This window comes from Polaribacter glomeratus (assembly GCF_002954665.1).
GTDB lineage: Bacteria > Bacteroidota > Bacteroidia > Flavobacteriales > Flavobacteriaceae > Polaribacter > Polaribacter glomeratus.
Genome location: NZ_MSCM01000001.1, coordinates 1014134 through 1067085, shown reverse-complemented (window position 1 = coordinate 1067085; position 52952 = coordinate 1014134). Strand labels below are relative to the sequence as shown.

Genomic DNA, 52952 nt, shown 5'->3' with positions numbered 1-52952 from the left:
ATTTTAATTACAAATTATACTAAAAAAACAATTTTATATTCGATTAAATATTTTTTTATCTCGAATTTACACTAATCTAAATTGAAGCTTAAAAAGGGAAGTTTAAGCAACGTAAGATTTTTAGCTATTTCCATTATGTGGATGCATATAAAATCAAAAAGACACCAAGCATAATACCAATTAAAGGGATTAATTTCTTTCGTTTATTTTGTTCTTTAAAAATAAGTCCGCCTAAAACAACCGCAATTAATAACTGACTTCTTTTAATCGCAGAAAGCAGCATAATTAAAGCATCCGGATCTTGTAAGGCTTTAAAATAAAAATAATCTGCTGTTTGTAAAAGAACACCCACGCCAATAATCGTCCATCGGAATTTAAAAGCGGCTCGTTTCTTCGGATATGGGAACCATGTTATCGCTAGAATACAAAGTAAAATTAGTAGCGTATACCAGCAAAACCAAAATTGTAAAGTTTGCGGATTTAAGAATAAACTTTGGATTAAAAATTTGTCATACAAACCACTAGAAGCACCTAAAAATGTAGCACCTATTATGGCAAATATCCATTTATTACGTTTAAAAATGATGCCTTCCTTTTTACCAACTCTTGAATACAATAACACCGAGAAAATAATCAAACAAAAACCAATCCATTGCATAAAATTAGGTCGTTCGTCATAAATTAAAATAGCACCAATAAAGGTAAAAAACGGTCCAGCAGATCGAATAGGGGCAACAATAGTAATAGGCAAATGTTTTAAAGCTTGAAAAGCTAAAATCCATGAAGCTGCCATAATCATTGACTTTATAAAAATAAAACCATGCGTTTTCCAAGGAATATCAGTAATAAAAAAACCTATTTCTTTGGTGAATTCAGGAGCATACTGAGAACTTATAAAAAGCGGTAACAATAACAAAAAACCAGCAATGATAGTACCGAAAAGAACTGGGAAAACTTCGTTTCCTTGCACTGCATGTTTCTTACATAAATTATGTAATCCTAGAAAAAGAGCAGCTAATAAGCCTAAATATATCCACACGGCGCGAATATAGTTTTTTAAGTTATTTTAGGGGTATACTATTTATCATTTTACTCTTTATTTTGGTTTTTACAGAAAGTTCTTGCAGGTAAAAAAAACTGCGATAAGCTCAGAAAGAAATTGTGAATAGTCAAGTCCTATTTTGATTAGGAATAAAGAGGATTTTCATCAAAAGAAATTACAAGCAGTCTCTAATTTTATTACGTGGAATTTATCTTAATAGAAGTTGAAAGGTAAATATCAGGTTCTGAAACTAAAAACTAAAACCACCTATTTGTTTCGTTTTCATTGTCAACTCTTTATTTTATAGCTATTTTTAACGTTTTAAAATCGTGATTGAAAAATAAAAAGAAATGGTGTTTAAAAAGGTTTTGTTGGTAGTGTTTTTACTTTATAGTTTTGTTTTTAAGGCACAAATTAAATACCCACCAACTAAAAAGAAACCTGTAGTAAATCGTTACCATTCTGTAGAAATTACAGACGACTATCAATGGTTAGAAGATGCAGGGAACCCTGAAGTGGTAGACTGGGTAAAGGATCAAAATAAAATAACTGTAAAATACTTACATAAACTAGCGAATTCTAATGGTGCTAGAGCTAAAATGAAATCCTTTCTTTGGAGTCAAATGGAGTATGACAACTTAGTTGAAAACAAAAAAGATCAAGAGTATTATTTTAAATTAATGTATCCGGGTAGAAACTCTCCCTTAAATATTTATTACACCAAAGGAAACAAAACAAGTTATCAGCATTTATTAGGACCTAATTCTATTTCTACCAAAGACCGAATTATTTTCACCCATTTAGATCCTTCTGAAGATGATCGATTTTTAGCCTATCAATACAATAGAAATGGAAGCGATTGGAAAGAAATTAAAATAGTAGGCATTAAAAAGAGGCAGTTTTTTAAAGAGGTTTTAACAGAAGTTATAGCGCCGCAAATTAATTGGTACGGACAAGGTTTTTTCTATATAAAAAATAAATACAATGCAGAAAAAGTAAGCAGAAGTTTCCCAGAATTACTATACCATACTTTAGATACAGAGCAAACTGCAGATACTAAAATTTTTAATGTAGATACAAAAGATGAGTTTCTAAGTTTGTATGGAGTTGGTGAACAAAGTTTGTATATTCTTAAAAAATCTGATAATTCTAAAGATAATTATAGTTACTATTATTTAAGACCTAAACAAGCTATAAGAGAGTTTACACCTATGTTTACAGATATTAAATATAACATGTCTGTTCATTATTTTGAAAACGATACCGTATATGCGAGTACAAATATTAAAAATAAAAAATATGTAATTAGTTTTCCAATAAACGAACCTAAAAAATGGGCATTACTAACACCTTCTTACAATGGTGCTGTATTTACAAGTGCTGTTTTTGCGGATAAAAAAATAGTAACGTCATTTCAAATGGAAAACTCATCTTTATTAACAGTAACCAATTTTAAAGGTAAAGTGCTAGGTGAGCTTGTTACTCCAGAAGGATTAGCGGTTAGTAATTTGAAATATAATGAAGAAAAAAAGGAATTGACATTTAATTTGTCTTCCTACACAGTTCCATCAGTATCGTGTAAGTTGGACTTAACTACCTACAAATTTTCATATTTAGGTCAAAAAGCAGTTGCTTTTGATTCTTCTAAGTATAAATTTATGAGAACAACTTTTGATGCACACGACGGCGTAAAAGTCCCTATTTTTATTGTGTACAAAGATTCTTTGCCTAAAAACGGAACGACCCCTTTTCTACTGAATACTTATGGTGGTTATGGCGTTATTGCACAACCATCTTTTAACCCAGGTGTTATTTCTTTTATAGAAAATGGAGGTGCATTTGCGTATGTACACGTTAGAGGCGGCGGAGAGTTTGGTTTTGATTGGTGGCAAGAAGGAAGAAATTTAAAGAAGAAAAACGGTATTTTAGACTTTACAAAAGCAGCCGATTTTTTAATTGCTGAAGGATATACAAAACCTAAAAAAATAGGAATTATGGGTAGCTCTCACGGCGGAATGGTAACAGCAGCTGCACTAATGGAAAGACCAGATTTATTTGGTGCTGCTGTTATAAATGTTGGAGTTTTAGATGTACTGCGTTTTGAAAAAACAGAAGCAGGCGCGCACTTTACAAATACAAGTGAATTCGGAACTGTTAAAAATGAAGAAGAATTTACAAATATGCTTTCGTATTCTCCACTGCAAAACATAAAAGATAATGTAAACTATCCATCAACATTAATTATAACAGGTACAAATGATTCAAGAGTACCGCCTAATCATTCTTACAAGTTTGCCGCTAAATTACAAAACGGTTTACAACAAACGAACCCTATTCTATTATGGACGCAAGAGAATGAAGGGCATTATGGCGCAAGTCAGTACAATACGTATACAGAAGAACTTACTTTCGTGTATACTTTTTTAAGCAGAGAGCTCAACAAAACAGAGTAAGAAAATAGCTTTATTATGTTTTCTATGCTAAATTTAAGTATTTGTTTTATCCACAGACAATCAAAAAAGTAATTTATTTTTGTGCATCTCTAAAACTTGAATTACTTGGTAATTCAAAAACTTCTAAATTAAAATGAGGAACAGCTGCAATAATATGATCAAAGATATCTGCCATAATGTATTCGTAGTTTTTCCAACGTTTATCGCTGCTAAAAGCATAAATTTCTATAGGGATTCCTTTCGCTTCTGTAGCCAATTGTCTAACCATAATTACCATGTCTTTATTGATACCAGAATGTGTTTCTACATAGGTTTCAATATATTTTCTAAACACACCAATATTGGTAAGATTTCTTCCGTTTAAAAGCACTTCTTTGTTAATGTTATTCTTTGTATTGAAGTTATCAATATCCGCTTGTCTAGTTTCTAAATAGTTAGAAATAATATGTATTTTTTTTAATTTATCTAATTCATCCTTAGATAAATAATGGATACTATCTAGTTTAATACTTAAAGCTCTTTTTATGCGCCTTCCGTCAGAGTTTTCCATACCTCTCCAGTTTTTAAAGGAATCAGAAATTAATGCATATGTAGGAATCGTTGTAATCGTTTTATCAAAATTTTGAACTTTTACAGTTGATAAGTTGATTTCAGAAACATCTCCGTCGGCGCCATATTTTTCAAAGGTAATCCAATCACCAATTCGCACCATATCGTTAATAGAAACCTGTATGCTAGCAACAAAACCGAGAATAATATCCTTAAAAATTAGAATAATAACAGCAGAAGCAGCACCAATAGTGGTTATGAATTTAATAAATTCAATACCCGTAATAATTGCAAAAGCAGACAATATACCAATTACCCAAGCAAATATCATAAATACTTGTATGTAACTATCTATAGGTTTATCGTTTAAACGGGGCAAGGTCTTAAAGTAGTCTTTAAGGGTATTTAAGAGACTTCGGGCAACCCAAAGTATAAGAATAATGGTAAATACTTGCAATCCTTTTTGAGCAATATTTTCAAAGTATTTAAAGTCAACAAAAACATACGGAACAAGTTCTAAAACAATGATTAAAGGAATGATATGTGCAATATTTCGGGGTGCTTTATTTTGTACCAATAAATTATCGAAATTGGTTTCAGTTTTTGCAGCAAACTGTGTAAACAATTGCACTATAATTTTTCGAATGATAAAATCAACTAAAAGAGCCGATACTAATAGCGCAATTACTAAAACAATCATGTTTAAGTATTTGGCTGATGCAATTGGCATTCCTGTAGTTAGTAAATAATCATATAAAAGATGTTCAATATTCATACGTAGGTAGTTTTTAAAACAAAGTCCATGAGGTTAGAAAATACGGTCTTGTAATAGACTGCAAAAGTAGGTATTCTAGGATGTAAATAGGCTTCTTTGCGAAGTTATCTTTCTATTGAATCCTTTAATTTAGTAGTGAAATAAACCAATCATTTTACCATCTTTGTACCATGCATCCATCGATTACAAAACATATTTATTCACATATTAAACCAACAGGGTTTGATATGGAATTATTTAAAGCGGCTTTAAATGAAATATCTGTTTCTAAAGGACAATTTTTATTGAAGCCTGGCACCCATGTAAAACATGAATATTTTGTAATAAAAGGCTGTTTAAAGGGCTATTATATGGACGACAAGGGCCATAAGCACATCATTCAATTTGCTATAGAAAATTGGTGGATTGGAGATTTTGATGCCTTTTACAACCAAGTGCCTTCAAAATTATATATCGAAGCTATTGAAGACTCGCAATTGTTATCGATTAATTATGATCGTCTTCAAGAAATTTATGAAGAAGCGCCCATTTTTGAAAGGTATTTTAGAATTTTAGTAACGAAAGCTTTTATCTCTCAACGAAAACGCATTTTGTCTACGCAAGAAAAAAACACACAAGAACGGTACCTTGAGTTCTGCACATCGTATCCAAATATAGAAGATCGAGTTGCTAACTATGACATCGCTAATTACTTAGGCGTTAGTCCAGAAAACTTAAGCAGGGTTCGTAAAAACATAAAAAGTTAAATTGCTCTTAATTGATCTAAGTCAATGAGATTGTTGTGTTCATATCTTAAATTTGTTTTAATTAACAATTTAGATACTAAAAATGAGCAAGCAACATTTATTAACACCCTATACTAAAAATATAACTTTAAAAAATCGTGTTGTCATGGCACCTATGACACGAAGTAGAGCAGATAACGAAGGCAATGTACCTACAGACGAATTACACGGTTTGTATTATGAGCAACGTGCTTCGGCAGGTTTAATTATTACAGAAGGCGCGCAAGTATCCAAGCAAGCGGTCGGGTACATTTATACTGCAGGTATTTATTCTGATGAACAAGTGGCAGGCTGGAAAAAAGTAACTAAACGTGTGCATGATGCAGGCGGAAAAATAGTTATCCAACTATGGCATGTGGGTAGAATGTCGCATCCTGATTTTCATAACGGCGAATTACCTTTATCAGCATCCGCTTTAAATCCAGAGGCAAAATCATTTACTCCAGAAGGATTTAAAGACACCGTTACGCCTAAAGAAATGACGATTGAAGATATTAAAATAACTGTTCAAGATTTTAAAAATGCAGCTGCGAATGCAGTAAAAGCAGGTTTTGATGGGGTAGAAATACATTCTTCGAACGGGTATTTATTTCATCAGTTTTTTAATGGATCTTCTAATAAAAGAACCGACGCATACGGCGGAAGTACAGAAAACAAAGCTCGTTTCTTTTTTGAAGTGTTGGATGCATTAAAAGAAGTAATTCCGCAAGAAAAAATTGGAGCACGCTTCAATCCTTCTTTAAATGGTTTATTTGGGATGACGATGGATGAAGATACAATTCCGACTTTTGAATACATCATTAAAAAATTAAACAATTATAATTTAGCATATGTGCATTTATCAGAACCATTTACCGATGTTTCAGAAATACCGTATGCAGTTTCAGAAATTGCAAAACATTTTCGTCCTTTATACAACGGTACGTTAATGATAAACACCTCGTTTGATCAAGAAAAAGGGAATAAAATAATTGAGGATGGTTTAGCAGATTTAGTAGCTTATGGCAAGCCTTTTATCTCTAATCCAGATTTAGTAGCACGTTTTGAAAACAACTTGGCGTTAGCCGATTGGGATCAAGATACGTTCTATACAACAGGGGCAAAAGGATATACAGACTATCCAAACGCTTCAAAATAAATACGAATTTAATTTAAAAACACACAAATCATGAAATTTACAAGAAAAGCAAATGCAGCATGGACCGGTAGTGGAAAAGAAGGAAAAGGAAGCATCACTACAGGAAGTAAAGTATTAGATAAAACACAATATTCGTTTCATACCCGATTTGAAGATGGCGAAAAAGGAACAAATCCAGAAGAGTTAATAGGGGCAGCACATGCAGGTTGTTTTGCAATGCAATTAAGCTTCTTACTAAACGAAAATAACTTTACAGCAACTACGTTGGATGTAGATGCGGTTGTTACTTTTGAAGACGGTGCAATTACAAAAATCACCTTACATTTAGACGGTGATGTACCAAATATTGACGCAGAACAATTTCAGCAAATAGCACACAAAGCGAAAGAAGTTTGTCCGATTTCAAAAGTATTAAACACTGAAATTGAATTAAAAATTACGTTAAAAAACGCATAAATATGACAACGACAACAGTAAAAGCATATGGTGCAACTGCAGCAACAGAAGATTTAAAACCGTTAGATATACAAAGAAGAGCAACAGGTAAAGACGATATAAAAATTGACATTACCTATTGTGGTGTGTGTCACAGTGATATACACATGGCAAGAGATGATTGGAAAGGAGCATCCTATCCTGTAGTTCCTGGACACGAAATTATTGGTCGCGTTTTAGAGATTGGTGCAAACGTTAGCACTCATAAAGTAGGCGATTTAGTAGGTGTAGGTTGTATGGTAGATTCTTGCCAGACTTGTTCTTCTTGCCAACAAGATTTAGAACAGTTTTGTGAAAACGGCGCAACATTTACCTATAACAGCCCAGATAAACATATTGAAGGCAAACAAACCTTCGGAGGCTATTCTACATCGGTGGTGGTTGATGAAAGGTTTGTATTACGTATTCCAGAAAATTTAGACGAAGCAGCAACAGCACCTTTATTGTGTGCAGGAGTTACCACGTGGTCGCCATTAACACACTGGAAAGTGAAAAAAGGAGATAAAGTAGGTGTCATCGGTTTAGGTGGATTAGGGCATATGGGCGTTAAATTTGCAAATGCATTGGGTGCTCATGTAGTAATGATTACCACATCCCCAGAAAAAGGAAAAGATGCAAAAAGGTTAGGTGCACACGAAGTGTTGGTTTCTAAAGATCAAGCAGAAATGAAAAAGCATCAAGGTAGTTTCGATTTTATTTTAAATACCATCCCGGTTGGTCATGAAATGGATCCTTACTTAGGATTGCTTAAAATTGATGCAACCATGGTTTTAGTGGGTGCAATTGAGCCTTTAGCGCCGTTTTCTGGAGGAAATATTATTATGGGACGTAAGCGTATTGCTGGTTCTTTGATAGGCGGAATTAAAGAAACTCAAGAGATGTTAGATTTCTGTGGAAAACATAACATTACTAGTGATATTGAGCTGATTGATATGCAGAATATAAACACTGCCTATGATCGTATTCTTAAAAATGATGTTACCTACAGATTTGTAATTGACATGAAATCACTAAAATAAAATAGGATTTTACATTCTATAAAAAAGTGAAGTAATTTACTTTAACCTTTCGATTGAGCGCCCTAAAAGCAAAAGTCGAAAGGTTTTTATTTTAAGGAACTTTCGTTGTTTTTGATTTCGTTACAAGGACAGAAACTTATTTTTCTCACAACCATATTTTTTAAACCGTTTTAATATAATTTAAAAGGAGCGCCATTTTTAGCACTACCGTTGGATTATTTTTTATAAATTCGTATAACTTAAAGAAAACTAAAAACAGATAGCAATGGAACTAATGAACTATATAATTATTGCATTCAAAGTAATTGTCGGCATCAGTATTTTAAATGTTTGGTTACTTCAGCAAAATAAACCAACAAGATGGCGAGGAGGCGATGCTAAAACGATTGTTGAAGAATTTACAGTATATGGTTTTTCAAAAAACTTTTGCTATTTAATAGGCTTTTTAAAAGTGAGTTTAGCAATTATTTTAATGGCTTCTATTCAGTTTGAAATGCTAACGCTTGTAGGAAGTTTAGGATTAACGGCTTTATTAATGGGGTCTATAGTAATGCATATTATTGTAAAAGATCCTTTATACAAATCGTTTCCCGCGTTTTTGTTTATTGTAATGAATCTAATTATTGCGTATAGTACTCTTTAAAAATATTTGTAATAGGTTTTAAGCGCAATAAATAAATTTAAAGCTGCAAAAATAAAAGAAGGTGAAGACTGAATGAAATTATCTTTAATTTTTAGTCGAACAATAAAACCTGCTAGCATTAACAAGCACAATCCTAAAGAGGCGAGGAGCATTAATAACGGACTAAAATAAAGGCCTACCAACAAACCACCTGCGCCTAATAACTGCAGAATTCCTGTTAATTTTCTGTAGCTTGGTAAATCATATCTAATAAACTCAGCAATTATAAAATCAGAATAGAAGCAATTCACTCCGAAATATATAAATGCTAAACTTGAAAGCCAGACTAATGGGGTTAGTAAATCCAAATTTTTTGTTTAAAGTTAACTGTTTTTTTTATCATTTTTAAAATAGTGCTATTATATTCTTAAAATGTGTGGCGTTGTTCGTCTACGGATGATGCATTTAGCAATTTGTTAAACAGCTTTACACTATCAAAATTACCTGTAATTTCTGTAGAAACAGCAACTCCAGAAATTCCTGTTGCTAAAATACGTGTAACATCTTCTGTGGTAATTCCGCCAGCTCCAATAATCGGAGTATCGGTTTTTAACGCTTCTACAATTGCAGTATATCCATTTAAACCCAAAACAGTGGGCATATTTTTTTTGCTTTCGGTAGTTCTAAAAGGTGCTAATCGAATATAATCGACTTGATCATTTAACAATGTTTCGCAATCATGCAAGGTATTTGCCGTTCCGCCAATAATTTGCCATGTGTAGATATGTATTCTAGCTTTTGTAGCAAGGTTAGTTTGTGCCAAATGCACTCCATCCGCTTTTACTGTTTTCGCTATTTTATAGTCGTTATATATGAGTAAACGAGTTTGAAAATGAGACGTAATTTCTCTCGCTTCCTCTGCTAGTTTTAAATGTTTTTTTTCTGATACTTTCTGTAAATGCAATTCCACTAATTCTGCACCTGCCGAACACGCTTTTTGAATATTTTCTAAATGTTCTTCTGGAGTGGCTCCTTGAGAGATATACTGTAGTTTCGGTATCATTCTATAATCGTTTTTGTGAGAGAATTCGCTTTTTAAAAAAGTAAAATTACTAAGCTCCTTTAACAGAAATTACTTTAGCATGTTTCATAAAATAGTTCTCAAAGCGTTTTAGAAAGGGATGCATTTTTTCTGAATACATTACAAATTGACATTTTTGAATACTTTGCGTCATTAGCATCATAGCGTTGTGAGCCGTTTTTTGTTCTAAAAAAGCAGCATCGTCCATGCTAAATATTTTTAATTGCATGGTATTTACACCTTCTAATAAAAACAATTTGTTTAAGATTTTAGGCGTTGAAATAAGAATGTCTACACCTTCAAAAACTTCTGATTTTATAACATCAATATGTAATTTTTCATCACAATTATAAAGACGTAAATCATGGTGTCTAATATATTTGGTAAAGGCATCATACATTTCAGCCGCTTTATTTCTGTCTTCAACTAAAACAATAGCTCTTGGCGCTGTGCCAACTGCTTCACATTTTAATTTTTGCAAGGTAGTAAGTATTAGCGTTGTTGTTTTGCCGCTTCCTTCTGGAGCAACACAATAAATATTAGCACCACTTTTTATAACAGGTATGCTGGCACTCTGAAAAGGAGTGGGAGTTGTTATTTCAAGAAACTCGAGCATCTCATTGATATCGGAATGTAATTTTTTAAAAGGCATAGAAATTAAAGAGATGATTGTTTTGTAAATTTGGTTTAAAGAAGGCAAATATACAACTTAATTGATGTACCTGTTTTTCTAAGCGCGCTTTTGTTATGCTGCGGATGAAAGACGAGGCAGTCGAACAAAGGAGGATGGTTCTAAGAATTATTTGATAGCTATTTTAGTTTAAAAACCAAAACATATTAAAAAGTAATAAGGCCTCTATATTTTTGATACTTTTTATCCCTAGAAAAAGAAAAGGGACTATTTTTGTAAAAACAGCTGCTACACGCATCTACTGATTTTATCAAATTCTGGGTAAGTAGTAAACATTGAAAAAAAACAAGCTGTTATTAAAATTAAAAAAACGAAATGAAAAACGAAAACCAAATAAAGTGCCCAAATTGCGGAACATCCATCGATGTGCAAGATATTTTATCGCATCAATTAGAAGAAGAAATCAAACAAAAATACCAGTCTCAGATTGCGCAAGAAAAGAAGAAATACGAACTTGAACAAGAAAAATTAAAACAAGAAAAATTTAATTTTGAGCAAAAGAAAAAGAAAGAAAATGAACTTTTTCAAGACCGTTTAGAAAAACAGTTAAAAGAAGATAAAAAAGAAATTGAGGCATCGCTTAAACGCAAATTAAAAGAAGAACAGTCAGAACAGTTTGAAGCCTTACAAAAGGAATTAAATGAAAAGTCTGAACAAGTTAAAGAATTAAATAGATCGAAAGCTGAGATTGAAAAGCTAAAAAGAGAAAAAAGCGAATTAAAAGAAGCGGTAGAGGCAGAGGCGCAGAAAAAGCTAAATGAGATTTTATTTACTGAAAAAGAGAAAATAAAAAAGTCTGAAGAAGATAAAAATGAATTGCGTTTTAAAGAAATGCAAAAGCAATTAGAAGATCAGAAAAAGCTTACCGAAGAAATGAAACGCAAGCAGGAGCAGGGTTCTATGCAGTTACAAGGAGAAGTTCAAGAATTGGCAATAGAGGAGTGGTTGATGTCAAAATTTCCGTTAGATACCATCGAAGAAATTAAAAAAGGAGCTCGAGGAGGAGATTGTATTCAGATTGTGCATTCTAGAACAGAGCAAAATTGCGGAACTATTTATTACGAAAGCAAACGAACCAAAGATTTTCAGCCAAGTTGGATTGAGAAGTTTAAAGCAGATATTAGAGACAGAGGCGCAAATATTGGAGTTCTTGTTACCGAAGTAATGCCTTCGGATATGGATAGAATGGGCTTAAAAGATGGAATTTGGATTTGTAATTACGAGGAGTTTAAAGGACTCTGTGCTGTTTTAAGAGAAGGAATTTTACAAGTAAATAATGCCATTAGCACACAAGAAAATAAAGGTGATAAAATGGATTTGCTCTACGATTATTTAACGAGCAATACGTTTAGAATGCAAATTGAAGCAATTGTAGAAGGATTTACACAAATGAAATCTGACTTAGACAGCGAAAAACGTTCTATGCAGAGAATCTGGAAACAAAGAGAAAAGCAAATTGAAAAGGTAGTGACCAATACCATTGATATGTATGGCTCTATTAAAGGAATTGCAGGAAATGCCATACAGTCTGTAAAAGCCTTAGAGTTGCCTGGTTTTGATGAAGATTTAGATGATTAATTTCACAAATTAAACAGGTTAAAAGTAGGGTCGATACTTTAAATCCAAAGAAAAAAAAGTTTTTTTTGATAGTTAAATTAATATCAAAATCGTAGAAAGGGATTAAAATTTATAAAAGATTTTTAAATCTTCCATGTAAAATTTATTTTTAATCCCATATCTTTTTCTGATTCTACAGAAATAATTCCCTGATTACCTGATATTATTTTTTTAACAATGGCAAGACCAATACCTGTACTTTTAACATCTTCATTTACATTTAATTGGCTAAACATTTTAAAGATTTTGGTATGATATTTAGGCTCAATTCCTGGGCCATTATCACTTACAGAAAACACATATTCATTTTTAAGTTTCGCAACCGATATTTTTATGATGGCTAGTTCTTTATTGTTATATTTTATCGAATTACTAAGTAGATTTTGAAAAACATGATAAAGTTCTAATTTGTTTGCATAAATTTCTACATCTTCATCCGGAATATGAAAAGTGCTTTTGTGTTGATGGTCTACTACATTTATAACCTTATCTAATAATTCATTTAGGCTAAATAAATCTTTTCGCTTTTTTCCTTTTGCTACTTTAGAGTATTCTAAAAGGCCATTTATTAAAGCATCCATTCTTGCAACTACATCTTTTAATAAATTTAAATGATTTTTTGTATCTGAATCTAAAGTAGCTTTAAGATCTTCTTCAATAAAGGAAACTAAAGAATGCACAGATACTAATGGCGATTTTAAATCGTGAGATACAATATGATTAAAATCATCTAGTTCTGTATTGTAGTTTTCTAGTAGTTTTAAATTTACTTCTAGCTCTTGGTTTGCATTTGTCAATTCTTTTGATTTTATGTAAATTTCTTTTTTCTGCTGCATTGCCACTTCTTTTGATTGCTCTAGTTCTCGAAAAGAATCAGAAAAACGCTTCATTAAAAGCATTGAAAGCAATAAAAAAACCATAACATATCCAAAATTTACATAAATAAGTGAATTGCCATTTTCTCCTAAAAACAAAAAGATATGCACATAAAAAATAATAGAACCAAGTATTACACTAACCAACAATAAAATAGATTCGAGTCGTTTAGCGATGATAGATTTTACAATTACACAAGTAACATAAATTAAATTGATAATCATTAAGACTAAGAAAGGAACCAATAATTTGGTAAAATGTGGTGCGTTAAGAAAAAGAACAAGTAACACAAGTACAAAAAAACTATAAACTATAATTTTTGAATAGGCTTTATAAATAAAATTGGCGAAAATATTGTTAAAAAAAAGACTTGCTGTTGTACCTGCTAAAAATAAGGTTAAATATTCTATTCGTGTTAGTAATATAAAGTTAACAGATTCAAAAACCACGGTAAAAGGTGCATACCTATCACTTAACGCCATGTAAGATAAAGACATACATAGAATTGCAAAATACAGAATAGCCTTGTCTTTGTTCCAATACAACAAATAGAAAAACAAGAAGAAAATACCTATAAAACCTAAGCATCCAATAAAAATCATGTCTGCCATTATTCTTTTAGCTTTTAAATCATGAAGATGATGGCTTGTTCCTACTATTAAAGGTTTATCAATACCTCCTTTTTTATGATAAAAATTAGCTGCTTGAATAACAATTTCAAAATTAGTTTCATGCGTATCTAATGGTATAATTTGAGAAAAACGTCTGTGTAGTGTTTCAATTCTATTGGTTCCTATTTTACCTGTTTCCGAAAAAAACTTACCGTTTATCCATATTTTGGAAGATGAGTATGCTGCTGGAACGTATAAAGATACATGAGGTCTTTTTTTAGGAATAGAAATTATTAACCTATAAGTGGCATAGCCAAAAGAAGGTAGTTTCTCGGTTTTATTGAGGTTTAATTCAGTCCAACTTTTAAGCGAAATTATTCTTGGTGGGTTATTTTTATAAAAGTCGCCAGGTTGTATTAGTTTATTCCAATAAAATTCCCAGCCAGTATCTAAAGCTATTTCTGAGTTTTCTTTAATTGTTGTACTCTGAAGATTTATAATGTGAAGCTCATTTTTTTGCTGATTAACTGCCAAAGATTGCTGTATAACAAACAAAAATAGTATAATACTACATAGTTGCTTTATGTGATGATCGTCTATAAGCCAATTATTATTTTTGGAAATTATTGTTTGCAGTGCCACATTTATATTTGAGCGTACTAAAGTAGTTATAATATCTAGTACTTTCCTAAATTACAGTCATATAAAATAAATAGTGATTGTTATTGTTTAACTCAACTCTAATTTGAATATTTTATTAATTAAAACTGAACTCACAATAAATTACGTCTCATTTAAATGAAATTAAAAATTAAAATTAACAGTTGTATATTTTGACAGTTAGACCAACTAGTTTTTATACATATTAAGGTCCTTTTATATTTCACTATATTTGTTTTAAATCAAACTAAACTTATGAAAAAAACACTTTATTACACGCTACTATTAGCGGCTTTAGCATCATGCACTGCTGTAAATAATTCATCAAAAAGTAAAATTGATTTTGACGGAATTTCTGAAAACATAAAACCCGGAGATAATTTTTTTGAACATGTTAATAAAGTCTGGTTAGATTCTGCTGTTATAGCTGATGATCAATCCGGAGTTGGTTCGTATAGTTTTTTAAACATTCCTCAGAAAAAACTACTAGAAAATATTTTAACAGAAGTATCCGCAGAAAGTTATAAAATTGGAAGTGTTGAACAAATGGTGGGTGATTTTTACAGTTCAGGTATGGACACGGTAAGTATTAACAAGCGCGGTTTTGAGCCATTGCAAGTTACGTTCAATAAAATTGAAGCAATCAATTCTGTTGCTTCTTTAATCACTTTTGTTATAGGCGAAATGAGTTCTGGAAATAGATCAATCATCAGCATGTATGTGGCTCCTGACAATGAAAATAGTAAAGTGAATATGCTGCACTTTGGGCAATCTGGATTGGGTTTACCAGATCGTGATTATTATTTTAAAACAGATGAAGCTACGGTAGCAGTTAAGAATGCCTATAAAAAATATTTAACAACATTATTTAATTTATCCGCACAAAAAGATGCTGAAAAGAAGGCAGAAATTGTATATGAAATTGAAAAGAAATTAGCGGCATCACACAAAACAAGAATTGAACGCAGAGATGTAAAAGCAAATTATCATAAAATGGACGTTGCTGAGCTTTCTAAAAGTGAATCTAATATTGGTTGGACTGCATTACTAGCACAATTGAACATAAAAGCAGATTCTATAGATATTGCGCAACCCGATTATTATAAAGAATTAAATGCGATGTTGGCTTCAATCTCTATGAAAGACTGGAAAACATATTTAAAAGCACATACATTATCTACTTATGACGATGTTTTAAGCAAACCTTTTGAAACGGCAAATTTTGAATATTCAAAGGTTTTATATGGTCAAGATTCTCAAAACACACGAGCACAATTAATGGTTCAGAAAGTAGACAGACTGCTAGGTTTTGCATTGGGACAGCTATATGTAAAACGACATTTTAATGAAGACGCAAAAAAACGCGTTTTAGATTTGGTTAATAATTTACAGAAAGCTTTTGAAAACAGAATCAATCAATTAGATTGGATGAGTGATGTTACAAAAAAACAAGCCAAAGAGAAATTATACACCATTACAAAGAAAATTGGCTATCCGGATGTTTGGAGAACGTACACGGCAGAAATTAAAAAGGATGCGTATTTTGAAAATGTAGTTGCTTTGTATCAAAATGCTTATCAATATAATATCGCAAAATTAAACAGCCCACCTAATCGTGATGAATGGGAAACAACACCTGCAACAGTAACAGCGTATTACAATCCGCCATTAAATGAAATTGTGTTTCCTGCGGGAATATTACAGTTTCCTTATTTTGATATTACTGCGGATGATGCTGTTAATTATGGCGGAATAGGAATGGTTATTGGGCATGAATTAACGCATGCTTTTGATGATCAAGGAGCACAATTTGATAAAGACGGAAATGTAAAAAATTGGTGGACAGCTGATGATTACACCAAGTTTAAAGCCAAAACACAATTAATGATTGACAGATATAGCTCTTTTACGGTTTTGGATTCTCTTCATATAAAAGGTGCTTTAACGGTAGGAGAAAATACAGCCGATAATGGTGGAATTGCAATTGCATATGATGCATTTAAGCTAACAGAGCAAGGTAAAGGCGATACTAAAATTCAAGGATATACACCAGACCAACGTTTCTTTTTATCTATTGCAAGAATATGGCGCGTTAAAACCAGAGATGCCTATTTAACAAATTATATTAAAACAAATTCACATTCACCACCAATTTGGAGGGTAAACGGGCCATTAATGAATTTTGATCCTTTTTACGAAGTATTTAATGTACAACCAGGCGATAAAAATTACAAACCTACAGCTGAAAGAATTAAGATTTGGTAGTGTTATTCTGATAAAAAGATTCCTATTTTTCTGAAGATATTTACTAATAAAGAACTCAATATTTTATACAATATTTATTTTATTTAAAAAACCACTTTTTTTTGTTTCAAGCAAAACATAGTGGTTTTTTAATGATTAAAAAATTCCTTTAAAGACACTAAGTGTTCGTTATTCTTTAATTACTTTAGTAGAAACAAGAGATTCGTTTATAAACTTAATATTTAAAATATAGATTCCTTTTTTAAGGTCTTGAATACTAATTTCTCCTGATTTAAAATTGACCGGAATCCTTTTTATTTCTTGTCCAAGAAGGTTATAAATAGAGATTCTTTTTATAATTTGCTGCGATTTTATCATCAATCTATCTTTTGTAGAATTTGGATATACGCTAAAATTAAATTTAACAATATCAAAATTAGTAGTGCTTAAAACAGCATCAGAGCTTGCTTTCCAATTACTGGCGATACTATTATCAGATAGAACATTAATCAATTCTAAATAAAAACCGTCACCATCCGCAGCTTCTGGCCAAGGTACCTTATCTATATATTGTACTTGGTCAATGAGGTTTCCAAAAGCGTCTGCCAATACTAAATGCTGACTTTTGTTAGATAAATCTCTGCTAAATGTATCAAAAGGAGCAAAACCATATTTATCTTGAAAAGTAACCTTGTTGCTAGCTAAATAAACCGATTTGCCTGCCAAAATAGTGCCGTTTTCAGGAAATTGATAAGAAACACCAAGTTTTAAAAGGTATATTCCCGTAACGTTTATAGTAGTATTTCCTGTGTTTTTAATTTCAATAAATTCAAGAGCATCACTCTCTGGAAAAGCATCTGTTTCTTGAGGATTGTAATGAATTTTAGTAATTACCAAAGAAGGAATAGCCACGCTGTTGCAATTAGAATATTGACCAAGATTGTTTTTCATCCATGCAATTCGTTGCTGTAACCAACTTTTCATATTAGTAATTTCTGATGAAAAATCTTCTATAGTGTTCCAACGTTCATTTTCACGAACCACAGCTTCAGAAATATACACAACAGTGTTGTCAATTAAACTAGCGATACTGCTATAGTTTAAAGGTTCATCAGTATTGCTAACTTCATTAAATCGTTTAGATACATAGCATTTAAATGTAGCATTATCAAATAGTTCTCCCCAAAAATTTGCACCAACATTACCGTGTCTAAATTGCCATACATCCGTTTTACTACGGTCAAAAAAAGAACCCCATCTAAAACCTAAATCATTGCCATAGGTTAAGTTATAATCCCAAACTGGACCTGCTCTTAATTTACCACCTCGGTCTTTATGATAAAAAGTACTTAACGCATAGGCATCGGCATTGGATGTGATTTCTGCTATTAACATATAATCTATAAACGAAGGCACATCAATTACAGAAGGAAAGCCGTTTTTAATATCTGAGTTTTGAGCTGTTTGATCTAGCTTTTTAAAGACAGATTCTATATAAGCGGATTGTGCAGAAGTAATATCATCCGAGTTTGGTTTTTCATGTATATAACCTGCACCGTTGCTATACCAAGCTTCTGGGTCTTTTTCGCTAGGTCTATCTGTTTGTATAAGGTAACCTCCAGTAATATAAGGAAATGTGTTTTCATCCTCAGATAACTTTGCAACATTTACTCTGGCGCCATCTCGTTTTATTTTTTCTGATAGTGCATACAAACCTTTATAATCGCCATTTAAAATAACTTCACAATATTTTAAATTTACAGCATATTGCCCTATATATCTTGCCATTGTATAACTAATATAATCGCGCATCATGCTATCATCAAAAGCGAAAGAATTTAAGATCCAATCATTTTCTTTTGACATTCCTAGTAGTTTTACATTGTCATTCTCTGTACGATCTTCGGATAAAGTAGAGAATCCGTAAGGTTTTTTTGGTAATTCTTGAGACGAAGAACCTCTAATTTCGATGCTAATAGTACCTGAATAATCTAAAAATGACTCATTGTTTGCATCGCTTACAAAATTTCTGGCTCCGTTTGGTCTTTGAATTATTTTCATAGTACCAAAAACTCTTGAATCATCAAGAATTTCAGTACCATTGTCTGTTTCTATAATAACAATAGGTAAATTACTGTCTGTAAATGTTTGCGAGTTTACAAAGTAGCTGCTAAAAACACAAATAATTAATAAAGTCAGTTTTTGTAATTGCAATTTTTTTTTTTTGAAATTTATAAGCGTAATTTCTTAAAAGACTACTTAGCTAAACTTTATAATTTTTTAATAAAAACACAAATCTACGTCTTATAATTAGTTTCATTAAAATGTTAGTAAAAAGTATCAATATAAATTATAGCTGTTTTAGTTTTTCTTAGTTTAAAATACTTCTATTTTTTTATAAAATTACACTTTTTTTTTAGCTAAACGACTCTTTAAGCTATACCAATTACTTGATTTTTTTTTTTTAAATCTTTACTCAAATTTTATCGAATAATAAATACCTAATGCTAGGTATTTTCATTTGTTTTATTTTTTTTAACTTTATAGATTAATGATTGTAGAATACTAAAACTGAGTTTAAGAATATATAATATTAAAAACTCTAAATATTTAAAGTATTTAAGTTGTATTAAAAGTTAAGAAAGATTCAGTTAGCCATCCATATTGCATGTTACAAATTGATGAAAAAACACTAAATTTTAAGCAGTAGTAACATTTTTAAGGTTACTATTTTCTTTTGTACTATAATAAGGGTGTTTCATGAAAAACATTGTTACAGCAAAACAGCTTTTAATATTTTTATAAAAAAACAAAATAATATGAATTATAGAAGTTACTCACATATTGGTAAAAAGAAAGTAAATGAAGATTATGTAATCAATTCAGAAAACAGTTTTATTGTTTGTGATGGTGTTGGGGGTGAAGTAAGGGGAGAAATTGCAAGTAAAGAAATTGCTACTTTTATATTAAAGAGACTTGAGAAAATAGATGGTAATTTATCCAAAGAAAAAGTTTACGAAGCCATTATTACTGCACAAAAAAACTTAAATACTTATATTCAAGAAAAAGAAGACTTAGCAGGTATGGCTACAACTTTAGCTGCTGTTTTTATTTCTGACAAAGGCCTTTATACCTCACATATTGGAGATAGTAGAGTATATCTAGTACGACCAAGTAACCATACATTTTGGCACACTTGGGATCATTCTCTTGTTGGTAATTTAGTGAAAAACGGAGAAATTTCTAGAGAGGCTGGTAGGAAACATCCTATGAATAATCAAATTTTTAAAGCAATAAAAGCAAATTTTAAAGACAAGGTTACAGAACCTGAAATTAATTATATTACGGATATTAGAAAAGACGACATCATTTTTATTTGTTCCGATGGTATTTCTGAGGCTTTTTCTGATGTAGAATTGTTAGAAGTATTGGCAGATTCAGCGAATGGTATTGATGAGAAAATAGCTATGATAGCTAAAAAATGTGCAGAAGATAGTATTGATAACAATACCGCTATTTTATGTCAAATAGAAAAAGAAGATGTACCAAAAACAACTTTAATACCTCTAGAGTGGAAAACGATTGCTTCTCTGCATGAAAATGACAGCTTAGATACGGTAAGTTTAGAAGATACTACTGAAGAAGAGGAAGAAGAACCTAAGAAAAAGAAGTGGTTTAGATTTTAAGCCTTTATTAAGTAGTTTATCTCAATTAATTAAAATACAATAATGACGCAACAAGAATTTAGAAAACGATACGAATTCGATCTTAAAACCGATAACATTGGTGGCGGTAGTTTTGGTACGGTTTATAAAGCATACGATACTATTTTAGATAGAGAAGTAGCCATAAAAGTATCTGAAGTAAAAATAGTAGGTGATAAAGAGTTTTCTTTATTAGAGGAATACAAGGCAATAGAAAATTTGACTGTTCATCAAAATATTGCTAATTATGAAGAAGTATATCGTTTTGAATCTTTTCCTACTGTTTTCGATTATGGAATTATGCAGTATTATTCTTTGGGAAACTTATCGCATTATCTAAAAAACAATGAGGTTAAATTTGATCAGAGAGCAAAAATTATTAAAGGAGTTTTAGAAGGAATTGCATTTTTACATCAACATAAAGTAGTGCATAGAGATTTAAAACCTAGCAATATTTTAGTGGTGGATAGAAGAGGTAAAATTATTCCTAAAATAACTGATTTTGGTTTAAGCAAACAAGCAGAAGGAGACGGACAAGCCTCTCGTTTTACCAACAGTTTTGCTGGCGGAACATTACAATATTCTAGTCCCGAGCAACTAAAAGGACTGCCTTTAAAACTAAACACAGATTTGTGGAGTTTTGGTGCAATCGCTTATGAAATCTTAACAGGTAAAACACTTTTTGAAGCAGATAGCCAAGGTACCGCTACTGCAGAATGGCAAAATGCAATTACTCAAAAAATATTACATGCAGATGTAAGTGAACAATTAAAAGCCTTACCAGGTAATTGGCAAAGAGTTGTTATGGTTTGTTTAGAAAGAGACTTTATAAAACGAGTACAAAATACGGATGCTTTGTTTGCTATTCTAAATAACGAGACGCCAATTAAAGAGGAACAACACATAGTAAAAACACCAATTATAAATAATGATGCGACTATTATTAGAGGGATTTCGGAAGTAAAAGAACCAAAAAAAATAATTCCTAAAGCAGAAAAAATTGTAGTTAAAAAAGAAATTAAAAAAGAAATTTTAAAAAAAATAAATGTTTTTATAAAGAAAGAAAATCCTACTTGGTTATTGCCTTCTTTGGCAGCAGTTGTAGTTCTTCTTTTTGCTAGTATTGGTTATTTTATTTTTTCTTCTGATGAAATTAAACCTGTAGAAGAAACTATAAAAGTATTTAAAGAAGGAGATTTATATGGTTTTAAAAAAGGAGAAAAAGTAATTATACCTACTAAATTTACTGAAGCAACTAATTTTATTAATGATAGCTCACAGGTAAGTACTAAAGATTCTAGTTTTTACATCAACAAAAAAGGTGTTTGGTTAAAAACTATTACAGGGAAAATAACCTATAGTAATAAAGAAATCATAAAAAAGTTACTTGAAAATATGGTTTATGTAAAAGGAGGTAGTTTTGATATGGGCTGTAAAGATGAAGTAAGATGGTGTGTGCAAGAAGGTGTAACCTTACATAAAGTAACTTTAAATGATTTTAATATTAATAAGTATGAAGTTACACAAAGAGAATGGAAAGTAATAATGAATATTAATCCAAGCAATAATATAGACTGCGATTTATGTCCGGTAGAAAATGTTAGTTGGAATGATGTACAAATATTTATAAAAAAATTAAATCAATTAACAGGTAAGAAATTTCGATTACCAACAGAAGCAGAGTGGGAGTATTCAGCAAGTGGAGGTAATGAATCAAAAGGACATAGATATGCAGGAATAAGTAATAGGTTAGATTTAGTAGCATGGTATGATAGAAATAGTAGTAATACCACACATTCAGTAGGTGAAAAAAGAAGTAATGAGTTAGGTTTATTTGATATGAATGGTAATGTTTGGGAATGGTGTAACGATTGGTATGGTGAAGATTATTATAATAATAGTCAAACAATAGATCCAAAAGGTCCAGATTCTGGTTCAGGAAAAATTATTAGAGGAGGTAGCTTTAGTTATGATATTACTTATTGTCGTTTATCTCATCGTAATAAATCTTTACCAGAGAATAAAAATAAAAATATAGGTTTTCGTTTGGTTCTTTAAATTGTTACTTGCTAAAATAAAGTAGTTAATTCATTACAAAAAACGAAAAAGATACTAGGTATGACACAACAAGAATTTAGAAAACGGTACGAATTCGATCTTAAAACAGATAACATTGGTGGCGGTAGTTTTGGTACGGTTTATAAAGCCTACGATACTGTTTTAGACAGAGAAGTAGCCATAAAAGTATCTGAAGTAAAAATGGTAGGCGATAAAGAATTCTCTTTATTAGAAGAATACAAAGCCATCGAAAATTTAACAGCACACAAAAATATAGCCAACTACGAAAAGGTATTTCGTTTTGAGTCTTTTCCTGCTATTTATGATTATGGAATTATGCAATACTACTCGTTGGGTAATTTATCTCATTACCTAAAAAACAACGAAGTCTCTTTAGAGAAAAGAGACAGTATTACCAAAGCTGTTTTAGAAGGTATTGGTTTTTTACATCAACATAAAGTAGTGCATAGAGATTTAAAACCGAGCAATATTCTAGTAGTAGATAGAAGAGGTAAAATCATTCCTAAAATTACTGATTTTGGTTTGAGCAAGCAAGCAGAAGGAGATGGACAAGCATCTCGTTTTACCAACAGTTTTGCAGGCGGAACATTACAATATTCTAGTCCGGAGCAACTAAAAGGGCTGCCTTTAAAACTAAATACAGATTTGTGGAGTTTTGGTGCAATCGCTTATGAAATCTTAACAGGAAAAACACTTTTTGAAGCAGATAGCCAAGGTACTGCAAGTGCAGAGTGGCAAAATACCATTACTCAGAAAATATTGCATGCAGATATTACAGAAGAACTGCAAACGTTGCCTACTAACTGGCAAAAAGTAGTACGTCATTGTTTAGAAAGAGATGTATATAAAAGAGCACAGGACACTACTATATTATTTAGTATTTTAAATGGAGATGAAAATCTAGTAATTTCTAGCACAGCACAGTCCGTAGAAAAGAAAATAAAAAACACACCTGTAGTTGCTAGTAACGACGCTACCATAATAAAAGGAAAAGAACCCAAAGAAAAGAAAGTTGAAATAGTTAAAAATCCCATAGCAACTTATCAAAAGTCTACTATTTCAAAAGTTAGTACACCACAAGAAAAAATAGAAGAGAAATTTAAAGAAATTACCCAAAATATTGCAAAAACACTAAATATAGAAAATCAAAAGTTGATGTTGCCTTTATTAGCAGCAGTTGTCGTTTTAATAGTAAGTGGAATAACTTATTTTATGTTTTCTTCTGATACTCCAAAGCAAATAGAAACAAAATTAAGTATTTTTAAAGAAGGAAATTTTTATGGGTATAAGGAAGGTGAAAAAATCGTAATTGCTGCTAAATATTTAGTGGCAGAGAATTTTGCTACAGATGTAGATAGCGCAAAAGTAGCAACCAAGGACAGTAGCTTTTATATCAATAAAAAAGGGATTTGGCTTACAACGATAACAGACAGTATACAATACAAAAATGATATTTTAGAAAATGAAAAAGAAGCCCTAATTGCTGCTGATAAAAAAGCTTGGGAAGAAGCAAAACGCAAAAACTCTAAAAGTGCATATCAGAAATATTTAAGTGATTTTAAAAATGGCGTTTATGAAAAGAATGCTTTGGCAGAAATTAATAGAAAAGAAATACCTCCCCCACCTGCTCCAGAAGTCATTGAAGTTATTGAAGAAGAGATCGTTGAAGAAATTATAGAAATTACTAAAGAAAGTGAAGAGGCCTTATTTCTAAGCTTAGAAACGGCACCAATTTATCCAGGTTGTAAGGGGAATAACGTCGAATTAAGAGATTGTATGACTCAAAAAGTTCTAGAGCATTTTGAACTTAATTTTAATAAAAATATTCTTGATGGACTTGGTTTAAGTCCAGGATCAAAAAGGGTTTATGGGAGTTTTCAAATTTTCAAAAGCGGTAAAATTGGAGGTAATAGTGTTGGTAGCACAGAAACTTTATTAAGCGCAGAAGCAAAAAGAGTATTAGATTTATTACCAAGAATGCGTCCAGCAATACTTAAAGGAAAACCGATTAGCTTTTGGGTTGATTTTGAATACAGTATACGTGTAGAATAATATTATAAAAGAAATGACACAACAAGAATTTAGAAAACGTTACGAATTCGATCTTAAAACAGATAACATTGGTGGCGGTAGTTTTGGTACGGTGTATAAAGCCTACGATACTGTTTTAGACAGAGAAGTAGCCATAAAAGTATCCGAAGTAAAAATGGTAGGTGATAAAGAGTTTTCTTTATTAGAAGAATACAAAGCCATCGAAAATTTAACAGAACACAAAAATATAGCGAATTACGAAAAAGTATATCGTTTTGAGTCTTTCCCTACTATTTTCGATTACGGAATTATGCAATTCTATGCGTTGGGCAACTTGTCACATTATTTAAAGAATAATGATGTTTCTATAGAGAAAAGACAAAATATTAGCAAAGGTATTTTAGAAGGTATTGCTTTTTTACATCAGCATAAAGTAGTGCATAGAGATTTAAAACCGAGCAATATTCTAGTAGTAGATAGAAGAGGTAAAATCATTCCTAAAATTACTGATTTTGGTTTGAGCAAGCAAGCAGAAGGAGATGGACAAGCATCTCGTTTTACCAACAGTTTTGCAGGCGGAACATTACAATATTCCAGTCCGGAGCAACTAAAAGGGCTGCCTTTAAAACTAAATACAGATTTGTGGAGTTTTGGTGCAATCGCTTATGAAATCTTAACAGGAAAAACACTTTTTGAGGCAGATAGTCAAGGTACCGCAAGTGCTGAGTGGCAAAACACCATTACTCAGAAAATATTGCATGCAGATATAAGTGAAGAACTGCAAACGTTGCCTACTAACTGGCAAAAAGTAGTACGTCATTGTTTAGAAAGAGATGTATATAAAAGAGCACAGGACACTACTATATTATTTAGTATTTTAAATGGAGATGAAAGTGCGGCTAGTTCAAGTATTGATAAAGAAGTTATTGTTCAGAAAACTGCAGCAGCTAATAATGATGCTACGATTATAAAAGGAAAAGCGCCGCAAAAGAAGGAAATTGTAAAACCAAAAATACCTGTACAGAAAACAGTCACAAATCCAAAGAAAGAGAAAGAAAAACCTAATTGGATGTTGCCTGCTGTTGCAGCAGCGGTAGTTCTTCTTTTGGGTACTATTGGTTATTTTATGTTTTCTTCCGAGAATGCAAAACCAGTAGAGAGAACCTTAAAAGTATTTAAAGAAGGAAATCTTTATGGATATAAAGAAGGTGATAAAATTGTAATTGCTCCTAACTATATAGAAGCACAAGCTTTTGTAAATGATAATGCGAAAGTGGCAGTGGCGGATAGTAGTTTTTACATCAATAAAAAAGGGATTTGGTTCGCAACCATTACGGATAGCATTATTTATAGGAAGGAATTAGCTGATATAGAAGAAAATGATTTTTTAGTGGCTGATAAAAATGCTTGGGAAACGGCTAAAAAGAAAAACACGAAAGAAGCGTATCAAAAGTATTTAAGTGATTATAGTAAAGGTAAATACATAAAAAGTGCAAATAGTCAAATTTATAAATTAAACAATTTAAATATTGATGCTAAATTAATACCATATGAAGAACTTAAAGACTGGATAACTAAAGGTAATAACCTGCAAAGAACCAAAGACGCGGCAAATTCAGGTAATATTATTGCGCAAACAAGAATGGGTAGAATAAATGAGTATGTAAATGGAAATTATGATGAGGCAGAAAAATGGTATTTAAAAGCAGCAAACCAAGGAAATGCTATCGCTCAAAGCCGATTAGGAGATATGTATGACATATATATAGGTGGTCCAACTAAAATGAGAGATGGTTATAAATCTTTAAAATGGCATAGAAAAGCAGCAAACCAAGGATATGCAAGATCTGAGTTTAGACTTGGCTATATTTATAATTTAGGAGATTATGGTGTTTCTGCAAATAAAGAGGAAGCTATAAAATGGTATTTAAAAGCTGCAAATCAGGGAGATGAACAAGCTATAGAATACTTGGCTGATCAATATAAGGATAAAAAAGATTATGTAAATGCTTTAAAATGGTACAAAAAATTAGCAGATAATGGCAACGGTTTTATTATGCTAAAAATAGCAGACATGTACTACAGCGGTCAAGGTGTTTCTAAAGATTACTTCGAGGCCTATAATTGGTTTTTAAAAATTGATGGATATAAACAAAGTGTAAATAATGGCTTAGGGTTATTATTTTATTATGGTTATGGAAGTTTTAAGCAAGATTATTCGAAAGCATATAAGTATTTTAAAATAGCTGCCTGTGAAGGATGTCCAAGACCTACATATATTAGAGATGATGTTTCTGTAGGAGATAAAGAGTCATTATTTATATTAGGACAAATGTTTGAAAAGGGATACGGAGTGTCAAAAAACATGGATGAAGCGATACGATATTATAAACTTTCTGCTATGGATAATATGATTTTTAAAGCTAGTAAAGGTAAACAAGCCTTAAAAAGATTAGGGTTGTATTAAATAAAAAAAAATGAACCAAACAAATACCATACAGTGCTTAAATTTTTCTAATATTAAAGATGCTGCATTTTTGGAAGAAAATGCGCAATTACTTGCGGTTCCTAATAAATTGTCTTTTTTTTACTTAAAAGAAGATACTTTAGAAAACAGAATACTGTTGCGTAAATTAATAAACACCAGTGAAAATGAGCATTTTGTAGTGGTTTCTGCAAATAAAGAGGTAGCATTTTTAGCTTGGAAAGCAAATGTGTTGGCTTTTATGTATTATCAAAAAGAAGTGGCGGTGGGTTATTATGAGTTTACAAACAGACTTAAAAAATACCCACCTATAAAAGAAGAAGTTAAAGAAAAATTAAAAATTAGTTTTAAAGGTGGTTTCGAATTGGTAGCCATTGCTAGTATTTGTTTTTGTGTAGGTAGTGGTAATTACACCTATATTTATTTAGAAAATGGTACTAGAAAATGCATATCGTATCCTTTAAATGTGTTAGAGAAAAGAATAAAAGAAGTTCCTTTTTTAACTAGAATTGGTAAATCTTTTATTGTAAACATCAACAGGATTAAAAAAGTACAAAGTCAGCATTTAGTTTTTAAAGGAGCTACAGAAATAGAATTAAAATTAGGAGATATTTATATAAAACGAGTGAAACAAAATTTACTTTGGTATTAGTATGAAAGCATTTACAATAGGAAGAAACGAGAATAACGATTACAAAATAGACAATAATACGGTTAGCGGTGCTCATGCAGAATTGCACATAGCCGATGATTTTAAAACTTTTACACTAAAAGATTTAAACTCTACAAATGGCACATCCGTTAACGGACAAAATATTATATCGAAAAAAATAGATGAAAAACAGCGCATTCAGTTGGGAACGTTTTCTCTAGAATCAGAGGAACTATTTAGTCAATTACAAGCTTATATATTAAAAAACAGAACTGAATTTATCAACGAATTTCATCAACTAAAAGAAATAGAAATAAAATATAATAAAGAAAAGCAGAACGTAAATAAGTATTTTAAATTAAAATCGGCACTTTTTAAAGGAGGAATAACTATTGGTTTAATGTTGTTGGTATATAATAATGCCTATGTAAAATCTATTGAAGGTATACGAATATATTTAATGTTAGGTATTGGTACCATTGGTGGTATTATTTCTACAGCTTCTATTTCTGATAAAAAAGTAAAGGAAAAATTAGAAGATTTGTATATTGATTTTTCGGAAACATTTCATTGTCCGAAATGTAAGTTTGACATGACTTCTAAAAGTTGGAGATTTTGGAAATCTAAAAAAAAGTGTCCGAAATGCAAATGTAATTGGATTAAATAAAATTAGATAACTGTTGAATCAAAAAGAAAATAAAGAGGTGATTACCATAGAAATAGAAATTCCTGAAAAACCAACTACAGAGTTTTTAACGGATGAAAAGATAATTTCTTTAGATTTAGAGGAAATAGAAAACGAGTTAATTACAGATGAAATTACTTTAGAAGATTTAGAAATAGATTATGAACAAGCATTGAGTGATGAATTTGAAGAAGATTTTAATGAGTATAACTCCTTAGATGAAATCGATTTGAATTTTGATGAAACTTTTGAATAATATAAAATATGGCAGGATATAAATGTAAAAAATGCAATACCAATAATACCGTTTTACAAGAATGGATAGAACTAGGAATTAGTAGAGTGGTAAGTTGTAAATCGTGTGGCCATAAAATGAATTTAAACTTAAAGCCAAGACCAATCCAAAACAACCCAGGAACGCAAGTGTCTGAAAACGGGCAAGGTTTTAATCACTTTATAGAAAACGAACCAGGTACAAATGTTGTAGGTATCCAAAAAAAATCGAAGCGTAAATTTAAATTACAGATTTTAAAAAATAGCACTGCAGCAACCAATTTAGTTATGAAAAATCCGAAGGAGAATTACACCATCTTTATTGGTAGAAATCCAGAAAGTGCAAGTGCTAGTTTTGATTCAGAAAAAGATGTTTCTTGGATATTAGATGACCAGTATCTTTCTAGAGCACATTGTTCTATTAAAGTACAAAAACACAATAGTAAAGTACAATTTATTATAGCAGATTTAAAAAGTACAAATGGTACCATCGTAAATAAGAATAAATTAGAAAACGAAGATCAAATTTTACTACATCTTGGCGATGAAATAGAAGTTGGCGATACCGTTTTTACCTTGTTACAAGATTAAATGTTGTTTTCATTTAATAAAACCTCGGTTTTGTAAAGTAAATTTCATCAGAAGGTAAAAAAAAGATAAATTTAATAAACTTTAAGCATTAAAAAATGGAGAAAAAGACATTAATTAAAGGAGCTTCTAACTCTCAATCACCTAAAAAAAATACAATAAAATTTAGAGGGGTTACCAAAAAGCAGATTGATTTACTAAAAGAAAAAAAACTTCCCTTAGCTGTTGCATTAGGCCTTATTGCAGGCATTGGATCTCAATATGCGTTTTTAAGTGCGACAGGTAAAATAGTTGAAAATGAAGAGGTTGAAATAGATGAAACGGAGGCTGAAACAGAAGAAACTTTTGATTTTGAAGTACCTACAAATATAGAATTTTCTGATGCCGTAACAGAAGACATGTCTTTTGGTGAAGCTTTTAAAACAGCTAGAGCAGACACGGATGGCTCAGGTTTCTTTAATTGGCACGGTAATACCTATCATACACTAAATAAAGAGGAATGGGATGCCTTGTCTGATGAAGAAAAACAAGAGTTTTACGATAAAATTAAAGAGCATTCAGATTTTGATAATAGCGATTATAACAAAATTGATAAAGATGAAACCGATGCCGACATTGATGAAGATGATAACGATGACGACAATGACGATGTAACAGACGAAATAAGTTATGAAGATATTGTTTTTGAAGATGAGAACGATTATAAAGATACGAATGCTTCATTAGACGAATTTGTAACAGTAGATGAAATAGGAGATACTGTAGATATTATTGAAGGTTTAAATGACGGCGAAGCAACTGAAGAAGCAGAAGGAATAGATGGTGGTGCAGCTTATTTAGAAAATGATTTTGAGGATACTGCAGACTCAGACTCAGATTTAGAATATGATGATGACTTTGCAGATGATTTAATTTAATAAAAACCAGCATATGAAAAAAATAATTTTAATAGTTTTTATAATTTCAGTTTCATTACAAAGCTGTAAAGTAACTCAAGGTTACAAAGTAAATGAAGAGTTTAAAATTGAACTAGAAAAAGAAGGAGATGGTGGCTATCAATGGCGTTATTTGCCAATACCAGAAGTAGAACAGATAAATACATCAAAAAAATCAATTGAGAAAGAAGGTAAGATATTTGTAAGTCATCAGAAGATATTTTCTCTAAAAGGATTAAAGCCAGGTGCTTATAGTTTAGAATTTCATTTTTTAAGAAGTTTTGAAAAGTTAGACAGCATACCAGAAGATCAAAAAAAAATAATTAAAGTAAAAATTAAAAAATAATAGTATGAAAAATTTAAAAATAGTTTTCATTGCCATGTTTTCATTGTGCTCTTTTTTTGCAAATGCACAACAGAAAAGCATGGGGCTAGTTGTGCCAACAGATCAAGAATTTAGAAAACTTTTTAAAGTACAAGGAGCTTATATTCAGGATGGTCAAAAAGTATACGACCTTACCGTTTCTAAATTTGGTGATGAAAATGCTACTTCGTTCGATTTAAGAGATTTTGACGGTGTAACTTCTGTGAAAGATCAGGGCAATTGTGGCTCTTGTTGGGCATTTGCTGCCGTAGCAACTATTGAGTCTAGTCACGCACTAATCAATAAAGAAAAGTTAGATTTATCCGAGCAATCATTTGTTAATTGTGTTGATAATAGTGGAGGTTGTTCTGGCGGTTGGTATGACTTTGCGTATAATTGGTTACTAGAAAATGACGCAGAGTTGGCGTTAGAAGGGGAAACACCTTATCAAAAAGTTCAAAATAGTTGTACGTTATATGAAGGGAAATCAAATGTAAAAATTTCAAACTATAATTTTATTGAAGGGAATCCGTCTACAGAAGAAGTTAAAAACTTATTGGTAAGACACGGCGCCATGGCGGTATCTTTAGATGCTAATACAAATGAGTTTCTAAATTATAAAAGTGGAGTTATTCATACCATGAACACAAAACCAACGCACGCTGTAACGCTAATTGGTTGGGATGATGACAAACAAGCTTGGTTAGTTAAAAACTCTTGGGGTACTTATTGGGGTTTAGATGGGTTTGGTTGGGTAGGTTATAATACTACTGGGCTTACTGGTTTTTCTTGGGTAGATGTAACTAAAAATGATGCTGCACCAGAACCAAAACCTGAAAAAGAATTAGTAGAAATAGATTTTGTTCATGCATTGGGTTCTTTACAAGTGCACCAAGAATTGTACATACAAGTTGGTCGTAATAAGGCAAAAATCTTTGGTATGAATAAAAAAGGTGTTAAATACCATAACAGAATTTATGTACCAAAAGGAAAGCACAACTTTTTGATTATTACAACAACGATCATCAAAAAAGATAATAAAAAATCGATGCTTTTTGGAGTATCTAAAGCAAAAATTACTGTAAAAGATGATAAAACATACAAATTAGTCTACAAAGATCGAATTAAGAAATCGAATGTTTTTAATTTAACTCTTGAAGAGGATGATATTAAAGTAGATTAAAAAAAAGTTAGATATAATTTAAAAAACGACGTACATAGCTGTTTCTTAATGATTAACGAATTAAAATATGAAAGAAGAAGAGTTCTTTAAAAGATATACCTATAACGTTCAAAAAAATAATATTGGTGGTGGTAGTTTTGGCACTGTTTATAAAGCGTATGATACCATATTAGATAGAGAAGTTGCTATAAAAGTTTCTGAGGTTAAAATTGTTGGCGATAAAGAATTTTCGCTTTTAGAAGAATTTAAAGCCATTGAACATCTTCCTGTTAGCATGTATATTGCCAATTACGAAGGTGTTTTTCGTTTTATAGAAAGAAACGGAACATATGATTATGCTATAATGCAATACTATTCTTTGGGGAATCTATCGCATTATTTAAAGAACAACGAAGTTTCGTTAGAAAAAAGAGAAAGTATTACCAAAGGTATTTTAGAAGGTATTGGTTTTTTACATCAGTATAAAGTAGTGCACAGAGATTTAAAACCAAGCAATATTTTAGTAGTTGACAGAAATGGTGAGATTATTCCTAAAATTACTGACTTTGGTTTAAGCAAACAAGCAGAAGCAGATGGTAAAGCATCTCGTTTTACCAATAGTTTTGCTGGTGGAACGCTACAATATTCTAGTCCGGAGCAACTAAAAGGTTTGCCTTTAAAACTCAATACAGATTTATGGAGTTTTGGTGTGATTGCCTATGAAATTTTAACAGGCAAAACGTTGTTTGATGCTGAAAGTCAAACTACGGCAAGTGCAGAGTGGCAAAATACCATTACCCAAAAAATATTGCACGCAGACGTAAATGATGAAATAAAATCTTTATCTGCCAATTGGCAAAAAGTAGTACACCATTGTTTAGAAAGAGATGTCAATAAAAGAGCGCAAGACACATCAATATTATTTCGTTTTTTAAATGGAGAAGCCGTTTCTAAACAGAAAACGATAACACCTAATAATGATGCCACGGTTATAAAAAATGATAATCAGGAAAAAAAAGCGGTAAAAAGACCTATTCAGAAAACAGCATCAGCGAATAATGATGCTACGTTTATAAAAGGAGCCAAGCAGCCAGAAAAAATACCCTTTAAAAAACCACTGGTAGAAAAACAAACATCAACTAAATTTAAAAACAAGAACCTCTTAATTTATAGTATTCCTGTTGTATTAATTATTGCAATTGCTTTATTCTTTTTAAAGCCTTGGGAACAAGAAATAGAACCATTGGATTTACAAACGTATAAGAGTTATAAAACTGCAGCTGCAAATTTTTATCAATTAGATAGTTTAGTTTCTTCTTTAAATAATTATAAGAAAGCTGAAGTCTTTATGACAGGTTTAGACATCAGTAAAGCAACAAAACGATTACAGTTAGATGGAGTGAAAGATAGTATTGCATCGATAACTGCAAGATTAGAGTCAATTGCAGTTGCAAAAGAAACCAAAGATTGGGAAAGTGCTAAAAATACAAATACTATTGAAGTGTACACTACTTATTTAGTTGAATACCCAGCAGGCACCTTTAAGACAGAGGCAAACAGCACCATTGCTTCCATAAAAGAAGCATTGAATTCTGCGGAAGCAAAAAAGAAGCAAGAAGAACAGCAAAAGGCAATAGAGCACACCAATAGAGCTGCAAAAGCAATAAAATCTTTAGAAGAAAACATGGTGTATGTACAAGGCGGTACTTTTACTATGGGCTGCACTAGTGAGCAAACGGGTTGCTCAAGTAATGAATCCCCAGCACATGCGGTAACATTAAGTAGTTTTAATATAGGGAAGTATGAAGTTACCCAAGGGCAGTGGCAGGCAGTGATGGGGAATAACCCGAGTAGTTTTTCAGGCTGCGATCAGTGCCCAGTGGAACAGGTGAGTTGGAATGATATCCAAAGCTTCCTCAAAAAGTTAAATACGGCAACAGGGAAGCGTTTTCGCTTGCCAACGGAGGCCGAATGGGAATTTGCAGCTCGAGGCGGCAATAAATCAAGAGGCTATACCTATTCAGGTAGCAATACATTGAGTTCAGTAGGCTGGCATAGTGGTAATAGTGGAGATAAGACCCATGCAGTAGGACAGAAACAACGTAATGAGTTAGGACTATATGATATGAGTGGTAATGTATGGGAATGGTGTAGTGATTGGTATGACGAGAATTATTATAGCAGTAGTTCTTCAAATAATCCAAAAGGGCCGAGTTCTAGCAGTTATCGCGTGATTCGTGGCGGCAGTTGGCGCAATAGTGCGTCTGGCTGCCGGGTTGCTTATCGCTATGGCAACGAGCCAGACAATAGGTACGACAGCGACGGTTTTCGGGTTGTTTCTTTCTAGGTTAAAAAAAAGAGCAAAACCGCAATAAGCAGTTGCCAAAAAGGGGCGTAAGCCCAAAAAGGCAACTGCAATGAGTACCGCGTAAGCGGTCAATAATTTTTAAAATACGCTAGAGATAAAAGCCTTATTAAAAAAAGTTTAAGCTTATGACCCAAGAAGAAGCCTTAGAGAAGTTAGAATTAGAGCTTGCAAGCAGCCGTAAAAAAAGTTAAACTAAACGATGACACAAGAAGAATTTATAAACAGATACCAATTTAGTACTAAAACCGATAAAGTTGGTGGTGGTAGCTTTGGTACTGTGTATAAAGCATATGACAATATATTGCATAGAGAAGTTGCTATAAAAATTTCTGAAGTAAAACAAGTAGGTGATAAGGAGTTTTCACTTTTAGAAGAATTTAAAGCAATTAGCAATGTACCGGCTAATAAATACATTGCAAATTACGAAGATGTTTATCGTTTTGAAACATTTACGGGGGTATTCGATTACGGCATTATGCAATATTATGCTTCTGGAAATCTTTCACATTATTTAAAAAACAACGAAGTTTCGTTAGAAAAAAGAGAAAGTATCACCAAAGGTATTTTAGAAGGTATTGGTTTTTTGCATAAACATAAAGTAGTGCACAGAGATTTAAAACCAAGTAATATTTTAGTAGTAAATAGACAAGGAAATATTACTCCATTAATTACAGATTTTGGTTTAAGCAAACAAGCAGAAGCAGACGGTAAAGCATCTCGTTTTACCAATAGTTTTGCTGGCGGAACGTTACAATATTCTAGTCCGGAGCAACTAAAAGGTTTGCCTTTAAAACTCAATACAGATTTATGGAGTTTTGGTGTGATTGCCTATGAAATTTTAACAGGCAAAACGTTGTTTGATGCCGAAAGTCAAACTACGGCAAGTGCAGAGTGGCAAAATACCATTACCCAAAAAATATTGCACGCAGACGTAAATGATGAAATAAAATCTTTATCTGCAAATTGGCAAAAAGTAGTACACCATTGTTTAGAAAGAGATGTCAATAAAAGAGCGCAAAGTGCTATTGCTTTATTAATTCTTTTAAAAGGTGAAGAAATTTTAACTAAACCAGTAGTTGAAGAGTCAAAAGTTATTGTTCAGAAATCAATAATAGCGAAAAACGATGCTACAATTATCAAAGATAATAGTCAGGAAAAAAAGGCATCAAAAGAAACAACTCAGAAAACAAGTACAACCAACGATGATGTAACTATTATAAAAGTTAAAGAAAAGGAAGTAGCAGAAAAGTTTGTTAAAAAAGAATCCATAAAAAACAAAACACCTTTAAACTGGAAGATTCCTACATATATAGTATCAATACTATTAATTGGTTTTTTAGCGATTTTAGGATATAAAAATCGTTCACAAAAAAATATTTTAGTCAAAAAAAACGATAGTATAGCTTACAAAAAAGCACTAAACCTAAAATCTGTTCAAGGATACAAAACGTATCGGGAAAATTTTCCAAAAGGAATTTTTGTTTTAACATCTCTTAAAAAAGAAGATAGTTTAGCTTTTATAAATGCAAAAGATTCTTTTACCAATCAAAGTTTATTGTTATACAAAAAGGAGTATCCCTTTGGGATGTACAATGTTATAATAGATACTTTATTGCAACAAATAAAAGATAATATCATTGTAAAAAAAAAATTGCGTATAGAATTAGTAAATATAAATAGAGGTTCTTTTATTATGGGGTGTAAATCTAAATGTTTTGGAACTATTAGTGATCAAGCTTCTCCATCTCACAAGGTAACTTTGAGTAATTATAGAATGAGTAAGTATGAAATTACAAAAGGGCAATTTGAAACTTTTGTTAAATCTACAAATTATATTACAACTGCAGAAAAAGCAGGTTTTAGTTATGTGTTTACAGAAAAAGAAAGTTATGTAAAAAAAAGTGGAGTAAATTGGAGACATAATGTTACAGGTACTAAACAGCAGCCAAATAAACATCCTGTAATTCATGTAAGTTGGTTTGATGCTGTTGCTTTTTCTGAATGGGCAGGAGGTAGGTTACCAACTGAAGCAGAATGGGAGTTTGCTGCAAAAGGTGGAAATTTTAATGAAGACTTTAAGTATAGTGGATCAAATAATGTAGATACAATTGCGTGGTTTAAGGATAATAGTAACAATAACACGCATCCTGTAGGCTTAAAACAACCTAATAAATTAGGGTTTTATGATATGACAGGAAATGTACAGGAATGGTGTGGAGATTGGTATCATTTGTATGCGAGCAAGGAACAAATAGATCCTAAAGGAGAAAAAACTAGTTGGCAACGTGTAATTAGAAGTGATAATTTTACAGTGACTAAGCCTTTTTTATTTAAAACTTTTGACAGAGAATCCAATAATGCTGATTTCAGTTATTATGGACTTGGTTTTCGTGTAGCGTTCAATTAGTTTTAACATAAAAATCTATGTAAAATGATGTTTTTTAGAAATATAGTAAGTACCTAAAAGCTTCAAAATTTTGAAAATATAAAATTTAAAACATGCAAACAAGAGATTATGATGATTATATTTATATACCATCAATATTAGGTTTTAGAAAAGTAAACGATATAGGTAATGAAATATTTGTACACCAAGAAACTGATGGGTATTGTAATATTTATGCAGATAACATTAGTGTTAGTTATTTACACAGTATGAATGAGCTTCAAATAAACTCGATTCATTTTTTTGAAGATCACCATAAAAATATTTTTGAAGTTTTGTTAGCTCACTTATCTAAAAACTTTAAAAACCCAAAATTAGAATTAGGATTTAGACATGTTAATGTTGTAGATGAAAATGAAATTTGTAACTCAGAATATGTTTTTATTGATAGTACAAAGAAGAAAGTGAAAATTACAATGCATCAACTTAAATTGATTAATTAAAATATGCTTTATATAAAATTTACAATATCAAATCAAGAAAAATTTATAGCTTTTAAAGAAGTGTATAATCATATGTGTGCTGTTAGAAAACCTGGTTACCAAGAAAAAGAAGCAACCATAGATATAGATTGGGAAACTGCTACTGATGAAGATATTGACAGCTTTATGGATGGAGATAGACCAAAAATTGAGCTTTTTAATCAGTTATTTCCTGTTTATGCACAAGAGTTTTTAAGCAATTATTTTTCGTATGATAATAGCAAAAGTGTTTTGGTTAGAGCAGATATTCTACCTTATTTTAATTATTTAGAATATGGTTTTGAAGTTGATTTAAATGTTTTAGAAGAACTACAAAACAATGAAGGAATTGTAAAATTCTCTACAGATAATTATCCTTACGGAGGAATGGAACGCTTTTTAATGACGTTAAAAGCTTTTGAACTGAATCCTATTGAATGTTTTGATGGTTTTAATGTGTATCAATTTCAATGGACTTCAGATTATGAACACGATGCGATTATTTTATCAGAAAAAACAAAAGAATATCTAGAATTTTTGCAAACTAAATAGGAGTGGAGCATCATTATCAACAAACTAATTTGTAGTATTCACAAGATAAAAGCGTATGAAAATGGATTTTAAGTGCAACATTAAAATAGCTATTTTAAAAGCTTCCTTTTTTTTAATTGTGATATTTTCTTGCAACGTATCTTTTGCTCAAATTGTGAATGATATTATTATGAAAAACAAGACAAATTCCTTGTTAATACTAGAGAAACCACATTTTCCATCACCAGAAAAAGATGCATTATTTTTCTTTTCTGGCACCTATTCTTTTGATCTTTATACTTATTTTGGGAAAGTAAAGGAAGTACAAAAAATACATTCAATTTATAATCTGGCACAGGCAATTGTAAGTTCAGATACTGTTTTTTTTGAGTCTAAAAAAAAATACTTGATAAATTTAGATATCAGTAAAAAACCAATTAAAGATCTTATTGGTATTGATAGTGTTTCAAAAAAAACAGATACAATTCAATTATTTCATTTTGATGAAGATGCAAGTTATGTGTATCAGGTTTATGAGTTAAAAAATGAACAAATTATCAACTCATCAGAAAACACAAACGTACTTTATTATTCAACTGATTACAGCTATGATAAACATAAAAAACTAATTAAAATTGCTACTACAGACGATTATGGTGTTGAAGAAATTGAAACTGCTACGTATGATAAAAACGGATTGCTAACTTCTAAAAATAGTTTTGATACAAATGATGGTATAAACGTTGTAAGAACGAATTATACTTATAAAAACAAACTTCTAACCAAAGTAGAAAAAAAGGAGGTTTTGTACTTTTTACCAACAGAATTGAATAAAACAACAATTGATAAAATTGATTATTCACAATATGAAAATGATGAAACATTTATCAATCGTACTATCTTAAATTTTGAGTATCACAAAAATAATAGATTGCATAAAGTGGAAGAAATAAGTTCTGCATTTTCTAAGAAAGATGGAGTTCAATATAAAAATACTCGAACTTTTACACTGGAATATCAACCAAATAAACTTGTTATATATGCCAATTTACCAGAAAGAAGAACCTATGAATATATTTTTGATGCTTTTAAGAATCCTAAAGAAATAAATTCATTTATTATTAAAAAGGATAAAACATGGCTTCACAAAAAAACAACTTTTAAAATTTTGTATGATGAGTAATTTTTTGCTGATGAAATCCTATGCTTACTGCATGTAAACAATAAATAGATTGCGTTGGCAAAAAGGCCTTGCAATTACTAAAAAAAATAAAATGAAATCAAAAAAGTTAAGAGGACATAAACGAATTTTTAAAAATATTGAAGATTGGAAAAATGATAGTTTACAATTAGATTTAGAAAATTTAGAGCATTATCAAAGGAATTACGAAAAAGTATGGGTTCGTCCTTTTGGAGATATTTCTAATTCTGGCGCTGCAATTCCGGTACCAAAAAGGAAAGCACGTAAATTAATTTTAGACGGTTTAATTAAAATTTTTAATAGTTGGGAAGTGCAATTAAAAACAATAGACAAACCCTATTATTTAGCTATTTGGCTGTTTGAACCAAACCTAGAAAACTCGCAAGTTGTCTGCGCAATCGGCGATTTTTTAACTTTTTATGATGTTACTTTTTATCGCCCAGAAGTACAGAGAAAAATGCCTACTCAAAATTATGGGAATCTAAAAAAGGAGTTAGATACTTTTGATTGGATATATGCTTTGGAAGAAAATTATTTTACCAATGAAGATCTAGAATTGGAAGAAGATTGTTACAATAGCCTAAAAGATTATAAATCAAGTCAAAAATGGTATAAGAGAAAATTAAAAGAAAATCCTAGAAATTATACCGATAAATTTGACAGAACAACGTACTATACTAAAAAAGGAACTGTTTGGATTGGCACCAGAAATTAACCAAATATTCTCTTTCTCTTGGAAAGTAAATTGAAACCTATTCTATATTTATTGAGAAAAATAGTCTTTAGTTCAATTAATAACACAATTTAAAAGTTTACCAAATCTATTTCACAAATTGTTGTGATAATAAGTTAGCTTAAAGTTAAAATAAACGGTTTTTTAATTTTTTAACACAAGTTTATTTATAATATTTTAAAATTAATTCTTTAAATAGCCTGATTAATAAAATCTTCATATTCGTAGAAAAAAAGTTCAAATTTGGGCATTACATCCATATAAAATTCATAACAGTTACGCCATGTATTTTTGTTGTGAATATTAAATTTATCATCTAAAGGCACATAAATTCGTCTAATAATTTTGCCACTTTCTAATTCATAGGCTTCATTAAAAATAATTTCAGGAATTTCAGTTTCTAATAAAACTTTTAAAGAAAGCATTTGGTCATACAATAACTCGTTTGCAATTTCGTCTGTATGTTCGATGTCTAAACAAACCATTGCTTTCTTTTTATCGGCCACAAATTTAAAGGTAAATCCTTTTATTTTTGTGTTATATAACAACCATTTTCTAGGAAATGATTTCCCAAAACTAGTCCAAAATTCTTTACGTAATTGTGCAGCTTCCTCTTTTGAAAACATTAATTTCAGTTATCAGTTATCAGTTATTAGTTATAAAGTTCAATGATAACTTTTTATTTGTAATTTCTTATTGATTTTATCCGTGAATTTTAGCTTCAGAACCACGATCTTTCATCATTTCTGCTTCAAAAGCTACTAAAGCATTCCATTTTTTATCAACGATTTCTCTATCTTGATATTTACGTGCAAACGTTAAAAAAGTAGTGTAATGGTTTGCTTCAGAGACCATTAAGTTGTTATAGAATTTAGATAACTCTTCATCTTCCATGTTTTCAGAAAACACTTTAAAACGCTCACAACTTCTAGCTTCGATAAGCGCTGCTACCAACAAACGTTGAATTAAAGCATCTGTTCTGTCTTTTGTTTTGTTAAAGAATTTTTGTAAGCGAATAGCATAATCGTTTTTTTGCTCACGACCTAAAACCATTCCTCTTTTTACCATTAATAAGTGTACCATTTTAAAATGCTGCATTTCTTCAATGGCAATATTGCTCATTTCTTTAACAAGTTCTGTTTCTTCGGAATAGTTAATAATAATAGAAACGGCATTCGAAGCTGCTTTTTGCTCTAAAAAAGCGTGATCTGTAAGTATTTGTTGTAAATTATCTTTAGCTATTTCTGCCCAAGATGTTCTTGTTTCAAATTGTAATCCTAACATAAAAATTATATTATTTTTTGTAAAGCAATGCCAAAATAGGCAAGTGCTTTCATTTCTTTAACGCTTGCAAAACGCTCATTACCTATAATTAGGAGTCCGTTTTTACTAGCTTCAATATGGTATTGTTTGTTACTCTCAAAAAACAAAATTAACTCATCTGTAAAAAATGTTCTAATTTTTTCTTCATTTTTTCCTGATAAATAAAAACGTCTACTAAAATCTGGATGCGCATCAATATCAATATCTTTATAACCCGCAAAATGTAAAATATATTCAAAAATGCCCTCTTGGTCTAATGTAAAATCTGGGATTTCATTTTTAGGATGAATATGTAACATTGTAGCCTTAATTACTTGTTTGGCAATAAGTTCTCCTTCAGAAAATTGTACATCAAAAATGGAGCAATCTTCGTTTGAAAGTACATTAGAAATTTTATTTATTTCACGTGTTTTAAAATACCCAAAAGTAGGCAGTTCTTCAACTTCTTGAGCAGAAAAAGCATCGTACTTCCAGTGCATTTCTTTGCTGATTTTTTCAATAGATTTTTGTCTCTTGGTTAAAACTTTTACAAATGAGTTTGCTTTTTTAGGTAAAATTTTGCGCAAAGCAAAAGGATGACTGCTTATTGACTTTGAATCATCTAAACCAATAACTTCAAAATGACCACCTTTTCTAGTAAAAGTTTGTGCATAATTGTTCATGTTTTCCATAACGGAATGGTCTACAAAATCGCACATAGAAAAATCGATTATAGCTTCTTCTGTTTCTGGAATCTGATTTAATTTTGATTTTAGTTTTGTGTAGTTTAAAAAACTAGAAAAATTCTTTACACTTACATAATATTTACCATCTTCTTTAAACATTAAAACATTGGGTTTTAATATGTTTTTAAAAAATAGTTTTGCGTTTTTATTAATAATGATATGTATAATAAATGTTGCTAAAATACCTACTAAAATACCTGTTATTAAACTAGTTGCAATCGTTGTTAATAATGTAATTAAGAAAATAATTAGTTGTTCTTTACCAACTTTAAAAACCTTTTTAATGTTTTCTGGTGACGCTAATTTATAACCTGTATAAACTAAAATTGCTGCCAAAGCGGGCAGCGGAATTTTACGTAATTCTGTTGCAAACAATAAAATAAAAGCGACTAAAAAAAGTGCGTGAAAAAAATTAGCAGATTTATTAGAACCATTATTATTTACATTTACAGAACTTCTGGCAATAACAGTAACTACATTCAATCCGCCTAAAAAACCACTAATAACCGTTGCTAAACCTAGCGCTCTTATATCTTTATTTACATTAGAGCGTCTTTTTAAAGGGTCTAATTTATCAACAGCTTTAATACTTAGTAAACTTTCTATACTCGAAATTAAGGTAATACCAATAACTGCATTTAAAAAGGTCATTTCATATATTTTTCCAAAATCAGGAAAAGCAAAATTTGATAAAATATCGTCGGGCAAATTAATTAAAAGACTCTGATCAATAGGATATTCTGTTGTTGAAAAAATATCAAAATAATAGTACAAACCAACACTTAAAACTACAATCCACATTGGTGCAGGGATTAATTGAAAATATCGATTTCTAATTTTACTATAAAAAATCATAATTAGTAAACTTACAATACCCACTAAACCAGCATAAAACATACTAGCGTTATTCGTATTTAGCAAGTTGATAATGCCTTCTGGTACTTGTAAAAGTAAATCGATAATACTTCCGTTTGCATCCGTATTACCTAACATTACATGAATCTGTTTTGCTAAAATTCCAATTCCAATAGCCGCCAGCATTCCTTGAATTGCTGATGAAGGAAAGAAATCGCCCAAAGATCCCATTTTTAAAAAACCAAGAATAATTAAGAGAATTCCAGAAATTACAATAGCTGCCAAAGTATATAGAAATCCTTGCTGCATATCTCCATTACCAAGCGTTGTAATTGCGGCAAGAATAACAACAACCAATCCGTTTCCTGGACCTGTAATTGTAACGTTAGAGCCACCTAATAAAGAAACTACAATCCCGCCAACAATAGCCGCAATAAGTCCAGAAATAGGTGGTGCACCAGAAGCTAAAGCCAGTCCTAAACCTAAAGGAAGTGCTATTAAAGAAACGACGAAACCAGCAAATAAATTTTTAGGTATTTCCGATACAAATGTTTTAAAAGTACTTTTCTTCTTCATTTATCTTACAATTAAAACATCAGTTGGTAATTCTGATAAAATATATTCTATATCGTGTGGAAAAATTCTATCAATAAGACCAGATTTTATAGGAGCATTCATAACTAATAAATCGGCTCTTTTTACTTTTGCATAATGACCAATAGAGTAGCCTCTTTTTCCAAAAATACTTTGCATTTTTACAGTAAGGTTAGCACAATCAATATCTTTTAAAATATTTTTTACACGCCTATCTTCTCTTGTTGTAATTCTTTCTTTAGCAATATTTGCCCTTCTTAAAGATTTATCATCATTAACAGTAACATGCAATTCTTCTTGTTTAATTTCCTCTACAATCGTTATTTTTTTACAATCTAATTTTTTAGCAACTAAAAAGGCTGTTTTAATAGTTTCTTCTGTTCGGTCTTCTTTTAAACCGCTAACTACTATGTGTTTAAATTTAAATCTTTTTACTGATGGTTTAATTAATAAAAGTACAGAGCAAGGTGATTTTCTTGTAATTTTTCTTGCAATAGAACCTACATAATATTTTAATAAGTTTTCTTGTTGTAAAGCTCCTAGAATTAATAAATCTATATTTTCATTGGTGCAGGTTTGTAAAATAACGTCTACAGGTTTTCCGTCTTGCCAAATAGCTTTAAAACCTCTTTTTAAATTGTCAGCTTCATTTAAAAGAGCATTTAAATCAGTAATTTTTTGATTTGTTTTTTCTCCAACGTGAACACCTACAAGCTCAGCATCAAACATGTTAGCCAATCTTACGGCTTCAAAAATATTCGGTTTTAAGTTAGGAGAAAAGGCAATACCAATAAGTATTTTATCTATTTTATGCAACAGGAAAGAGTTTGATATTTGGTTATGTACGCAAGATAAGAAACTTTATAAGAAAGAAAAAAACTAAGATTTTAATTTTTAAGATGAATAAACATTCCTAAATTTACATTTAAACACATATTAATAACAATGTTAGAATTAGCAGGAATTATAATTTTAGGAATATTGGCGCAATGGGTTGCATGGAAATTTAAAATCCCGGCAATTTTACCACTAATTTTGATAGGTTTATTAGTAGGGCCAATTGCTGCAGCGTACTTAAGTGAAGACGGCTCTAAATGGATAGAACCAATATGGAATGGAGAAAAAGGCTTATTTCCTGGTGATAATTTGTACTATTTTGTTTCATTGGCAATTAGTGTCATTTTATTTGAAGGAGGTTTAACTTTAAAAAGAGAGGAAATTAAAAACGTGGGTCCTGTAATTACAAAATTAATAACCTTGGGTTCTGCTATTACTTTTTTTGGTGCAGGAATTGTAGCACATTATGTTTTTGAATTAGGTTGGGAAATGTCTTTTCTTTTCTCTGGATTAATTATTGTTACTGGGCCAACTGTAATTACACCAATTTTAAGAAATGTTCCGTTAAAAAAAGATATTTCAACAGTTTTAAAATGGGAAGGAATTTTAATAGATCCAATAGGTGCATTAGTAGCTGTATTGGTTTTTGAATTTATTAGTGTTGGTGGTGATGGCGGATTTACTAAAACTGCATTAATTGAATTTGGTAAAATCTTATTATTTGGTACTACTTTCGGTTTTACATTTGCACATGCATTGGCCTATGCCATCAATAAAAAATTAATTCCGCATTATTTATTAAACGTTGTTTCTTTATCAACAGTATTGTTGGTTTTTGTAGAATCCGAAGTATTTGCCCATGAATCTGGTCTTTTAGCTGTTGTAGTTATGGGTATGGTTTTAGGTAATGGAAAATTAAAAAACTTAAAAGAACTACTATATTTTAAAGAATCTTTGAGTGTTTTATTAATTTCTATGCTGTTTATTTTATTAGCTGCAAATATCAATATAGAAGATTTAATGTTACTTTATACCTGGAAAACTGCTGCATTATTTGGTATCGTTGTTTTTATAATTAGGCCTTTAGCTGTTTTTGTATGTACTATTAATTCTAATTTAAAATTTAACGAAAAATTATTTATAAGTTGGGTTGGACCAAGAGGAATCGTAGCAGCCGGTATTGCTTCTTTATTTGGCAGTAAATTATTAAAAGAGGGCGTAGAAGGTGCAGAATACATTACTCCTTTGGTTTTTATGATTGTTTTAGGAACCGTACTTCTAAATGCAACTACAGCAAGATTATTTGCTAAAATGGTTGGTGTATTTCTAAAAAGTTCTAACGGAATTTTAATTATTGGTGCTTCTAAACCATCTAGGTTAATTGCCAGATTTTTAAGAGACAAAGGTAAAAGGGTAGTCCTTATAGATTCTAATAAGAAGTTTATAGAACAGGCTTTAGAAGATGGTTTAGAAGCATTTAATGAAAATATTTATGATGATAATTTAACTGATAATATAGAGTTAAATGATGTTGGATATTTAATAGCTTTAACGGGTAATGATTCTGTAAATATGCATGCTTTAAATAGTTTTTCTAAAGATTTGGGTGAGCATGGTTCGTATAAAATTGCCTCTTCTATAGAAACCCAAAATGCATCAAAAAAAGAAAGAGAAAGTTTTTTTACGCCAAATGATGATTTTATAAATCTAAGCGAAGCTTATAGAGAAAATCCTAAAATTAATGAAGTAAAAATTGAATCCGAAAAACAATACAATAATATACTAGAATTGTTGGCACTTGAAGAAAAATCAATTCCTTTATTTATTGAAAAAGGAGAAGGTTTATATTTGGTCCCTGAATTTGAAAAAACCAAGGAAACTAGAGAGAAGTGCGTGTTATTCTATTTAGGAAAAAAGTTAGTTTTTCAAGAATAATATGTACTTTCTATATTCTTAGCATCTTCAATTATTTCTGATGGATACTTATATAATTCTAAAATCTTTATGGCATTTTTAGTTTGTAATTTTCCTTTTTTAATTTTATGATCAAAAAGGAGTTTATTATTTTCAATATGCTCACTAAAATGAAATAATTCATATTTCTCTTTTTGTAATAAATCTGTTAATTCTATATCATGCGTAGATACAAAAACAGTGTGATGGTCTTTATTTAAATAAGATAAAATGGCTTTTCCGCCAGAAATTCTCTCAACCGTATTTGTGCCTTTAAAAATTTCATCTAACACAAATAAACAAGGGTTTTTATCATTAGATGCCTCAATTAATTCTTTTATATTTAACACTTCTTGCAAATAATAACTAGTGTTTTTTAACAAATCGTCTGTAATTCTTATCGAAGAATATACTTTATAAAAAGGTGCAGCATACTCATCTGCAAAACAAATATGCAATGTTTGTGCTAAAATGCTGTTTATAGCAACTGTTCTTATAAAAGTAGTTTTGCCAGACATATTAGAACCCGTAAGCAACAAACTTTTTTGGCTTAAACTCACATCATTTAAAACACAATTTTCTATCAACGGATGGTAAATTCCTTTTACACTTAATTCATTTTTATCAGTAAAAGTTGGTTTACATATTTTTAAATTACCAGATTTTAAGGAAGCTGTAGATATTGAAGCATCAATTTCGCCAATAAAAAGAAACATGTTTTCTATACTTTTTCTTTCTTTAGAAATCGCGCCCAAAAAACTATAAAAAACCAAGTATTCTACATTAAATAAAATTTTAATAATTTCAAATAAAAACCAAAAAGCGAATAAAAATTCGTTGCTAATATTTTTTTCAAAAGCTATAAATTCTGATTTATTTTGAATAGTTTGTATCCTCTTTATAAATGATGTGTCTTTAAAATGAGCCGCTATTTTAGAATTTGAACTTAATTTTTTACTTACTTTTAAAGCCCTAGATAATTGATGTACACCATTTAAATAATATGTTACACTATGCTTGTTTTTATAGTGAAAAACCATATTTACAGCTAAAATAGGAATCAACAAAAGCCCAAATAATGGATAAATTAAAATCAATACTATTGATGAAATTGCCAAAAAAGTTAAAGACCAAATTAACCAGATATATTTTGGTTTTTCTAGTTGTTCTTCATTAATTAAATCCTCTAAATAATAAGAGTTATTGCTATTCAATTTTGCTAATTCTAATTGACAATAAACACTTAAGTCTTTCTCATTTTCAAAAATAGTAGTTAAGGCATCAAACCTTAATAAATCTTCAATAGTACCAACAGTTCTTAATTTATAGTATAAATATTGTTGACCAATTTTTGAGGAAGTTCTATCAACAAACTTAAAAACGGCATCGATATCAAAATCAATATTATTTTTTTCTGATAGAATATGAAACGCTTTTCTCTTATGAGCATTGTTATTAAAATACTTGCCAATTGCAAAGAAATTATAATGTGCTGTTTTAGTCTGCTTTCCCCAATTTTCAACTAACTGTTTTCTAGTTTTTTTTAATCTATTCTTTTTATGATAGTTATCTATTAAAAAGAGTATGATTAGCATACATAGAACTCCTAAAATATAATTCATAAACCTAAATTTAAAAAGAGTGTGTATCTATATGTAGTCTAAAACCTTAAGAAGTTACATATCTAGCTCAAAAGTTTGGCGTAATTTTTCTAAAAGGGGATTCTTTTCCTTCATTTTATTAAATTTTTCTAAAGGAGTGTAAGCAAACTTTTTTTCAACACTTTCATTTAGTTTTACATGAATGGTTATTCCGTAATTATTGGTTTTTTCACGTAAAAAGTTCAATAATTTTGGTCTCCCTTTTCTAAATTGATCTTCCATCAATTTATTTGGTACTGTAAATGAAACGCTAAAATTTTCTTCTAATTTAGGAACATCCGTAGCAACAATAGAAGCCATGCTGTTTTCGCCTTTACTTCTAAGTAGATTTACATACGCTTCCCAAAATAGTTGCAATTCATTTTCTGAAAAAGCATCTTTTGGGTGATTGTCAAAATTTTCTTCAATAACAGCTTTCTTTTCTTCTTTTTTTTGATGAATGCTTTTTAAAGAGAGAGAAGAAGTACGTTTTATAGCAGAATTTAAAACAGGTTTTTTAACCTCTGACTTTGATTCTGAAACCTTTTCTTGCTTAACGATTACTATTTTTTTTATAGGCTTTACAATTTCTTTTACAGCAGGAGAAAGTGCTTGAAAAAATGTTGCAGGAATTATGTAGTTAGCTGGTTTTTTTTTTTCTCCATCAAAAGTGATAGAGGCAATTTGCATTAAAGTTAATTCAACCAGCAATCGCTGATTTTTACTAGCTCTATAATTTAAATCGCACTCATTTGCTTTATTGATGGATTGTAATAAAAACGGAATACTAGCTTTGGTAGCTTGCTCTAAATATTTCTTTTTTGCGCTGTCGCCAACTTCTAATAACTCGATTGTTGCTTTGTCTTTAGCTACTAATAAATCTCTAAAATGACTAGCCAAACCGTTTATAAAATGATGCCCTTCAAAACCTTTTCCTAAAATAGTATTGAATGCATTTAATACACCAGGAATGTTGTTAGTCAACAATAAATCTGTCATATTAAAATAAGAATCGTAATCTAACACATTTAGGTTTTCTGTAACCGCTTCACGAGTTAAATCCTTTCCAGAAAAACTTACAACTCTATCAAAGATTGATAAAGCATCGCGCATTGCGCCATCTGCTTTTTGAGCAATAATGTGTAAAGCATCATCTTCTGCAGTAATATTTTCTTTTTCGCAAATCGTTTTTAGATAATTTTTAGCATCTAAAACACCAATTCTTTTAAAATCAAAAATTTGACAACGAGATAAAATAGTAGGAATAATTTTATGCTTTTCTGTAGTTGCTAAAATAAAAATAGCATGTGCAGGAGGTTCTTCTAAAGTCTTTAAAAAGGCATTAAAGGCAGATTGAGAAAGCATGTGTACTTCATCAATAATATATACTTTGTATTTTCCTGTTTGTGGTGGTATACGAACTTGGTCTGTTAAACTTCTAATATCATCTACAGAATTGTTAGAAGCAGCATCCAGCTCAAAAATATTGAAAGCAAAATCTTCATCTTCTCCAATTTCTACACCTTGTTGATTTATTTTCTTCGCCAAAATCCTTGCACAAGATGTTTTACCAACACCTCTAGGACCCGTAAACAGCAAAGCTTGCGCTAAATGATTATTTTTTATAGCGTTCTCTAACGTATTTGTAATGGCTTGTTGCCCAACAACATCCTCAAAATTTTGAGGACGGTATTTACGCGCAGAAACTATAAAATGCTCCATTTAAGTATATTTAAAATAAAATAGCTATTTAAATGTAGTCGAAAATGCTTAAAATTTATAAACTTTCAACTTCGCTTTAAGGAGATATCTTAGAATTTTTAGATTAAGTAACAAAAATAGGTATCTCAACTATTTTTCACAAATTGGTTTCTTAAAAAAATGCTAAAGTTGTAAACAAATTGTACGAAGTTCTAAATTGATACGACTAAACTTGTAATTCGTTTTTTTTTCGAATTAAAAGTCGCGAAATTTGCATTTAAGGTTTTAATCTTATTTTAAGTGTAAATTTTTATTAACCTATATAAAATCAGAATATGAAAATTATAAAATCAGTTTTTACTTTTAGTGTCGTATTACTTTTAATTTCTTGCTTAGGTTTTTCTAAAAAAGAAGAAGTTTCTAAAGTACCTTATAAACCTTCTAAAGAAACCAAGGTAGCTTATTTTGCAAGTGGTTGTTTTTGGTGTGTAGAGGCTATTTTTGAAAGTGTAACAGGAGTAGAGGAAGCTGTTTCTGGTTATGCTGGCGGTTTTACAAAAAATCCTACTTATCAATCTATCGGAACAGGAAAAACAGGACATGCAGAAGCTGTTGCGGTTTATTACAATCCTGAAAAAGCAAGTTTTGAAACGCTTGTAACCGTTTTTTTTGGCTCTCATGACCCAACAACTGTTAACGGACAAAACCCAGATTATGGAACACAATACAGATCTATTGCTTTTTATGAAAATGATAAAGAAAAAGCGATTATAGATAATGCAATTTCAAAATTAAATAAAGAAGTTTACAACGGTAAAATAGCAACGGAAGTTACAAAGCTTACAAAATTTTACGAAGCAGAAGAATATCACCAAGATTTTGAGAAAAGAAATCCTAATCAAAGTTATGTTAAAGCCGTTTCTGTACCAAGATTAAATAAGTTTAAAAAGAAATTTCCTAGTTTATTAAAGAAAGAGGTTCATTAAAAGTTGTCTAAGACTTTTCACGAAAAAAGCTACAAATTTATAAAACGAACTATAAAAAACGTTTTCTAAATTTGAAGCTTTTTTTAATTAAAACTAAAATTATTCTTTTCTAGATTTCTTTACTTGTTTTGCAGCTTTCTTCTCTTTAGGAGTTTTTGATGCTTCCTTTTTAACATTTTTTCTTGCGTCGTTACTTTTTGCCATGTTATTGTTTGTTTTTTGGTTTCTATTTTTTATTGCTGAATTTTTTAAGTTTTACAGCTTAACTTATTATTCCTTTTATGAATAGATTTCTATATGATTTAAACTATTATTATCGGTTTTAACTAATGTGAAAAATAATACTAAAGTTACTTTATTTATTCAAATTAAGCTAATTTACTATTTTTACCGAATATACTTCAACTAAAAACCTTTTTACATAAAAAAAACCTCACAAAGCGAGAGGTTTTAGAATTATAATGGAAAGTAAATTACTCTTTTACTTCTACAGGTGCTTTAACACCTAATTTATTCATAACTAATTGTGTAATATCAAATTTTTCATCAAGGTATGCAAACTGATTTCCACTTGTAGTTAAAACTTGTGTGTATTTATTTTCTTTTGAAACTTGTTCTATAGCATCATTTAATAATTTATACAAAGGACGCATTAGTTCGTTTTGCTTTAATTGCATTAATTTATTTCCATTTTCTTGATATTTCTTTAATTCCTGTTCCATTGAAGTAATTTCATTTACCAATGTTTTTTTCATTAACTCACCATATTCAGCTTCATTTTTTCTAAAGTCAGCTACTTTATCTTCGTAATCTTTTGCTTTAATTGAAAAAGAAGAATCTAATTTTGCACCATAATCTTGTGTTTTTTCAACAACAATCTTAGTTTGTGGCATAATACTTATAATGTATTCGCTGTTAATTGTACCAACTTTTGATTGTGCGATAGATAGTGTACTAATAAAAACGATAAAAAGAATTGTAATTTTAAATTTCATAATGTGTATTTTGTAGAGCAAAGATATAAAAGTAGTTGAATTGCAAAAATTTAGTAGTATTAAATATCGTTAATTTTATCAGAAATTTTATTTATTATTTTATTGATATCCGTTTGATAATCAAACCACAAAATTTCTTGGTCTTTTTTAAACCAGGTACTTTGTCTTTTTGCAAAACGTCTTGTATTTTTTTTTATTTCAGATATTGCAAAATCTTGGGTGAATTCGCCATCAAAAAAAGAAAACAATTCTCTGTACCCAACAGTTTGTAAGGCGTTTAATTCTTTATTAATATATAGGTTTTTTGCTTCTTCTACTAAGCCATTAGCAAGCATATTATCTACTCTTGTGTTAATTCTGTTGTAAATAATTTCTCTATCGGCAGTTAATCCTATTTTAATTGCTGTGAAGTTTCTAGTTGTTTTTGGTTTATTTTTAAAACTAGAGTAGGGTATTTTTGATCCAATACAAATTTCTAAAGCTCTCGTAATTCTGTGAGGATTATCAATCGCTATTGAATTATACGTTTCTAAATCTAACTCTTTTAATTTTTCTTGAAGTGATTCGATTCCTTTCTCTTGCAGTTGATAAGTTAATTGCGCTCTTATTTTTGGATCTACATCAGGAAAATAATCAAGTCCTTTTAAAACAGCATCAATATATAAACCACTTCCGCCAACCATAATTTGAACTGGATTTTTTTGAAACAATTCGTCCAATTTAGAAAGTGCATCTCTTTCAAAAGTTCCTACATTATAATCATCAAAAATACTTCTATTTTGTATAAAATGATGCGTGGCAGAACCTAATTCATCTGTGTCTGGAACGGCTGTACCAATAGTCATTTCTTTATAAAACTGTCTAGAATCCGAAGAAATAATATCTGCTTTAAAGTAGTTAGCCAATTGAATACTCAAAGCAGTTTTGCCAATTGCAGTTGGTCCAACAATTGTAATTAAATAGTTTTTGGAACTCATTTTTTAAAATTTACTGCCGCAATTATGGCAAAAACTAGCATTTTCTTTATGTTTTTCTGCGGCACAAGTATTACAAGTATGCGTGTTTAAATCTATGTTTTTTTTTGCAATTTCAGAACTTACAATACCCGTAGGAATTGCAATAATACCATAACCTAAAATCATAATAACACTTGCAATTAACTGGCCTAAAGGGGTTTGTGGAGCAATATCACCAAAACCAACGGTTGTTAAAGTTACAATTGCCCAATATACACTTCTAGGAATACTTGTAAAACCGTTTTCTGCACCTTCTATCATATACATTAAAGTACCTAAGAGGATACATATAATGACTATAAAAAATATAAATACTGCAATTTTGGCTTTACTTGCTTGTAGTGCTTTCATTAAAGTATTAGATGCGCCAATATAACGGGTTAATTTTAAAATTCTAAAAACACGCAACAAACGCAATGCTCTAAAAGCAGCTAGGTGATGAGAGTTTAATAAAATTAAAGAAAGGTATTTAGGAATTGTAGATAACAGATCAATAATACCATAAAAACTAAAAATATATTTAAATGGTTTTTTTATAGATATTATTCTTAATATATATTCAATAGAAAAGAGAATTGTAATGATCCATTCAGAAATATTTAAAAAGTTATGGTATTTAGCATCAAAACTTTTAATGCTTTCTAACATAACTAATATAATACTAGCAAGAATTGCAATTAGTAGAATTACATCAAAAAGTTTACCTTCTTTTGTATCCGCTTCATAAATAATTTCATGAATTTTTTCTTTCCAGTCTGCTTTTTTGTTCTCGTTTTTCAATTTAGATCAGGATTTCTATTACAATACTACAAATATTTACTGGATTTTTAAATATTTAACTTCATTTTTCTCCTTTATTCATAGGGATTTTAAAAATAAATTAAAAATAATCGTTTTTTTTAAAACCGTACTTCAATTCTTCTCGTAAGTATGTGTGAGATTCAATTAAAAATAACTTAAAACTCACAAAA

43 protein-coding genes are annotated in these 52952 nt (G+C 30.4%); 27 read left to right on the top strand and 16 right to left on the bottom strand.

Annotated features, from left to right (window positions below; translation table 11 throughout):
• Positions 1–133: 133 nt before the first annotated feature.
• Positions 134–1039 (bottom strand): EamA family transporter, encoded by a 906-nt coding sequence (locus BTO16_RS04535; RefSeq protein ID WP_105020450.1) that lies wholly within the window; start codon positions 1037–1039, stop codon positions 134–136.
• Positions 1040–1392: 353 nt separating this feature from the next.
• Between BTO16_RS04535 and BTO16_RS04530 the strand changes: the two genes are divergently transcribed.
• Complete coding sequence (locus tag BTO16_RS04530; RefSeq protein ID WP_105020449.1) at positions 1393–3495, top strand: prolyl oligopeptidase family serine peptidase; 2103 nt, start codon at positions 1393–1395, stop codon at positions 3493–3495.
• 73 nt (positions 3496–3568) lie between these two features.
• Here the strand turns inward: BTO16_RS04530 and BTO16_RS04525 are convergent, their stop codons facing one another.
• A complete protein-coding gene (locus BTO16_RS04525; protein ID WP_105020448.1) occupies positions 3569–4819 on the bottom strand; it encodes a mechanosensitive ion channel family protein in 1251 nt (416 codons plus the stop codon).
• Positions 4820–4989: 170 nt separating this feature from the next.
• Between BTO16_RS04525 and BTO16_RS04520 the strand changes: the two genes are divergently transcribed.
• The 5 genes from BTO16_RS04520 to BTO16_RS04500 all read left to right on the top strand — a co-directional run bounded on the left by BTO16_RS04520 (position 4990) and on the right by BTO16_RS04500 (position 8899).
• Positions 4990–5565: a Crp/Fnr family transcriptional regulator gene (locus BTO16_RS04520; RefSeq protein WP_105020447.1), complete on the top strand. Its 576-nt coding sequence runs from the start codon at positions 4990–4992 to the stop codon at positions 5563–5565.
• 82 nt (positions 5566–5647) lie between these two features.
• Positions 5648–6742 (top strand): alkene reductase, encoded by a 1095-nt coding sequence (locus tag BTO16_RS04515; RefSeq protein ID WP_105020446.1) that lies wholly within the window; start codon positions 5648–5650, stop codon positions 6740–6742.
• A gap of 30 nt (positions 6743–6772) precedes the next feature.
• Positions 6773–7198 (top strand): OsmC family protein, encoded by a 426-nt coding sequence (locus tag BTO16_RS04510; protein ID WP_105020445.1) that lies wholly within the window; start codon positions 6773–6775, stop codon positions 7196–7198.
• Positions 7199–7200: 2 nt separating this feature from the next.
• The gene (locus BTO16_RS04505) at positions 7201–8256 is read left to right on the top strand and encodes an NAD(P)-dependent alcohol dehydrogenase (RefSeq protein ID WP_105020444.1); all 1056 of its coding nucleotides are present in this window, start codon (positions 7201–7203) and stop codon (positions 8254–8256) included.
• Positions 8257–8521: 265 nt separating this feature from the next.
• Positions 8522–8899, top strand: a complete 378-nt coding sequence (locus BTO16_RS04500) for a DoxX family protein (RefSeq protein WP_105020443.1) — start codon at positions 8522–8524, stop codon at positions 8897–8899.
• Here BTO16_RS04500 and BTO16_RS04495 read toward each other — a convergent pair.
• The 3 genes from BTO16_RS04495 to BTO16_RS04485 are packed head-to-tail and all read right to left on the bottom strand — an operon-like array spanning position 8896 to position 10575.
• Positions 8896–9246 (bottom strand): DoxX family protein, encoded by a 351-nt coding sequence (locus tag BTO16_RS04495; protein ID WP_105020442.1) that lies wholly within the window; start codon positions 9244–9246, stop codon positions 8896–8898. The genes BTO16_RS04500 and BTO16_RS04495 overlap by 4 nt on opposite strands.
• 59 nt (positions 9247–9305) lie before the next feature.
• The gene (locus BTO16_RS04490) at positions 9306–9941 is read right to left on the bottom strand and encodes a thiamine phosphate synthase (RefSeq protein WP_105020441.1); all 636 of its coding nucleotides are present in this window, start codon (positions 9939–9941) and stop codon (positions 9306–9308) included.
• A gap of 49 nt (positions 9942–9990) precedes the next feature.
• The gene (locus BTO16_RS04485; RefSeq protein ID WP_245891976.1) at positions 9991–10575 is read right to left on the bottom strand and encodes a DEAD/DEAH box helicase; all 585 of its coding nucleotides are present in this window, start codon (positions 10573–10575) and stop codon (positions 9991–9993) included.
• 390 nt (positions 10576–10965) lie between these two features.
• On the opposite strand from BTO16_RS04485, the gene BTO16_RS04480 reads away from it, so the two are divergent.
• On the top strand, positions 10966–12228 hold the full coding sequence (locus BTO16_RS04480) for a DUF2130 domain-containing protein (protein ID WP_105020440.1): 1263 nt from the start codon (positions 10966–10968) through the stop codon (positions 12226–12228).
• Between the two features lie 122 nt (positions 12229–12350).
• On the opposite strand, the gene BTO16_RS04475 is transcribed toward BTO16_RS04480, so the two are convergent.
• A complete protein-coding gene (locus BTO16_RS04475; RefSeq protein ID WP_146105340.1) occupies positions 12351–14396 on the bottom strand; it encodes an ATP-binding protein in 2046 nt (681 codons plus the stop codon).
• A 273-nt stretch (positions 14397–14669) separates the two neighbouring features.
• On the opposite strand from BTO16_RS04475, the gene BTO16_RS04470 reads away from it, so the two are divergent.
• A complete protein-coding gene (locus BTO16_RS04470) occupies positions 14670–16679 on the top strand; it encodes a M13 family metallopeptidase (RefSeq protein ID WP_105020438.1) in 2010 nt (669 codons plus the stop codon).
• Positions 16680–16847: 168 nt separating this feature from the next.
• On the opposite strand, the gene BTO16_RS04465 is transcribed toward BTO16_RS04470, so the two are convergent.
• On the bottom strand, positions 16848–18872 hold the full coding sequence (locus tag BTO16_RS04465) for a CotH kinase family protein (RefSeq protein ID WP_105020437.1): 2025 nt from the start codon (positions 18870–18872) through the stop codon (positions 16848–16850).
• Between the two features lie 605 nt (positions 18873–19477).
• On the opposite strand from BTO16_RS04465, the gene BTO16_RS04460 reads away from it, so the two are divergent.
• The 17 genes from BTO16_RS04460 (at position 19478) to BTO16_RS04380 (ending at position 39338) form a co-directional block, all read left to right on the top strand.
• Positions 19478–20344, top strand: a complete 867-nt coding sequence (locus tag BTO16_RS04460; RefSeq protein WP_146105339.1) for a PP2C family protein-serine/threonine phosphatase — start codon at positions 19478–19480, stop codon at positions 20342–20344.
• Between the two features lie 42 nt (positions 20345–20386).
• Entirely contained in the window at positions 20387–22420 is a 2034-nt protein-coding gene (locus BTO16_RS04455) for a bifunctional serine/threonine-protein kinase/formylglycine-generating enzyme family protein (protein ID WP_105020435.1), read from the top strand.
• Positions 22421–22480: 60 nt separating this feature from the next.
• A complete protein-coding gene (locus BTO16_RS04450; protein ID WP_105020434.1) occupies positions 22481–24493 on the top strand; it encodes a serine/threonine-protein kinase in 2013 nt (670 codons plus the stop codon).
• 13 nt (positions 24494–24506) lie between these two features.
• On the top strand, positions 24507–26939 hold the full coding sequence (locus BTO16_RS04445; RefSeq protein ID WP_105020433.1) for a serine/threonine-protein kinase: 2433 nt from the start codon (positions 24507–24509) through the stop codon (positions 26937–26939).
• Positions 26940–26949: 10 nt separating this feature from the next.
• Positions 26950–27609, top strand: coding sequence for a LytR/AlgR family response regulator transcription factor (locus BTO16_RS04440; RefSeq protein WP_105020432.1), 660 nt, complete (start codon positions 26950–26952; stop codon positions 27607–27609).
• Position 27610: 1 nt separating this feature from the next.
• Entirely contained in the window at positions 27611–28276 is a 666-nt protein-coding gene (locus BTO16_RS04435; RefSeq protein WP_105020431.1) for an FHA domain-containing protein, read from the top strand.
• A 13-nt stretch (positions 28277–28289) separates the two neighbouring features.
• A complete protein-coding gene (locus BTO16_RS04430) occupies positions 28290–28550 on the top strand; it encodes a hypothetical protein (RefSeq protein ID WP_105020430.1) in 261 nt (86 codons plus the stop codon).
• Between the two features lie 8 nt (positions 28551–28558).
• Positions 28559–29158, top strand: coding sequence for an FHA domain-containing protein (locus BTO16_RS04425; protein ID WP_105020429.1), 600 nt, complete (start codon positions 28559–28561; stop codon positions 29156–29158).
• Positions 29159–29253: 95 nt separating this feature from the next.
• Positions 29254–30072: a hypothetical protein gene (locus tag BTO16_RS04420; protein ID WP_105020428.1), complete on the top strand. Its 819-nt coding sequence runs from the start codon at positions 29254–29256 to the stop codon at positions 30070–30072.
• Between the two features lie 13 nt (positions 30073–30085).
• Positions 30086–30436: a protease inhibitor I42 family protein gene (locus BTO16_RS04415; protein WP_105020427.1), complete on the top strand. Its 351-nt coding sequence runs from the start codon at positions 30086–30088 to the stop codon at positions 30434–30436.
• A gap of 4 nt (positions 30437–30440) precedes the next feature.
• Positions 30441–31637: a C1 family peptidase gene (locus tag BTO16_RS04410; protein WP_105020426.1), complete on the top strand. Its 1197-nt coding sequence runs from the start codon at positions 30441–30443 to the stop codon at positions 31635–31637.
• Positions 31638–31704: 67 nt separating this feature from the next.
• On the top strand, positions 31705–33963 hold the full coding sequence (locus BTO16_RS04405; protein WP_105020425.1) for a bifunctional serine/threonine-protein kinase/formylglycine-generating enzyme family protein: 2259 nt from the start codon (positions 31705–31707) through the stop codon (positions 33961–33963).
• 220 nt (positions 33964–34183) lie between these two features.
• Positions 34184–36391: a bifunctional serine/threonine-protein kinase/formylglycine-generating enzyme family protein gene (locus tag BTO16_RS04400; RefSeq protein WP_105020424.1), complete on the top strand. Its 2208-nt coding sequence runs from the start codon at positions 34184–34186 to the stop codon at positions 36389–36391.
• 92 nt (positions 36392–36483) lie between these two features.
• Positions 36484–36873, top strand: coding sequence for a hypothetical protein (locus BTO16_RS04395; protein WP_105020423.1), 390 nt, complete (start codon positions 36484–36486; stop codon positions 36871–36873).
• 3 nt (positions 36874–36876) lie between these two features.
• Positions 36877–37443 carry a hypothetical protein gene (locus tag BTO16_RS04390; protein WP_105020422.1) on the top strand — a complete coding sequence of 189 codons (567 nt, stop codon included), beginning with the start codon at positions 36877–36879 and terminating at the stop codon, positions 37441–37443.
• 169 nt (positions 37444–37612) lie between these two features.
• Entirely contained in the window at positions 37613–38605 is a 993-nt protein-coding gene (locus BTO16_RS04385; protein ID WP_146105338.1) for a hypothetical protein, read from the top strand.
• Positions 38606–38696: 91 nt separating this feature from the next.
• Positions 38697–39338 carry a hypothetical protein gene (locus BTO16_RS04380; RefSeq protein WP_146105337.1) on the top strand — a complete coding sequence of 214 codons (642 nt, stop codon included), beginning with the start codon at positions 38697–38699 and terminating at the stop codon, positions 39336–39338.
• 209 nt (positions 39339–39547) lie between these two features.
• Here the strand turns inward: BTO16_RS04380 and BTO16_RS04375 are convergent, their stop codons facing one another.
• From BTO16_RS04375 to BTO16_RS04360, 4 genes are all read right to left on the bottom strand, one after another.
• Positions 39548–39982, bottom strand: coding sequence for a DUF4268 domain-containing protein (locus BTO16_RS04375; RefSeq protein WP_105020419.1), 435 nt, complete (start codon positions 39980–39982; stop codon positions 39548–39550).
• Positions 39983–40058: 76 nt separating this feature from the next.
• Positions 40059–40640: a tRNA-(ms[2]io[6]A)-hydroxylase gene (miaE, locus tag BTO16_RS04370; RefSeq protein ID WP_105020418.1), complete on the bottom strand. Its 582-nt coding sequence runs from the start codon at positions 40638–40640 to the stop codon at positions 40059–40061.
• 5 nt (positions 40641–40645) lie between these two features.
• Positions 40646–42835, bottom strand: coding sequence for a SulP family inorganic anion transporter (locus BTO16_RS04365; protein WP_105020417.1), 2190 nt, complete (start codon positions 42833–42835; stop codon positions 40646–40648).
• Entirely contained in the window at positions 42836–43669 is an 834-nt protein-coding gene (locus tag BTO16_RS04360; protein WP_105020416.1) for a universal stress protein, read from the bottom strand. It lies immediately after the preceding gene.
• 129 nt (positions 43670–43798) lie between these two features.
• Here BTO16_RS04360 and BTO16_RS04355 point away from each other — a divergent pair, with 129 nt between their 5' ends.
• Positions 43799–45625, top strand: coding sequence for a cation:proton antiporter (locus BTO16_RS04355; RefSeq protein ID WP_105020415.1), 1827 nt, complete (start codon positions 43799–43801; stop codon positions 45623–45625).
• On the opposite strand, the gene BTO16_RS04350 is transcribed toward BTO16_RS04355, so the two are convergent.
• Together BTO16_RS04350 and dnaX are read right to left on the bottom strand one after the other, a co-directional pair.
• Positions 45616–47265, bottom strand: coding sequence for a MutS-related protein (locus BTO16_RS04350; protein WP_105020414.1), 1650 nt, complete (start codon positions 47263–47265; stop codon positions 45616–45618). The two genes, BTO16_RS04355 and BTO16_RS04350, sit on opposite strands and share 10 nt — an antisense overlap.
• A 54-nt stretch (positions 47266–47319) precedes the next feature.
• Positions 47320–49005, bottom strand: coding sequence for a DNA polymerase III subunit gamma/tau (gene dnaX / locus BTO16_RS04345; protein WP_105020413.1), 1686 nt, complete (start codon positions 49003–49005; stop codon positions 47320–47322).
• A gap of 314 nt (positions 49006–49319) precedes the next feature.
• On the opposite strand from dnaX, the gene msrA reads away from it, so the two are divergent.
• Positions 49320–49970, top strand: a complete 651-nt coding sequence (msrA, locus tag BTO16_RS04340; protein ID WP_105020412.1) for a peptide-methionine (S)-S-oxide reductase MsrA — start codon at positions 49320–49322, stop codon at positions 49968–49970.
• Between the two features lie 473 nt (positions 49971–50443).
• Here msrA and BTO16_RS04335 read toward each other — a convergent pair whose 3' ends face one another.
• Genes BTO16_RS04335 through BTO16_RS04325 form a run of 3 tightly spaced genes read right to left on the bottom strand, consistent with a single transcriptional unit; the run spans position 50444 to position 52761 of the window.
• Positions 50444–50965 carry an OmpH family outer membrane protein gene (locus BTO16_RS04335; protein WP_211298196.1) on the bottom strand — a complete coding sequence of 174 codons (522 nt, stop codon included), beginning with the start codon at positions 50963–50965 and terminating at the stop codon, positions 50444–50446.
• Between the two features lie 59 nt (positions 50966–51024).
• The gene (gene miaA, locus BTO16_RS04330) at positions 51025–51942 is read right to left on the bottom strand and encodes a tRNA (adenosine(37)-N6)-dimethylallyltransferase MiaA (RefSeq protein WP_105020411.1); all 918 of its coding nucleotides are present in this window, start codon (positions 51940–51942) and stop codon (positions 51025–51027) included.
• 3 nt (positions 51943–51945) lie between these two features.
• Positions 51946–52761, bottom strand: coding sequence for an ion transporter (locus BTO16_RS04325; RefSeq protein ID WP_105020410.1), 816 nt, complete (start codon positions 52759–52761; stop codon positions 51946–51948).
• Positions 52762–52952: the final 191 nt, after the last annotated feature.

What these genes read in the sequence shown, in the direction of transcription:
- BTO16_RS04530 (WP_105020449.1), top strand. Translation starts at nt 1,393, where the DNA reads ATGGTGTTTAAAAAGGTTTTGTTGGTAGTGTTTTTACTTTATAGTTTT.
- BTO16_RS04525 (WP_105020448.1), bottom strand. Translation starts at nt 4,819, where the DNA reads ATGAATATTGAACATCTTTTATATGATTATTTACTAACTACAGGAATG.
- BTO16_RS04520 (WP_105020447.1), top strand. Translation starts at nt 4,990, where the DNA reads ATGCATCCATCGATTACAAAACATATTTATTCACATATTAAACCAACA.
- BTO16_RS04515 (WP_105020446.1), top strand. Translation starts at nt 5,648, where the DNA reads ATGAGCAAGCAACATTTATTAACACCCTATACTAAAAATATAACTTTA.
- BTO16_RS04510 (WP_105020445.1), top strand. Translation starts at nt 6,773, where the DNA reads ATGAAATTTACAAGAAAAGCAAATGCAGCATGGACCGGTAGTGGAAAA.
- BTO16_RS04505 (WP_105020444.1), top strand. Translation starts at nt 7,201, where the DNA reads ATGACAACGACAACAGTAAAAGCATATGGTGCAACTGCAGCAACAGAA.
- BTO16_RS04500 (WP_105020443.1), top strand. Translation starts at nt 8,522, where the DNA reads ATGGAACTAATGAACTATATAATTATTGCATTCAAAGTAATTGTCGGC.
- BTO16_RS04490 (WP_105020441.1), bottom strand. Translation starts at nt 9,941, where the DNA reads ATGATACCGAAACTACAGTATATCTCTCAAGGAGCCACTCCAGAAGAA.
- BTO16_RS04485 (WP_245891976.1), bottom strand. Translation starts at nt 10,575, where the DNA reads ATGCTCGAGTTTCTTGAAATAACAACTCCCACTCCTTTTCAGAGTGCC.
- BTO16_RS04480 (WP_105020440.1), top strand. Translation starts at nt 10,966, where the DNA reads ATGAAAAACGAAAACCAAATAAAGTGCCCAAATTGCGGAACATCCATC.
- BTO16_RS04470 (WP_105020438.1), top strand. Translation starts at nt 14,670, where the DNA reads ATGAAAAAAACACTTTATTACACGCTACTATTAGCGGCTTTAGCATCA.
- BTO16_RS04460 (WP_146105339.1), top strand. Translation starts at nt 19,478, where the DNA reads ATGAATTATAGAAGTTACTCACATATTGGTAAAAAGAAAGTAAATGAA.
- BTO16_RS04455 (WP_105020435.1), top strand. Translation starts at nt 20,387, where the DNA reads ATGACGCAACAAGAATTTAGAAAACGATACGAATTCGATCTTAAAACC.
- BTO16_RS04450 (WP_105020434.1), top strand. Translation starts at nt 22,481, where the DNA reads ATGACACAACAAGAATTTAGAAAACGGTACGAATTCGATCTTAAAACA.
- BTO16_RS04445 (WP_105020433.1), top strand. Translation starts at nt 24,507, where the DNA reads ATGACACAACAAGAATTTAGAAAACGTTACGAATTCGATCTTAAAACA.
- BTO16_RS04440 (WP_105020432.1), top strand. Translation starts at nt 26,950, where the DNA reads ATGAACCAAACAAATACCATACAGTGCTTAAATTTTTCTAATATTAAA.
- BTO16_RS04435 (WP_105020431.1), top strand. Translation starts at nt 27,611, where the DNA reads ATGAAAGCATTTACAATAGGAAGAAACGAGAATAACGATTACAAAATA.
- BTO16_RS04425 (WP_105020429.1), top strand. Translation starts at nt 28,559, where the DNA reads ATGGCAGGATATAAATGTAAAAAATGCAATACCAATAATACCGTTTTA.
- BTO16_RS04420 (WP_105020428.1), top strand. Translation starts at nt 29,254, where the DNA reads ATGGAGAAAAAGACATTAATTAAAGGAGCTTCTAACTCTCAATCACCT.
- BTO16_RS04415 (WP_105020427.1), top strand. Translation starts at nt 30,086, where the DNA reads ATGAAAAAAATAATTTTAATAGTTTTTATAATTTCAGTTTCATTACAA.
- BTO16_RS04410 (WP_105020426.1), top strand. Translation starts at nt 30,441, where the DNA reads ATGAAAAATTTAAAAATAGTTTTCATTGCCATGTTTTCATTGTGCTCT.
- BTO16_RS04405 (WP_105020425.1), top strand. Translation starts at nt 31,705, where the DNA reads ATGAAAGAAGAAGAGTTCTTTAAAAGATATACCTATAACGTTCAAAAA.
- BTO16_RS04400 (WP_105020424.1), top strand. Translation starts at nt 34,184, where the DNA reads ATGACACAAGAAGAATTTATAAACAGATACCAATTTAGTACTAAAACC.
- BTO16_RS04395 (WP_105020423.1), top strand. Translation starts at nt 36,484, where the DNA reads ATGCAAACAAGAGATTATGATGATTATATTTATATACCATCAATATTA.
- BTO16_RS04390 (WP_105020422.1), top strand. Translation starts at nt 36,877, where the DNA reads ATGCTTTATATAAAATTTACAATATCAAATCAAGAAAAATTTATAGCT.
- BTO16_RS04385 (WP_146105338.1), top strand. Translation starts at nt 37,613, where the DNA reads ATGAAAAACAAGACAAATTCCTTGTTAATACTAGAGAAACCACATTTT.
- BTO16_RS04380 (WP_146105337.1), top strand. Translation starts at nt 38,697, where the DNA reads ATGAAATCAAAAAAGTTAAGAGGACATAAACGAATTTTTAAAAATATT.
- BTO16_RS04375 (WP_105020419.1), bottom strand. Translation starts at nt 39,982, where the DNA reads ATGTTTTCAAAAGAGGAAGCTGCACAATTACGTAAAGAATTTTGGACT.
- miaE (WP_105020418.1), bottom strand. Translation starts at nt 40,640, where the DNA reads ATGTTAGGATTACAATTTGAAACAAGAACATCTTGGGCAGAAATAGCT.
- BTO16_RS04365 (WP_105020417.1), bottom strand. Translation starts at nt 42,835, where the DNA reads ATGAAGAAGAAAAGTACTTTTAAAACATTTGTATCGGAAATACCTAAA.
- BTO16_RS04355 (WP_105020415.1), top strand. Translation starts at nt 43,799, where the DNA reads ATGTTAGAATTAGCAGGAATTATAATTTTAGGAATATTGGCGCAATGG.
- BTO16_RS04350 (WP_105020414.1), bottom strand. Translation starts at nt 47,265, where the DNA reads ATGAATTATATTTTAGGAGTTCTATGTATGCTAATCATACTCTTTTTA.
- dnaX (WP_105020413.1), bottom strand. Translation starts at nt 49,005, where the DNA reads ATGGAGCATTTTATAGTTTCTGCGCGTAAATACCGTCCTCAAAATTTT.
- msrA (WP_105020412.1), top strand. Translation starts at nt 49,320, where the DNA reads ATGAAAATTATAAAATCAGTTTTTACTTTTAGTGTCGTATTACTTTTA.
- BTO16_RS04335 (WP_211298196.1), bottom strand. Translation starts at nt 50,965, where the DNA reads ATGAAATTTAAAATTACAATTCTTTTTATCGTTTTTATTAGTACACTA.
- miaA (WP_105020411.1), bottom strand. Translation starts at nt 51,942, where the DNA reads ATGAGTTCCAAAAACTATTTAATTACAATTGTTGGACCAACTGCAATT.